The sequence below is a fragment of the Clostridium sp. AM22-11AC genome (assembly GCF_003473545.1).
Classification (GTDB): Bacteria; Bacillota; Clostridia; order Lachnospirales; family Lachnospiraceae; genus Enterocloster.
The window spans coordinates 1-53052 of sequence record NZ_QUCM01000023.1; the positions used below are offsets into that span (position 1 = coordinate 1).

Below are 53052 nucleotides of genomic sequence, written 5' to 3' on the forward strand. Positions count from 1 at the left end.
ATTGAATTTTCAAGGTGCGAAGCCCTGTTTTGGTGTGGGAAGTTTTAGTAAATAACAAGTTACAGTTCAGAAATGAACGACAATAATAACAGGAGATGATCCAGGTGAAAAAAAGAACGTATCTGATTTCCTTAAGTCTTGCAGCAGGTCTGGCTCTTAGCCAGCTTACTGGCTGTGCTTCTTCAGGACCGGAAGAAACCACAGCAGCAGAAAGTACGCAGGCTCCTTCTGAGGCAGAGACTGCATCTATTCCCAATCCAATGGAAGAAGTGGAAAATGAGCAGTCCTTTGAGTCCATGGGGATCCATATGGTAGCACCTGCAGATGGGGAAAATACTAAGTTTTATACCATAAGCGGGGAAGTGGCGGAGATCACATTTGATGAAAACGGCGTTTCCTACTGTTACCGCGCTTCCAATACAGCGGAAGATTTTGCAGGTATTTTTGAGCGGTTTACAGACCAGGAACTGGCTGTAAACTGGGAGTCTGGCAAAATAGCAGGACAGGCCCAGGTAAAGACCACAGAAAGCGGCGGAAGACTGGCTTCATGGTCCTGGGGCAGCACACGTTATACCGTATACACTGCCTCTGCCATTTCCGACGAAGAGTGTACCCAGGTGGTTACCAATTTAATGGAATTAAGTTATCACGAATAATGGATCTGGGATAAAAACAGATCTGCAGGAGAGTGTTTTATGCTTCAGCTTAAAGATTTTATGCCGGTAAATTTTTTAAAAAAAGAAAAATATACCGGCAGCTGCAAAGGCATGCGTTTTCGCATGGAAAAGTTTGAAAAAGAAGGAGAGGAAACTCCTGTCCTCAGAGTCAGCGTCTGGCCGGAACCGTACAGCTTTGACTGCACGCCAGAGGAAGAAAAGCAATTTTTAGAGTGTACCTTTGATGCAGATGGAATTGCAAAAGGGGCAGACTGGATCAATGAACGGTATGAGGCGGAACTTCCCAGATGGAAGAAAGTCAGCCGTCTGTAAAAATAACAAAGGCAAGGGAAAGTTTTTGAAAAATTTCTGCCTTATTAACAAAAATTTAATTTTCTGTTGACATTCTCTTTTTAGGCCACTATAATGAGCTACATAGAAAGCGCCGGTGCTTAATACCCGGTGCTTTTTCTGTTTTTACGTAAGAACAGTCAGCACAAAGAGGTGCATTGTCAACGTCAGGTACCGGCGGGCAATGCGCCTTTTTGCATTCTATGTGCATTTATGGAAAGTATGAGGAGGAAACTATTATGGAATTTTCAGCAGTGAACACAATATGGGTCCTTGTAGGCGCGGCACTGGTATTTTTCATGCAGGCAGGTTTTGCCATGGTTGAGACCGGTTTTACAAGGGCGAAAAACGCAGGCAACATCATTATGAAGAACCTTATGGATTTTGCCATTGGAACTCCCCTTTACTGGCTGACTGGTTTTGGTATCATGTTTGCCGGCAGCGGTGCTTTCATCGGCGGCTTTGATCCTTTTGTAAGAGGCGACTACAGTGCCATCCTTCCGGCAGGTGTTCCTCTTCCTGCCTATCTGATCTTCCAGACTGTATTCTGTGCCACAGCAGCCACCATTGTTTCCGGTGCCATGGCAGAGCGTACCAAATTTATTTCTTACTGTATCTACAGTGCAGTGATCAGCGCAATCGTATATCCTATTTCCGGTCACTGGATCTGGGGCGGCGGCTGGCTGGCTCAGTTAGGTTTCCATGATTTTGCAGGTTCCACAGCGGTTCATATGTGCGGCGGTGTAGCAGCCCTCATTGGAGCAAAGATCTTAGGACCGAGAATTGGAAAGTATGACAAAGACGGAAAGCCGAAAGCAATCCTTGGTCACAGCTTAACACTTGGCGCTTTAGGTGTATTTATCCTCTGGTTCTGCTGGTTTGGTTTTAACGGCTGTTCTACGGTAGCTATGGACAGTGATGAAGCCATCTATTCCGCAGGAAACATTTTCGTAACAACCAACCTGGCAGCAGCAGTAGCAACCGTAGCAGTGATGATCATTACCTGGATCCGCTATAAAAAGCCGGATATCTCCATGACATTAAACGGTTCCTTAGCCGGTCTGGTAGCAGTTACAGCTGGCTGTGACGTAGTAACTCCAACAGGTGCTTTCTTTATCGGCCTGATCGCAGCTTTTGTAGTAGTTTTTGGTATTGAATTTGTAGATCAGGTATTAAAGATCGATGATCCTGTCGGTGCTGTTGGTGTTCATTGCTTCTGCGGTGCTGTAGGAACCCTTTTAACCGGTCTTTTCGACAAAGAAAACGGTGTATTTTACGGCGGCGGCTTCCATATGCTTGGTATCCAGCTTTTAGGTGTTGTATCTGTGATCCTCTGGGTAACCATCACCATGGTGATCGTATTTAATCTGTTAAAGCATACCATTGGACTTCGCGCAAGTGTAGAAGAGGAAACAAAGGGTCTTGACGTAACAGAACATAACCTGGCAAGTTCTTATGCAGACTTTATGCCGGTTGTATTTACAGGAAGAGAAGACGCGCCAGCTGTTTCGGCTGCACCTGTATCTGTAGAAAAATCTGTTCCTGTAGAACATTTCCCACAGTCTGAAACAACGATTTCCGGAAATGGCTCCGGCGCAAAACTTACAAAGGTAGTTATGATCTTCAACCAGAGCCGTTTTGTAGCCTTAAAAGAAGCCCTGACAGAACTTGGGGTAACAGGTATGACGATCACACAGGTTATGGGCTGTGGAACCCAGAAGGGCCATACCAATTATTACAGAGGTATTAAAGTAGAAGAAGCAGCCCTCCTTCCAAAGATCAAGTTAGAAGTTGTAGTAAGCAAAGTCCCTGTGGCAGATGTGATCGCCCTTGCGAAAAAAGTTCTTTATACCGGCCACATCGGCGATGGAAAGATCTTTGTCTATGATGTGGAAAATGTAGTAAAAGTCCGCACCGGTGAAGAAGGATATGACGCCCTTCAGGGAGACTGATAAAATTCCATAAAGTACATTTTACTTGAATTTCCTCCTGTTTCATGTATAATGGTTCACAGAAAGCTATCCTTAAGACGGTATACTAAGCTTTTTTAACCAGAGTGATTTCAGGAGGAAATAATTATATGTTTTTAAACGCAGTACGAGGTTTCTGCATGGCATTAGCGGACAGTGTTCCCGGTGTTTCCGGCGGCACCATCGCTTTTTTACTTGGTTTTTATGATGAATTTATCAATTCTTTAAATGATATGATCGGAAAGGACAATGCAAAGCGCAAAGCAGCCCTTGTTTTCCTTATTAAACTGGGAATTGGATGGGTCATTGGTTTTGGTGCTTCTGTTATGGTCCTTTCTTCTCTGTTTCAGGTACACATCTATGAGATCAGTTCTGTCTTTTTAGGCCTTACCCTGTTTGCTATCCCATTGGTAGTAAAAGAAGAGTGGGCCAGTATAAAAGGAAAGGCTGGCTGCCTTGTTTTTACCCTGATCGGTATGGCACTGGTATTCTGCATCTCTTATTTTAACCCTACAAATGGAAATGGTATTTCTGTAAACTTTGAGCATATGACAGCAGGTCTGGGCCTGTATCTGTTTTTTGCTGCCATGATCGCCATTACAGCGATGGTACTTCCGGGAATTTCCGGTTCCACACTGCTTTTGATCTTCGGACTTTATGTGCCGGTGATCAACGCGATCCACGAATTTATGCATTTAAACCTGTCTTATCTTCCGGTACTTGTTATTTTCGGACTGGGAGTTCTTACGGGTATTGTCAGCATTATCAAGATCATTAAGATCTGCCTGGCAAAGCACCGTTCCCAGACTATTTATATGATCCTTGGTTTAATGATCGGTTCCCTATATGCCATCACCCAGGGACCCACAACTCTGGATGTGCCTCAGCAACCTATGAGTTTTTCTACGTTCCATATTGGATTTTTTATCCTGGGTGCTGTGATCTTAGCAGGACTGGAACTTTTAAAAACACGCCTTGAAAAGCAGGATGGAGGAAGAAAATAATGTTAAAACAGCTGAAACGAAAAGGTATACTGGCACTTGCCTGTGTTATCAGTATCTTTTCCATGTCTGTGTGTGCGTTTGCAAAACCGGACTGGCCACTTGATACCGGCTGCCAGTCAGAAGCAGGTATTGTTATGGATCTGGACTCCGGAGCCGTTCTTTTTGCCCAGAATATCCATGTTCAGGAATATCCTGCCAGCATTACCAAGCTTTTGACTGCTTTGGTAGTAGTGGAAAATGCCTCTATGGATGAGCAGGTTACCTTTTCACATGATGCTGTTTATAACGTGGAGTCCGGAAGCGGCAACAAACTGCAGTTAGAAGAGGGAGATGTGCTCTCTGTAAAAGACTGCCTTTATGTCATGCTTCTTCAGTCTTCCAATCAGGCAGCCAACGCTCTGGCAGAACATGTAGGCGGAAGCAGGGAAGCTTTTGCGGATATGATGAATGAAAAAGCGGCTTCTTTAGGCTGCCGTGAAAGCCATTTTGTAAACCCGTCCGGTTTAAATGATCCGGAACAGCTTACATCTGCCTATGATATGGCCCAGATCGGTGCAGCTGTTTTTGGCAATCCTACTTTACTGGAGATCTGTTCTACCACCAGCGCTACACTGCCTCCGACCATCAACAATCCAAATGGCCGTACTTATTCCATGGAGCATAAGTTAGTAGTAACCGGGGACTCCAGTGACGAAAATTATTATCCAAGCGCAGTTGCAGGAAAAACGGGTTATACTTCCCTGGCAGGTCAGACCCTTGTTACTTATGCAGAGCAGGACGGACGCCGTCAGGTGGCTGTTACCTTAAAGAGTACCCAGCGGACCCATTATTCTGACACAAAGACCATTCTGGATTTTGGTTTTGCCCGCTTTAAAAATGTATCTGTTGCAGAAAATGAAACAGACTATGTAACAGGGGAAGAACCTGTGACCATTGGAGATGAGACTTATTCTCCTTCCGATCTTTATTTAGATGAAAAGGCAGTTGTAACCCTGCCAAATGATGCCCAGTTTTCAGATGCAGACAAATATCTTCAGACAGAGATCCCTGCAAGCCATCCGGAAGGCGCAGTTGCCCGTATTATTTATACATACAATGACCGTCAGATCGGTGTTGCCTGGGTCTACAGTACAAAGGCAGCCTCTGCACCGGTATCTGCAGAAGATGGTACAGATAACGAAACTGCAGGCAGTGAGAATACTACCGATGCAGCAAAAACAGGAACCTCTTCCACAGCAGACAAAGAGAAAAAGCCTCTGAAACTTACAAAAGCAACTTATATTGCTGCAGGAGCTGGTGTAGTGGTTCTCCTGATCGCAGCTGCTGTGATCTGGTTTATGATCCAGAGAAAGCAGGAAGAAGAACGGATGCGTGTTCTTCGTGAGAAACGCCGCAAGAGACTGGCTGATATGGGCTGCAGTGAGGAAGAATTTGAACGTCTTGTAAATGAGCGCAAGAATGCTTTAAGAGAGCGCACAATGCCGGAACCGGATGATGATGATGGATCCGGGGATGAAGTTTCTGATCATTCAGAAGATCTTCCGGAAGAATATCCAGATGATGAATATGACTCATGGGAAGATGAACATGAGGATGACCTGGATGATCCGGATGAAAAAGAGGATGTACCTGGGGAGGACAGATAATGGGATATTTTCCTTTCTATATGGATATTAAGGGAAAACTTTGTGTCATTGCAGGAGGAGGAAAGGTTGCATACCGCAAGGTATGTGACCTGCTTCCTTTTGGTGCAACTATCAAGGTCGTTTCCCCGGAATGGAATGCCGGGTTATCCGCTCTGGCAGAGGAACCGTCCTTTGGGAGCCGTCTGAAACTGTACAGACGGCTTTTTTCTGTAGAGGATGATCTGGCAGATGCTGATTTTGTGATCGCTGCCTCTTCTGACGAGGTTTTAAATGCAAAGATCTCCGATTATTGCAGACAGAAGAAGATCCCGGTCAATGTAGTAGATGTAAAGGATGAATGCAGTTTTATCTTTCCGTCCATGCTTAAGGAGGGCCCTGTAAATATTGCCATATCCAGCGGCGGTGCAAGCCCTGTTCTTACCCAGATCATAAAAGAACGGATCCGTCAGGTGATCCCGGAACATACAGGAGAAATCGCAGAGCAGTTAGGCAGCCTGCGTCCGGAGATTCTGTCTCTTTTTCCTGAGTCTTCCCAAAAGAGAAAAGAAGTTTTTAAGAAAATGGCCACTCTTGCTGCAGAGCAGGACCAGCCTTTAACAAGAGAACAGATCGATGAGATCATAGCAGATGAGGAACCATATGACAGAACTTAAATTACGGATCGGAAGCCGGAAAAGCGAACTGGCTTTAAAACAGACTTATATTATTGAAGATCTTTTAAAAAAGGCATATCCGGGACTTGAAACAGAGATCGTTACATCAGATACATTAGGAGATAAAAACCTGATCAGCCCCTTACAGGCATTTGGAGGAAAAGGCGTATTTGTATCAGAGCTGGAAGATGCCCTTTTAAGCGGAGAGATCGACCTGGCTGTACACAGTGCCAAGGATATGCCTGCCTGCTTAGAAGAAGGCCTGTGCATTGCAGCTGTATCAGAAAGAGCCTATCCGGGAGATGTGCTGGTCACAAGGGCAGATACAGATTTTTCTTCTTTCGTCTGTCCACGCTTTATTGTAGGAACCTCCAGCCCCAGAAGACAGTGCTTCTTAGAAGAATGTTGGAAAGAAGTGTGGCCTGTAAATGCAAACGTCCCGGAGCCTGTTTTTCAGACTCTTCGTGGAAATGTACACACCCGTCTTAATAAATTAAAAGAAGGGCTTTATGACGGCATTGTACTGGCTCAGGCAGGTCTTGCAAGACTGGGGATCTGTGAAGGGGAAGAATTCCATTTTTATCCTTTAGATCCGAAACATTTTATTCCTGCCGGAGGACAGGGCGTTCTTGCCGTAGAGGCAAAAACAGGCAGTCCTGCCGCAAAACTTGCCTCAATTATTGACTGCCCGGACGCTCATATCTGCTTAGATGCAGAAAGAGGGGTACTTGCATACTTGAATGCAGGCTGCCACGAACCGGTTGGTGTCTATGCCAGAATGGAAGAGGGAAAACTGATCATACAGGCTGCAGGCTGTCCGGGCGAATTAAAAGATAAAAAGGTCCGTCATGTGTGTGTCACAGGAAATACAGACAGAGAAAGCCTTGAAAAAATGATCGAAGAAACAGGGAAAGGACTTAAAAGGATATGAAAAAAGGAGTTGTCTATCTTATAGGAGCAGGTCCTGGAGATCCGGGTCTTATTACCTTAAAGGGGAAGGAAATCTTAGAGAGCTGTGACGCCCTGGTTTATGATCATCTGGCATCAAAAGAATTTCTCTCCTGGGTTCCTTCCCGTTGTAAAACTTTTTATGTAGGAAAACAGGCAGGCTGCCACTCTATGAAACAGGATCAGATCAATGAACTTCTGGTACAGCTGGCTTTAGAAGGAAATAAAGTAGTTCGCTTAAAAGGCGGGGACTCCTTTGTTTTCGGCCGTGGTTCAGAAGAGATCCTGGCTTTAAAAGAAAAAGAGATCCCCTGGGAGCTGGTGCCGGGTATTACTTCCTGCGTATCTGTTCCGGAACTGGCTGGTATACCGGTCACACACAGAAATGTAAGCCGCAGCTTTCATGTGATCACCGGACACACCTTAAAGGGGGCCCAGTCAGAGGCAGAGCTGGCTTTATATGGTGCCTGTGAGGGAACTTTGGTCTTTCTTATGGGACTTTCCAATCTGGAGCATATTGCAAAAGGTCTTATAAAAGGGGGAAAAAGCCCGGATACACCGGCAGCTGTGATCGAAGATGGCTCTCTTGCCAGTCAGCGCACAGTCAGAGGTACACTGGAAACCATTTATGAGAAAAGCCTTAAGGCAGGTCTTAAAACACCTGCGATCATTGTTGTAGGGGAGACCGCAGCTTTTGACCTGCGATCAGAAGAAATGACAGGTGATAAGATTGATGACAAGCCATTATCCGGGCTTACAGTCGGGATCACCGGTACCTCTTCTTTTACAGCCCGTTTAGAAACTGCTTTAAAATCCCAGGGCGCCAAAACACTTCCTGTAATGAAAATGGAAGTGGTGCCGGAGGCATTTTCAGAAGAGTTTTCAGAAGATCCAGACTCTTCAAATCCGAACTCTTCACTTACAGCTATTTTAAAACAAAACTTCACCTGGCTGGTCTTTACCAGTGTAAACGGAGTGGAAATTTTCTTTGACCGGTTTTTAAACCAGGAAAACGGGGATCTGCGGCTTTTATGCAGTCTTCATTTTGCCGTGATCGGAGAAGCCACCAGACAGGCTTTAAAAGCCCATGGCTTTCAGGCGGATCTGATGCCAAAAGAGTACTGCAGCCAAAGCCTGGCAGAAGCTCTTATTAATGTTCTGACTCCTTCAGATCATGTGCTTTTGGCACGTTCCAAAGACGGCAGTGTAAATTTGAGCAAAGAATTGGAAAAACAAGATATTTTTTATAAAGACCTGGCGTTGTATCATGTAAAAGGGAAGCCTCTTGCTGACGGAACACTCCTTTCACAGTGCAGCCACCTGGTCTTTGGCAGTGCCTCAGGCGCGAAAGCATTTTTAAAGCATTTCCAGATACCTGCAGGTGTCAAAGTGATCGCCATTGGCCCGGTAACCGGCAAAGCCTTACGTGAAGCCGGAGTGATCCCGTATATGACCGGAAATTCTTATGATATCCCTGGCATATTAAAGGGGCTGACCGAAGAAAAAACGCGATAAATGTACAGCAGTACAAGAAGGAGGGCATTTTTATGGCATTTTTAAGTGATTTAAGGAGATTTTATGGTACAGGTGAGAAAAACCCGGCTGGACAGTCTTTAGAGGAGTTTTTAGAGCATTATAATCCGGCCAAGTATGAAAGCCTGTGCAACACAGCTGATATTGTAGTAGTCAGATGTGAAGAAAAACTGACCCACTGGGGACAGCCATTAAAGGTTCTTATGGTAAAGCGCAGCAATCATCCAAGTATCGGTTTCTGGGCGACTCCAGGAGGCTTTGTAGAGTTGAAAGAGGACATCAGTGAAGGTGCTGCCAGAGAACTGGAAGAAGAGACCTGTGTAAAGGGACTGCCACTGCGCCAGATGCGTACCTGGGGAGAATGGCAGCGTGATCCAAGATGGCGTATCATTACTACCTCCTATCTGGCTTTGGTAGAAGGAGATCTGAAAGTACAGGCTGCAGATGACGCAAAAGATGCCCAGTGGCTGGATGTGGATCTGAAACGTTTAAGCACAGAGGAAAAGGAAGACCAGTCATCTGTAGAGGTGTGGGAGCTGTCTTTAACCAATAAGGAGCAGGGCATTGATGTTTCTGCAAAGGTGGAGATCACTTATTCCGGTCATCCTCTGATCAAGGAAGAGACCTATCACTTATTAGAGTCAAAGGGCATTGCCGTTGACCATGGCTGCATCGTTACCAATGCGCTTCTTTATCTGAAAAACCAGCTGGAAGGGAAGTAATACAGATTGAAAACAAATTTAATGCATGAGATACCGGAACGTTTCTGGAGCCTGTTCCGTTCCGTCAACCGCGCCACCTACATAGAAGCACTTTTAAAGATCAATGAGGAATATGAATACAGCAATTACTTTCTCAGCCGAGAAATGTGCATCCAGCTTTTAAGCAGTTACTTTGCCCAGAAGCGGTATGTGATCTGGCAGGATGAACTGGAGGAAGAGGAGGACCAGTTAGAACCTCCGGCAACCCGTGTGTTAAACTGGCTGTTAAAAACAGGGTGGCTGCGGAAAGTAGATGATTATTCTACTATGACTGTGAACATTGTCATTCCGGACTACGCGGCTGTGATGATCGAGGCCTTTCACCGTCTTTCCAATGAACAGGAAGATGAGACCCAGATCTATATCCAGAACGTATATGCCATCCTGTTTTCCCTGAAAAATGACAGCCGCGCCGGGATCGGCCTTTTGGATACAGCGATCATCAATACGCGGAAATTAAACAAATCCCTTCAGGATCTGCTCCACAATATGGATACCTTTTTTGGAAGCCTTCTGGAGCAGAAGGATTATTCCCAGCTTTTAAAAGACCATTTAGAGGGATATGTACAGGAAGTAGTGAATAAAAAGTACCACATCTTAAAGACTTCTGACAATTTTTATCTTTATAAGACGGATATTAAGACCTGGATCCGCTCCATGCGGGAAGATGAACAGTGGCAGAAACGTATGGCAGAGGGAATGGCCCCTTCTATGATCCTTCAAAAACTGGATCAGTTAGAACGGGGCTTTGATGACATTGAGCACAGGATCACCAACATTGACAGGGAACATTCCCGTTATGTAAAAGCTACGGTAACAAGACTGGGCTATTTATTAAATCAGGAAGACGATATGAAAGGGCTGGTGATCCAGCTCTTAAACCGTCTGTCCGCCAATAACGGAGATGAGGATATGATCCAGGCGGTAGGCAGCCGTATGAACCTTTCCCAGACAGGCCTGTTGTCAGAAGAAGCTCTTTATAAGCAGCGCCGCCCAAGAACGGACTTTGCAAAACAGCTGCCGGATGAAAAGGAACTGCCGGAACTTTCGGAAGAAGAGATCTTAAATTACAACAAAGTAAAGAACCGTTACAGCAGGCGGGAGATTGAAGATTTCATCCAGGATCATATGGAAAATGGCACCATGAAAGTAGATCAGAATACCGTATCTTCGGACGAAGATTTTGAAAAACTGATCCTTGCCTATGACTATTCCACACGGACCAAAAGCCGTTATAAAGCAGTGGAAAGTGATGCAAAGCCCATAAAGAATGGTCCTTATACTTATCCTGAATTCCAATTTGTAAGGAGGAATACCCGTGAATGATACATCTGATCTGATCCCGGAGAATGAAACTAACTGGCAGAATGACTGGCAGATCCCCTATTTTGACAACCTGACAGAAGAACAGCAAAAGGAGATCACCGACTCCATCCGTCTGCTTTTGCGCCAGACTTTTGTATTGGAGCGCAAATACGATAAAAAGACAGAGCGACTTCAGTATACGGCAGCTTACCGCACCATCAGTAAACATTTTCCTTTTATCCGCCATTATCTGGCTGTTGCCGGGATCGAGCTGACAGAAAACAGCCATTTAGGGATTATTTATGTACAGGGAGAGGATCTGCTTGGAGAAAAACTTCCAAAACTGGCCACTCTTTATCTTCTGGCATTAAAGCTGATCTATGACGAACAGATGGAAAATGTTTCCACCAGTGTAAATGTTTATACGACTCTGGGAGAAATCCAGGAGAAGTTAGGAGGTTACCGTCTGTTTAAACGTCAGCCTGCACCTACGGATATCCGGCGCACCATAGCATTGTTAAGAAAATATCAGATCATAGAGCCTTTGGAACTGTTAGATGATCTGAACAGCTCCAGTCCTTTTATGATTTATCCCTGTATTAATGTAGTCCTTTTAGGGGATGATGTACGGGCCCTTTTACAGGATTTTGATAATGGGGATACAGAGCGTATAGAGCCTGATCTGGCAGAGGAAGGAGGAAACGAAGATGGAACAGAAGAATAATTCTCCTTTTCTAGCATTTACCAGGATCTGTTTAAACAACTGGCATTATATTTCCAGAAAGATCCTTTCCCTGAATAAGGAGATCAATTTCTTTACCGGTCACTCAGGAAGCGGAAAGTCTACGGTTATTGACGCATTGCAGCTGGTCCTTTATGCCAATACAGACGGCCGCGGCTTCTTTAACAAGGCTGCTGCTGATGACTCGGACCGTAGCCTGATCGAATATCTGCGCGGTATGGTAAATATCGGGGAAAATAATGAATTTTCCTATCTGCGCAACCAGAATTTCAGTTCTACCATTGTACTGGAAATGCAGCAGACCTGCACAGAAGAATATCAGTGTATCGGTGTTGTCTTTGATGTAAACACAGCTTCCAATGAAGTTTCCAGACGTTTCTTCTGGCACAAAGGTCCTTTATGGGAAAATGAATACAGGACACCTTCAAGGCCTATGTCCATCAGCGAAGTAGAACAGTATTTAAGGGAACATTACAGCAAGGAAGATTATTTTTCCACTTCCCATAATGAGAGATTTCGCAGGATCCTTTATGACAGCTATTTAGGAGGTCTTGACAGCGAAAAGTTCCCATTGCTTTTTAAGCGGGCCATTCCTTTCCGTATGAACATCCGCCTGGAAGATTTTGTAAAGGAATATATCTGTACGGAACAGAACATCCATATTGAGGACATGCAGGAAAGTGTTATGCAGTATGGACGGATGCAGCGAAAGATCGATGATACCTGCCAGGAGATCGATAAGCTGACTGCGATCCATGATGCATATGGGGAATATCGCCTGATCCATGACAAGTTAGAGAAATATCACTGGTTTGTAAAGAAACTGGATCTTCTGGATACCAGGTCCAAGATCCGTATGCTCCACGAAAAGACAGAACGCGGCAAAGAAGATCTGCTCCAGTTAGATGAGGCCAAAAAGTCAGTGGAACAGCAGATCGGGGAGCTGACTGCAAATAGTGATGAACTTCTTAAAAGGATCGCTTCTACCGGATATGAGGAATTAAAGCAGCAGCTTACCTCTTTAAATGCCCTTTGCGAGCAGTTAGGCCACAGTGAAGCCAAGTGGCAGAAGACGCTGCTGGCTTTAAAGAAGTGGGAAGAGGAAGAAATCGTTTCTAATCAGACATTATGGGATTTGGAAGAATTTGAAACACGGACGATTACCAGACCGGTTTTGGAACGTTTAAAAGCTTCCCTGGCATCCATGGCTGCTGATACGGAAAAACTGCGTCAGGAGACAGTAAGCCAGATCAATGAATTAAAGAAGTCTGAGAAGCTGAAAAAATTGGAACTGGAACAGTTAAAGGCAGGTAATAAAGCCTATCCTTCTTATCTGGAAGAGGCAAGGTCTTATCTGCAAAGACGTCTTTTAGAGGAAACAGGCAAAGGCGTAGATGTGTATATCCTGGCAGACCTTCTGGAAGTGAAAAACGACCAGTGGCGCAATGCCATTGAAGGTTATCTTGGGGGAAATAAGTTAAACCTGGTGGTTGCTCCCAAATACGCGAAAACAGCCCTTTCTATTTACAGGGAACTGGATAAGAAGAAATTCTGGAATATCGCTGTGCTGGATACGGAGAAAGCAGCCGGATATGACAATGATGCCTTAAAGGGATCCCTGGCAGAGGAAGTAAGTGTACGGGAGACTTATTTAAAGCCTTATATGAACCTGCTTCTTGGCAAGGTGATCAAATGTAATACCATTGAGGAATTACAGGCCAATGCCATTGGTATTACCCCGGACTGTCTTTTATATCATACTTTCCGACTCCAGTATATCAATCCGGAAAATTATACCCGTCTTGCCTATATTGGAAAAGACAGTATGCGCAAGAGGGTCCGTCTTCTTGAAAAGGAACTGGAGGAGGTTTCAGAAAAGAGAAATCCGTTAGAGGAAACGTTAAAGGACTGCAAGCGGATCCTTGCTTTGGAAACCTTAAAAGAGGATACAGAGGAGTATTTCCAGTGGTTAAAGGATATAGACACCCGCAAAGAACAGTTAAAGGAAAAGCAAAAACTGTCTGAACGGCTGGAAAAGCTTCGCCAGAAGGATGTAAAGCAGTTAGAAGCCGACCGTCAGGCTGTTTTAGAGCTCAGTGACGGAAAGAAACGGGAGAGAGATCTGTTACAGGAGCAGATCCTAAACAAGAAAAATGAACTGGAACGTTTCTCCCAGACTATCTTAAAGCTGGAAACAGAGGCTGCAGGTCAGGGTAAGGAAGTACCTGTAAACGAGGAACATGAACGGGAACTGAATGCTTATCTGGCAGATAAGGATCATCCACGCTTTGACCAGGAAAAAGAGGCTTATGCGTCCAAGTGCCAGATCTTAGAGCAGAAGGCAGTTCAGGCAAAGGAACATGTAATGGGCCTTAGAAGTGAATACATCCGCCGGTATCCGGGAAGGAATGTTCCTGTAAGCAGCAATGACAATGCAGCGTATGACAAGATCTTAAACCGGCTTTCCTGTGATGACCTGGAAGTTTACAGGGAACAGGCAGGTAAGCAGGCAAAAGCGGCAGTGGAGCATTTTAAGGACGATTTTATGTACAAGATCCGCAGTGCCATCAAGGACGCTCTTTTGCGCAAGGATGAGTTAAACCGGATCATCAGCCGTCTGGACTTTGGAAAGGATAAATACCAGTTTGTGATCGGTCGGTGTAAAGGGGCAGACGGACGGTTTTATGATATGTTCATGGATGAGTCATTGGAGATCAATCCCGCCAGTTTAAAGACCGGGGTGGAAAACCAGATGGATCTTTTCTCTATGGAACATGAAAACCGGTATGGGGATCTGATCAACGAACTGATCAGCATTTTCATCCCGCCGGAAAATGCTACAGCAGCCCAGTTAGAAGAAGCACGGAAAAATATGGAAAAATATGCAGACTACCGCACCTATCTTTCTTTTGACATGCAGCAGCTGATCAAAAATGAGGATGAGGTGATCCGGATCGGCTTAAGCCGTATGATCCGCAAAAATTCCGGCGGTGAGGGACAGAACCCGTTATATGTGGCGCTCCTTGCAAGTTTTGCACAGGCCTATCATATTAACCTGTCATCAGCTGTAAGGCAGAGGCCGTCCATCCGCCTGGTTATTTTAGACGAGGCATTTTCCAAGATGGATGCGGAAAAGGTTGCAAGCTGTATTGAGCTGATCCGTGGACTGGGCTTTCAGGCCATTATCAGCGCTACCAATGACAAGATTCAGAATTATGTGGAGAATGTAGATAAAACCTTTGTATTTGCAAATCCAAGTAAAAAATCTATTTCCATCCAGGCGTTTGAAAAGGACCGCATGAAAGATCTGGCGTCAGAAATGGATGAAGAGGCATAAAAGGAGAGATACTTATGGAACAGATGAAGATCCAGCCAGAAGACTGGAAAGAGGACTACAAAGAATTTGACGAGGCTACAGAAAAGTTTTACAAAGGGGAAATGGATGCCAAAACCTACAAGGGGATTTCCGGCGGTTTTGGAAGCTATGCGCAGCGTGGCGGAAATGCAAGTATGCTGCGTCTTCGTATGTCCGGCGGTGTAATGGACCTGGCAAAGCTTAAGTTTATTGCAGATGCCATTGAAACCTATCATATTAAGAGAGTGCATTTAACGACCTGCCAGACCTTACAGTTTCATGATCTGGATGAGGCGACTGTAAAGACTCTTGCTGTGGAAGCTTTAAAATGCGGCATTGTTACCAGAGGCGGTGGCGGAGATTTCCCGAGAAATGTGACGGTTTCTCCGTTGTCAGGCATTGAAAAAGGGGAATATTTTAATGTGCTTCCATGGGCTCTGGCTGCAGCCGATTATCTGATGACTTATATTAAAGGACCGAAGCTTCCAAGAAAGTTAAAAGTAGGTTTTTCTAATACGCCTGCTAACCTAACCCACGCAACCTTCCGTGATCTGGGCTTTGCTGCAAGAGAAGACGGTACTTTTGATGTTTACAGTGCAGGTGGTCTTGGAAACAACCCGGCTTTTGGTGTAAAGGTAGCTGAAAAAGTGGAAAAGGACCAGATCCTTTATTACATTGAAGCTATGCACCAGATGTTTTTAGCCTACGGCAATTATGAGAACCGTGCAAAGGCAAGAAGCCGGTATATGCAGCAGACTTTAGGTGGGGCTGAAAAATATAAAGAGGCATTTTTAGAGAAGTTAAAAGAAGTGCGGGAAATAGGAAAGGACCTGACTTTAACGCTTCCTGAGGCTGAAATGGGCTGTGAGGCAGAGGCTGGCTGTGATGCTTCAACGGCTGTATTTACAAATTCTGGAAGAAACCGGGTATATACCCAGAAACAGCCAGGGCTTTACAGTGTACACTGCCATCCGGTAGGCGGAACACCAGATCCATCTTTATTTGTAAACTTATACAAGGCTATCTGTGAGATCCCAGGTGCAGAACTTCGTCTCTGTCCGGATGAGTCCTTCTATGTGATCAACTGCCGGGAAGAAGACTTAGAAGCTGTTTTACATGTAACAGAAGACAGTGCGAAGACAATTTTTGAGGAGTCAGTAGCCTGTATCGGTGCCCATGTATGCCAGCAGGGTATCCGTGACTCCCAGGGACTTTTACAGAAATTAGTAGGAATGGAAAGAAACGAGCAGTTTGCTGACGGTATCCTGCCAAAGATCCATATTTCCGGCTGCCCGTCTTCCTGCGGTACCCACCAGATCGGTGTGATCGGCTTCAGAGGCGGTGCAAAGACCATTGATAAAGTATTAAAACCTGCTTTTAACCTTTATATCAACGGCAGCGATATCCAGGGCCAGGAGCGCATGGGAGAAGAAGTGGGAACTTTATTGGAAGAGCAGATCCCGGATTTCTTATGTGCCTTAGGACATGCTGTAAGCGACAGCGGAATGGATTTTGACACATGGTTTGCAAAAAATCCGGAAGGCATCAAGGCCATTGCAGCTTCTTTCCTGGTATAAAAGGCTTTTCATTTAAGCCGGGCTGTTGTATAATCTTCATATCATGCCCGATTTTAGGAGGAAACAATGGGATTATTTTCAAATAAAAAAACACAGGCAGATGGATTTTCATTTGCTGTAGACGAAGTTTATGCATTAAAAGAAGGAAAAAGCGTAGTTGTCACAGGTAAGATGACAGAAGGAAAGGTGACTCCCGGTACTGCAGCCATCTGCTTGGACAGCGAAGGAAAGCCTGCTTTCCACTGCGTGATCAAGGGAATCGAACAGGGAACCCAGTTAATGAAAATGGCTTCTGCTGATATGAAGGGAACCTATGGCCCTCATTACGGCTTTAAATTAGACGGTGCTGTAAAAGAGGACGTTCCGAAGGGAGCTGTGTTAGTACCTGTTACAGATGAGCTGTTAGAGGTTGTCAGTGAGACAGAAGAGCCTGCTTTTAAGGCAACACCTGCACCAAAGGTGATCGATTTTAACAGGATCTCCGGCCTTACCATGGAGGATCTTCAGGGCGTACCAGAGGAAAATGAAAATGACCTGGAGGCTGTAAAAAAAGCAGGAGAGAGAGATGAAAACCTGGCTGCCCTTCTGCCAAAAAAGAGAGAGGATGAACTTTCTGCCCTGGTTGCAGGAGAAGGAACTCTTTCCGAGGCATTATTGGTTCCGCTTTCTGTAAAAGAATGCATCTTCATGATCTGCCGTTTACAGCAGATGAATGAGCAGGCAGAAATGTCGGATTACAATGAAAAAGGACAGCTGCTTTATGATGCGGTTGTTGAGAAGTTAAAGATGTCTTCTTCTCTTTATATTCTCTTAGATAAGGGTACCGGACTTCCTTATATCATTGAAGGAACCGTTGATGTTTACTCTGAGGAGATCCTGGCAAAGCATGCCCTTCATTTCTATGAGAACCAGTACCACAAGTCCCTGATCTTAAAAGAAGTTCCAAAGAAGAATTCCGGACTTCCAGGACGGATCAGCCTGTTTGCATGGCTTTACTACCTTGGAATGGAAAAACTTCTTATTAATAACGGCTCCTATCAGCTGTTGATGAACCGTTCTGACTTCTTAGAGGATCCATCTGAGGAAAAAGGAGCAGAGCTTCCGGTTCCTGTATCCAATCCGGCTCTGCGCTTTGAAATGGCAGACCTGTTAGGAGAAGTAAGATGGCCTGTATCTTATCCGGAACGGGAGGAGAAGATCGCTGCAAAGAAGAACGCTGTATTAAATGAACTGGTAAAGAGCAAATTACTGGTTCCTGTTAAATACAACGGTGACTTAAATGTTGGACAGAACAGCTTAAGTGCAGAGCAGGGACAGGGACTGATCCTTCCAAGAATTACAAACAAGCAGAAAAAAGCCTTCCTTCCGCTGTTTACTGACTGGATGGAATTTGAAAAGGCTTATAAGCGCAATGACTGGGGCTGTGTTGTATTTTCCATGGCTGATGCCATCCGCGCAACCGGTGGTGATAACATCGTTATCAACCCTCTGGCTGAAAATCTGGTCCTTGACAGAGAAGATATAAAAGAGATCATTAATATTTATAAAAACGTCAAGTAAAAATACTTGACATTCTTTCTGCCATCGTGTATGATAGCACAGGTGGTTGAAATGGAAAAGATCGTTGAACAGGGTCTGTTGTACGATTTCTATGGTGAACTGCTGACGGAACATCAGCGCCGTATCTATGAAGACATGGTGTTAAATGATCTTTCTCCCAGCGAGATCGCAAAGGAGCAGGGGATCAGCCGTCAGAGCGTTCACGATCTGAAAAAGCGGTGTGACAAGATACTGGAAGAATATGAAACAAAACTGCAGCTGGTAGCCAAGTTCATGAAGATCCGGGAGATGATCCGGGAGTTAGATGATCTGGCAGATACCTGTGCAAAAACCAGAGATATGGCTCTGATCGACCAGATCCGGAAATTATCCGGTGAGATTACAGCCACACTTTAGGAGGTTATGAATGGCTTTTGAAAGCTTATCCGACAAATTGCAGAATATTTTCAAAAACCTGCGGGGCAAAGGCCGACTTTCTGAAGCAGATGTAAAAGCTGCCTTAAAGGAAGTTAAAATGGCACTCCTGGAAGCAGATGTAAGCTTCAAAGTAGTGAAGCAGTTCATCAGTTCCATTCAGGAAAGAGCCGTAGGGGAAGAGGTATTCGGAAGCCTGACACCAGGACAGACGGTTATCAAGATCGTAACCGAAGAACTGGTAAAGCTGATGGGCTCTGAAACCACAGAAATAGCCTTAAAACCGGGAAATGAGATCACAGTCATTATGATGGCAGGTCTTCAGGGCGCCGGTAAAACCACAACTACAGCAAAGATCGCTGCTAAGTTAAAAGCAAAAGGAAAGAAGCCTCTTTTAGTTGCTTGTGACGTATATCGTCCGGCTGCGATCAAACAGCTGCAGATCAATGGTGAAAAGGTAGATGTTCCTGTATTTTCCATGGGCGATAAGATCAGCCCGGTGGACATTGCAAAAGCCGCTGTAGAACATGCTTCTAAAAATGGCTTCAATGTAGTGATCCTGGATACAGCCGGTCGTCTTCATATTGACGAAGGCATGATGGAAGAGCTGGAGCAGATCAAGGAAACGGTAAATGTATATCAGACCATTCTGGTAGTTGATGCCATGACTGGTCAGGATGCAGTCAATGTTTCCGGAACATTTAACGATAAGATCGGTATTGACGGTGTTATTCTTACGAAGTTGGATGGCGATACCCGAGGCGGTGCAGCCCTCTCCATTCGTTCAGTCACCGGAAAACCTATTTTATACATTGGTATGGGTGAGAAGCTCTCTGATCTGGAGCAGTTTTATCCGGACCGCATGGCTTCAAGAATTCTTGGAATGGGCGATATCCAGTCTCTGATCGAGAAGGCTGCTGCCCAGGTAGATGAAGAACAGGCCAAAGAGTTATCCCAGAAGCTGCGCAAGGCGGAATTCGATTACAACGATTTCCTTTCCCAGATGCAGCAGATCAAGAAAATGGGTGGTATGGGAAGTATCCTTTCCATGATGCCTGGTGTGGGAAGCCAGTTAGCTGGTGTAGATATGGATGAAGGCGAGCGTTCCATGCACCGTGTAGAGTCTATTATCCTTTCCATGACAAAAGAAGAGCGGGCCAATCCGGGACTTATGAATCCTTCCCGCAAGCAGCGTATTGCAAAAGGCGCTGGTGTGGACATTGGCGAAGTAAACCGTCTGGTAAAACAGTTTGACCAGATGAAGAAAATGATGAAACAGATGCCGGGCCTTATGGGCGGCGGCAAGCGCAAAGGCATGAAAGGCCTGGGCGGTTTAGGCGGCCTTATGGGCGGCAAGATGAAGCTTCCATTTTAAGCTTCTGGCAAACATTGATAGTCAGACAGGTGCTCCTGTATGTCTAATATAAAAAACGAAAACAAATAGAAAAGATTATTTTACGGAGGTATGTAACAATGGCAGTAAAGATGAGATTAAGAAGAATGGGACAGAAGAAGGCTCCTTTTTATAGAATCGTAGTTTCAGATTCCAGATCCCCAAGAGACGGAAGATTTATCGAAGAAGTTGGATACTATGATTCCACCAAGGATCCTAGCGTAATCAAGTTTGACGAAGAAGCTACCAAGAAGTGGTTAGCTAACGGCGCTCAGCCAACCGAAACTGTAGGAAAGCTGTTAAAGATCGCTGGCATCCAGTAATCTTTAATCAAAAGAGGTGGAGAGATGAAGGAATTAGTCGAAGTGATTGCGAAAGCATTAGTCGATAACCCTGAAGAGGTAGTAGTCAGTGAATCACTAAAGGGTGACGACACACTGATCGAACTTAAGGTAGCTCCTGCCGATATGGGCAAGGTCATTGGCAAGCAAGGCAGGATCGCAAAAGCAATCCGTTCCGTAGTCAAGGCCGCTGCCTCTAAGGAAGATAAGAAAGTAATCGTAGAAATTCAGTAAAAAGAGGAGGGTTGTCGCAGAATAGGCTTAGCCATTTTGCGGCAGCCCTTTTTTCATAGTTTTCATATGTTCATAGAAAGGAATTTTATTTATGGAAAACATGCTGCGTGTAGGTGTGATCACCTCTACCCACGGTGTAAGAGGCGAAGTAAAGGTTTTTCCTACCACGGACGATGCAAAGCGCTTTAAAAAGCTGAAGACAGTGATCCTGGACACAGGAAAGGGACAGACTACGTTAGAGATCGAACAGGTAAAATTCTTCAAAAATATGGTCATCCTGAAATTTAAAGGATATGACAATATCAATGACGTAGAGACCTGGCGACAGAAAGATCTTCTGATCACCAGAGAACAGGCTGTTACCTTACAGCCGGATGAGTACTTTATCACAGACCTGATCGGCCTTCTGGTAAAGGATGATACAGGAGCAGAAGTAGGAACTGTAAAAGATGTACTGGAAACAGGCGCCAATGACGTATATGTAGTGGCTCTGCCAAATGGCAAGGAGCTTCTTTTGCCTGCGATCAAAGACTGTATTTTAAATGTGGATATAGAAGCTGGTGAAATGACCGTACATATACTGGATGGTCTGATGGATCTGTAGCAGAAAGATCTGTAATGGAAAGATCCAGGGAAAATATTCCACAGAAAGGATGGAAATCATGCCTACCATCTCTGTTTTAGATGAGACTACGATCAACAAGATCGCTGCCGGGGAAGTGATCGAACGCCCGGCTTCTGTTGTAAAAGAGCTTCTGGAAAATGCCATTGATGCCCAGGCAACAGCTGTAACCGTGGAGATCCGTGACGGCGGGTGCAGCCTGATCCGTATTACAGACAATGGCTGTGGTATTCCAAAAGATCAGGTTGCCACTGCGTTTTTAAGGCATGCAACCAGCAAGATCCATACAGTAGATGACCTGATGACCATTGGATCTTTAGGCTTTCGCGGAGAGGCTCTTGCAAGTATTGCAGCTGTATCTCAGGTGGAACTGATCTCAAAAACAACCCAGACCCTTACAGGTACCAGATATCAGATCGAAGGTGGAAGAGAAAAGAGCCTGGAAGAGATCGGAGCTCCGGAAGGAACGACCATCATTGCAAGAAATCTGTTTTTTAATACACCAGCCAGAAAGAAGTTTTTAAAGACACCTGTTACAGAAGGAACTCATGTGGCATCGGTTGTGGAAAAGATTGCCTTATCTCATCCGGATATCTCCATCCGTTTTATCCAGAACAACCAGAACAAGCTGTATACGTCCGGAAATAATAACCTGAAAGATCTGATCTATACAGTATTTGGCCGTGAGATCACAGCCAATCTGTTAGAGGTTTCCGCCAGCTGCCCGGGTGTTACGATCACCGGATATATTGGAAAGCCGGTAATTGCCCGTTCTAACCGGAATTATGAAAATTATTTTGTCAATGGCCGGTATGTGCGCAGCAATATCCTTTCAAAAGCCATTGAAGAGGCCTACAAGCCATTTATGATGCAGCACAAATATCCTTTTACCATGCTGCATTTCCAGATCGATCCCCAGACACTGGATGTAAATGTACATCCTACGAAAATGGAACTTCGTTTCAGCGATGGGGAGTTTATTTACAACCAGGCTATGAATGCAGTGGCGAATGCCTTAGCTCATAAGGAACTGATCCCGGATGTGAACTTAAACGAAAAAGAAGAGCGGGATGTTAAGCGCTTTGAGGAGAAAAAAGCTCCAAGGCCGGAACCTTTTGAGACAAAGAGGAAGGATGTTTTGGAGCATCAGGGAGAGCGCCCTGGTGAAAAAAGTGCGGCAGCTTTAAATACTGTCAGCTACCGCCAGATCGCACCGCCTAAACCGTCTTTGGTAAAAGAACCGGATATTTCGGATATGATGCCAGACTGGTTAAAGGAGAGGAAAAAAGCAGAAGAAGAGAACCGGAAGGCTTTTTTGCAGCCTGCAAACGGCAGCAAGATCCCGGTTTCTGCATCTGAAACAGAGAAAGAAAAAGATAGCAATACTGTCCCTGACAGTTCAAAACCGGTTTCTGATACCAGACCAGTTACAGCTCCCAAGCAGCTGGACTTTTTCGGAGAAAAACTCTTGGATCCGGCGTCCCGTCTGAAACACAAGCTGATCGGTCAATTATTTGACACTTACTGGCTGATCGAATACAACGATCATTTATATATCATCGACCAGCATGCGGCCCATGAAAAAGTTCTCTATGAAAAGACAGTAAAAAGCTTAAAAGACAGGGACTACAGCTCCCAGATGGTGGAGCCGCCGATCATCCTGACTTTAAATCCAAATGAGGAACTTCTTTTAAATAAGTATATGGAATATTTTACAAGGATCGGTTTTGAAATCGAGCCATTTGGCGGTCGTGAATTTGCAGTCCGTGCAGTACCTGCCAACCTGTTTTCCATTGCAAAGAAAGAACTTCTTCTGGAAATGATCGATGGTCTTTCCGATGAGATCGCAGCTCACAACCCGGACAGTATTTATGAAAAGATTGCTTCCATGTCCTGCAAAGCAGCTGTAAAAGGCGGCAACCACTTATCCGCCATGGAAGCAAATGAACTGATCGATCAGCTGTTAAAGCTGGACAATCCCTATGCCTGCCCTCATGGACGCCCCACCATCATCTCCATGAGCCGTTACGAACTGGAAAAGAAATTTAAGCGCATTGTATAAAGGAGAGACCATGACATCAGTAAAACAGCCTCTTATCATCCTTACAGGACCTACGGCTGTAGGAAAAACCGCTCTTTCGATTGAACTTGCAAAAGCAGTAGGAGGAGAGATCATCAGCGCAGACTCCATGCAGGTATACCGCCATATGGATATTGGTTCTGCAAAGGTAACGAAAGAAGAAATGGAGGGAATTCCTCATTATCTCATCGACGTTTTAGATCCTCAGGACGATTTTAATGTAGTAACATTCCAGACAATGGCCAAACAGGCAATGAATGAGATTTATTCTCACAACAAAGTCCCGATCATTACCGGAGGCACAGGATTTTATATCCAGGCTCTGCTTTATGATATTGATTTTAAAGAAAATGATGAGAAAAATCCTGTTCGTGAAGAGTTAGAACAGCTGGCAGAAAAACTGGGTGAGAATGCGCCTCAGGTCCTTCATCAAAAACTGCAGGAAGTGGATCCGGAAGCTGCTGCACAGATCCATGCAAACAATATAAAGCGTGTGATCCGTGCAATTGAATATTTCAAACAGACAGGAGAAAAAATCTCACAGCACAACGAAGAAATGCACCAGAAAGACTCTCCCTATAATTTCTTATACTATGTTCTCACCAGGGACCGCAAAGTTTTATACGAGCGCATTGACCGGCGTGTGGATATTATGATGGAAAACGGTCTGGTAGATGAAGTAAAGAAATTAAAAGATATGGGCTGTCACAGGGGACAGACTTCCATGCAGGGGCTTGGATATAAGGAGATCCTTGATTATCTGGATGGTGGCTGCACGTTAGAAGAAGCCGTATATATCCTGAAACGGGATACCAGACATTTTGCCAAGCGGCAGCTTACATGGTTTCGCAGGGAAAAGGATGTGCGCTGGCTGGACTTAGACCAGTATCAGGGAAATACAGACCTTATCCTTGCAGATATATTAAAGGATTGCGAACAGGCAGAAATCGTGCTAAAATAGCAAACCGAAAAAAGAGCAATTTAATAAAGATAGGAGTTATCACATAATGGAACAGAATGTTTTAGACGGTATGTATGAACAGCTGGGTATCAGCAAAGAAGTTCTTGATTATGCCGCAGATATAGAAAAAAGTCTGAAGGAGCGTTTTGAGCGGATCGACCAGACTGCAGAATACAACCAGTTAAAGGTCTTAAAAGGAATGCAGGATAATAAAGTCAGCGATATCCATTTCGCTGCAACCACCGGTTATGGTTACAATGACCTTGGCCGTGATACATTAGAGGATGTTTATGCCAGTGTTTTCCATGCTGAAAGCGCCCTGGTACGTCCTCAGCTGATCTCCGGAACCCATGCCCTTCACATTGCATTATCCGGAAACTTACGTCCGGGAGATGAACTGCTTTCCCCTGTTGGCAAGCCATATGATACTTTGGAAGAAGTCATCGGTATCCGCGACTCCGTAGGTTCTTTAAAAGAATACGGCGTAAGCTACCGCCAGGTAGATCTTCTGCCGGATGGCACCTTTGATTATGAAAATATCGCAAAAGCCATTAATGAAAAGACAAAATTAGTGACCATCCAGCGTTCCAAAGGTTATGATCCTCGTCCTACTTTTTCTGTAAAACAGATCGGCGAGCTGATCGCTTTTGTAAAGAAGATTAAACCGGAAGTTATCTGTATGGTAGATAACTGCTATGGTGAATTTGTAGAGACCATTGAACCTACCGATGTTGGAGCTGATATGATCGTAGGTTCCCTGATCAAAAACCCGGGAGGCGGCCTTGCTCCTATCGGCGGCTATATTGCAGGAAAGAAAGAGTGCGTAGACCGTGCATCTTACCGTTTAAGCGCTCCAGGCCTTGGAAAAGAAGTAGGCGCAAGCCTTGGTTTAAACCAGCAGCTGTATCAGGGATTTTTCTTATCCCCGACTGTAGTTGCAGGTGCCTTAAAGGGTGCGATCTTTGCAGCTAATGTATACGAAAGACTGGGATACGGCGTTGTTCCAAATGGCAGTGAATCCCGTCACGATATTATCCAGGCGATCACCTTCGGTTCTGCCCAGGGTGTGATCTCTTTCTGCAAAGGAATTCAGGCAGCTGCTCCTGTAGACAGCTTTGTAACACCAGAGCCATGGGATATGCCAGGTTATGACAGTCAGGTCATTATGGCTGCGGGTGCATTTGTCCAGGGATCTTCCATTGAATTAAGTGCTGATGGTCCTATTAAGCCTCCATATGCCGTTTACTTCCAGGGCGGACTTACCTGGTACCATGCAAAACTGGGAATTCTTAAGTCTTTACAACAGCTTTTAGACGATGGAGTTTTGAAAAACTTAAGATGACATGAAAAACAACTTATGGTAAACTGATAACTTAAGGAGAGTGTTTATGGGACGTAAGAATTTCTGGATCCTTCTGATCATGTTACTTGCAGGCATTGTATTAGGAGGCTTTATGGGACAGCTTGCCAACGGCATTTCATGGCTGAGCTGGTTGAATTTTGGCCAGTCATTTGGTCTTGATTCACCTTTAGTCATTAACTTTGGCATACTGGTCATTACTCTGGGACTTACCATCAAGATCACTATGGCAAGTATTATCGGCATTGCCATTGCCCTGATCATTTATCGTATGATTTAATGTGTGCAGCGAAAAACAAGCGGCTGCGTAAGCAGACATTTGCTTTTCGCAAACCATTAACGAACGAATCGCCTGCGTAAGCAGGCAATAGAGCACGTAAGTGCGGGATTCGTGAGTTTACGATAAGTGAAATCCTTCTGCTTTGCGTACTTGGAGAGGTGCCTTTTACAGGAGGAGAGCATATGCAGAAATTAACAATGAAACAACTTCCAAAAGAAGACAGGCCTTATGAGAAATGCCTTGAGTCAGGTGCCACTTCCCTGACAGACGCAGAACTTTTAGCTGTTATCATACGCACCGGAAGCAGAGAGGAAACTTCCCTGGAGCTTGCCAGACAGATCCTGTCTTTGGAAGGGCAGGAAAACCGGCTGCTGGGGCTTTTGCATCATTCCCTGGAAGATTACTGCCGCATCAAAGGCGTGGGAAAGGTAAAAGGTGCCCAGCTTATGTGCATCGGTGAACTTTCCAGGCGGATCTGGAACTGCAAAGCCAGGGAAACACCGGTTTCCTTTACTCATCCGGAGCAGATTGCAGACTATTATATGGAAGATATGCGCCATTTAGAGCAGGAGGAGATCCGGGTCATGTTCTTAAATACAAAGCAGAATCTGATCCGGGACCTTCTGGTCTCAAAAGGCACAGTCAATGCTTCTGTGGTTACGCCCAGGGAGATTTTGATCGAGGGGCTCCGCTGCCTGGCAGTGAGCATGATCCTGGTCCATAATCATCCCAGCGGGGATCCTTCTCCCAGTGAGTCAGATATCCTTCTTACCCGCAGGGTACAGGAGGCAGGCAATGTAATAGGTATTTCTCTTTTGGACCATATTATTATCGGGGATAAGCGTTTTTTAAGCTTTCGTCAGCAGCAGATCATTTAGTTATACATGTAAAGGAAAACAGATATCCATGGAATCAAATCGCAGCAAATATATACTGGCAGGTCTTACAGCCTTCTGTATCCTGCTTATTGGTATCACTTCTTTAAAAGATGGTATTATGGAACCGCTCCGTACTGGCGTGGGATACTTTCTGATCCCTATACAGTCCGGTGTCAATAAAGTAGGTACCGGTCTTTACAATGAACTTACCGATTATGGAAAATTAAAAGCTGCCCTGGCAGAAAATGAAAACCTGAAAACCCAGGTTGCCCAGCTTACAGAAGACAATAACAGGCTTCAGGCAGAGCAGTTTGAGTTAAACCGCCTGCGCCAGCTGTACAAGTTAGACCAGGAGTACATGCAGTACAACAAGATCGGCGCAAGAGTGATCGCCAGAGACTCTGAAAAATGGTTCCAGGTGTTCCGTATCAATAAAGGATCCTCTGACGGGGTTGCTGTGGATATGAACGTAGTAGCAGACGGTGGTCTGGTAGGTATCGTAACAGACGTAGGTGCCAATTATGCTACGGTCCGTTCCATTATCGATGATTCCAGCCGTGTAGGCGCTATGTCACTGGACTCTTCCTATAACTGTATTGTTGCTGGTGACCTGACCCTTTATGAACAGGGAAGATTAAAACTTACAGATTTTTCCAGGGACGCAGTGCTTAGAAACGGAGACCAGATCATTACTTCCAATATCAGTACCAAATATCTTCCGGGTATCCTGATCGGCTATGCAGTGGATGTATCCATTGATCCGGATCATCTGACCCAGTCCGGTTATCTGATCCCGGCTGCGGATTTTGACAATCTTCAGGAAGTTCTGATCTTAACAGATCTTAAAAACAGTGATGAGGCGGTAGAATAGTGAATAACGGAAAAATCAAACAGATCCTCTTAAATATACTTTTGATCCTCCTGGCTTTTACTGTGCAGAACTGCGTATTTCCCCTGCTGCCTTTTCTGGCGGCAACACCCAACCTGCTTCTGATCCTTACCTTTTCCTTCGGGTTTATCCACGGACGGAACGCAGGCATGTTTTACGGCTTTTTATCTGGTCTGCTGCTGGATCTTTTCTACAGCGGGCCATTTGGCTTTTATACGCTGATCTACGTATACATTGGTTATTTCAACGGTATTTTTACCAAATATTATTATGAGGATTATATCACCCTTCCTCTGATCTTAAGTATTTTAAATGGTTTATGGTACAGCTTATACATTTATGTATTCCGCTTCCTGATCCGCGGACGTTTAAATCTTCCGTATTACTTTTTAAAGATCATGCTGCCGGAGATCATATTTACTGCAGTGACCACCCTTTTAGTATACCGGCTGTTCCTTTCAGCCAGCAGAAGACTGGAAGATATTGGAAAAAGGAGAGATACGACCATTGTTTAATGAATTGCTGGAAGTGACCAGGGAATTTCTTAAAAAAGTGATTACTTCACGCCTCTTTGCCCTGGCTGTTATATTTACTCTTATGTTTATAGGTCTGATCTGTAAACTGTTCCGGATGCAGATCTTAGACGGCAGTTCCTATCAGGAAAGTTATATGCAGCGAACAGAAAAACTGGTGACCACTCCCGGTACCAGAGGTAATATTTATGACCGTAATGGAAATCTGCTGGCTTATAATCAGCTGGCTTATGCAGTTGCCATTCAGGACCTGGGAGATTATCCAAAGGCAGCTGACCGCAATGCCATGATCTACCGTCTTGTGACGATCCTGGAACGCCGTGGGGAAAAGATCGACGGAAAGCTGGAGATCGCCTTAGATGAAAATGGACAGCCCTATTTTACCAGTACTTCCAATGCTGCTAAAAAACGTTTTCTTCTGAATTTTTACGGTATTTCTTCTCAGCAGTTAGATGATGATACAGGAAAATACCCTTCCAACATTACTGCAAGGGAAGCCTTTGAATTAAAGAAGGGTTCCTCCCGTCAGGGCTATAAACTGGCAGATATGAAAGATGCGGACGGAAATCCAATGGAACTTTCTGACCAGACGGCCCTTGATATGATCAATATCATCTATACCATGGAGCTGACCCGGTTCCAGAAATACGAGAGTACCACCGTTGCCACCAATATCAGCCAGGAGACTATGACGGAGATCAATGAAAATGCGGCTGATTTAAAGGGTGTTTCCATTGAACCGTCATCTATCCGTGTATACAATGACAGTCTGTATTTTGCTCCGATCATCGGTTATACAGGAAAAGTCCAGGAAGACCAGATCGACAGCTTAAACGAAGAGTGGAACAGTTCCAAGGAAGGACAGAAGAGCGATGCAGTCAATGGGGTCGACAAGTATGACCTTAATGATATTGTAGGACGTATTGGCATTGAAAAATCCATGGAATTAGATCTTCAGGGTGAAAAAGGCTATACCCGTATGTATGTAGATAACATGGGACGCCCGAGAGAGATCATTGAGCAGCAGGATGCACAGGCAGGAAATGACGTTTACCTGACCATTGACAGGGATCTGCAGATCGCTACCTATAATCTGATCGAGCAGCAGTTAGCCGGTATCATTACCAAATTCCTTGTAAACGAAGATATTGATCCGGCCACTGTAAGAGATGGTTCCAAAAAGCCAATTCCTGTAAAGAATGCTTATTATCAGCTGATCAATAACAACGTGCTTTCTTTGGATGCCATGGCAGGAGAGAATGCTTCCGATATTGAAAAGCAGATCTACCGCACCTACACAGCTTCCAGGGATCAGATCTTAACTGCTATAAGGGGAGAACTTTTAAGTGACCATGCGGCTGCCATGAATGATCTTCCAAAGGATATGGCAAGCTATATGAACTATATTTACAGTTTCCTTTCCTCAGATAACTCCGGCATTGTCCAGAGAGATAAGATCGACCAGAATTCCCAGGAGTATCAGGCCTGGAAAGCTGGCACCATCAGCCTGAGGGACTATATTTACAGCGGTATTGCAGGAAACTGGGTAGATACCACCAGGCTGGCAGCTTCCAGTAAATATTCCAATGCAGATGATATTTACAGCCAGTTAGTAGATTATATCATTGCCCAGCTTCAGGATGATAAAAACTTTACCAAGCGTATGTTCCGCTACCTGGTCAATGATAATGTGATCACAGGAAGCCAGCTGTGCCTTGCATTATTTGCACAGGGCGTTTTACGGGATGATCCACAGGCCCGTGCCGGACTTGCAACAGGAGACAGTGCTTACACTTATAATTTTATCAAAAATAAGATCGCGGATTTGGAGCTGACACCGGCCCAGCTGGCGCTTGATCCCTGTACAGCAGGCTGTGTTGTAACAGATGTTAAGACAGGAGAAATCCGTGCCCTGGTTTCTTATCCAAGTTATGATAATAACCGTATGTCCGGAAGCGTAGATGCAGCTTACTTTGCAAAACTGCAAAGCGATATGTCCAATCCGCTTTACAACAACGCTACCCAGGCTATCAAGGCTCCGGGGTCTACTTTCAAACCGATCACAGCTATTGCTGCACTGGAAGAAGGAGTGATCTCCCTTTCTGATACTATTGACTGTACCGGTGTATATGACCAGGCAAATCCGCCGATCAACTGCTGGATCTATCCAGGCAGACATGGCACCGAAGATATCATCGCAGGTATCCAGAACTCCTGTAACGTAGTATTTGCAGAACTTGGACACCGCTTAAGTATGACAGCTGACGGAACCTATTCACCGGAAAAGGGACTTTCCACGATTCGTAAATATGCCAGCATGTTTGGCTTGGACCATACCTCCGGTGTAGAACTGCCGGAAACAGAACCACACCTTACTACAGAGGACCCGGAACGTTCTGCAATGGGACAGGGTACCAACTCCTATAACAATGTACAGCTTTCCCGTTATATCGCTGCTGTTGCAAACAGGGGAACTGTATTTGAGTTAAGTCTTTTAGATAAACTGACTGATTCAGATGGAAATCTGATCACAGATTATACTCCTTCTGTCAGCTCCCATGTGGATGCGGCAGACAGTACCTGGGATGCAGTACAGGCAGGTATCCGGCGGGTTGTTACCGACGGTTCCGCAAAATCTGTATTTGCAGGAAGTCCTGTAGAAGTAGCCGGAAAGACCGGTACTGCACAGGAGGACCGCAGCCGCGCAAACCATGCATTCTTCGTATCCTTTGCACCTTACAGCAATCCGGAGATCGCTGTGACTGTAAATATTCCTTATGGATACGCAGGTACCAACGCAGCTACCCTTGGAAAAAAAGTCTATGAATATTACTACGGATATACAAGTCTGGAGCAGGTTTTGGGCTCCGGTGCTTCCAGTGTATCAAATGTAACTGTTGGAGATTAAAAAGAGGTGAATGTTTCTATGCAGGATGGAATCGTTATTAAAAGCAGCAAGGCGGGTATGACGGTGATCCTAAATCCCGACCTGCCGTTTCCGGACCTTCTTGCCAGTATTGCAAAAAAGTTTGGAGACAGTGCCCGTTTCTGGGGAAATGCCCAGATGACACTGACTCTGGAAGGAAGGCCTCTGTCCGCCGAAGAAGAATTTCAGATCGTAAATACAATTACAGAGAACTCACAGCTTCAGATCCTCTGCCTGTTAGATACAGATGCAGAGCGGATCGAACGCTGTGAAAAAGCACTAAATGAAAAATTAATGGAATTAAGTGCACAGACCGGCCAGTTTTACCGGGGAACCTTAAAAAGAGGAGATACCTTAGAGTCAGAAGCCAGCATTGTGATCATCGGTGATGTGGAACATGGCGCCAGGGTAACAGCCAAGGGAAATGTGATCATCTTAGGAGAACTAAAGGGAACCGTTACAGCCGGTGCAGCGGGAAATGACCAGGCAGTGATCCTTGCCTTTTCCATGTCTCCCCTGCAGCTGCGCATCGGAAATCACACCAGCCGGTTTAATGAAAAGAACCACAAACTGGGAAAAGGAACCATGATCGCTTCTGTAGAGAATGGAGAATTAAAAGTTCTTCCTTTAAAGAAACCATTTTTCAGCAGCCTACTGGATTTATAGGTGAATTTTTGGTTGAACTCAAAAAAATACTGGTAAATTTGCGCAATTTAATGTACAATAAATTGGTAAAGTAATATAAACTCAATTTTTCAGGAGGTTCCTATGAGTGAAGTCATTGTGATTACTTCTGGAAAAGGTGGGGTAGGTAAAACCACTACTTCTGCAAATGTGGGAACAGGACTGGCTGTTCTGGGAAAAAGGGTCGTTCTGATCGATACAGATATCGGCCTTAGAAACCTGGACGTAGTTATGGGACTGGAAAACCGCATTGTCTACAATCTGGTAGACGTTGCAGAAGGAAACTGCCGTATGAAGCAGGCCCTGATAAGAGACAAAAGATATCCAAACCTTTACCTTCTGCCAGCTGCACAGACAAGAGATAAGTCAGCTGTGACACCTGAGCAGATGATCAAACTCACCGATGACCTGAAAGACGATTTCGACTATATCCTGTTGGATTGTCCCGCAGGCATTGAGCAGGGTTTTTACAATGCCATTGCCGGTGCAGACCGGGCACTGGTAGTCACCACACCTGAAGTTTCGGCGATCCGGGATGCAGACCGTATCATTGGTCTGTTAGAACACGCCCAGATCGGTGCCATTGACCTGATCGTAAACAGGATCCGTGCAGATATGGTACGCCGGGGAGATATGATGTCATTAACCGATGTACAGGATATCCTGGCGGTGAATATGATCGGAGCCATTCCCGATGACGAAAACATCGTGGTCTCCACAAACCAGGGAGAACCTTTAGTGGGTATGGGATCTGCCGCAGGACAGGCTTATTTAAATGTATGCAGACGCCTGCTTGGACAGAATGTTCCCATGGAGTCTCCGGGAGAAACAGCCGGTATCCTGGCAAAACTTTCCAGGATCTTAAGAAGGGCATAAGGGGTGATGGCAGTTGAGATTACGGTGTTCCAAAGATACCGCAAAGCTCCGGCTTACCTTTCTTCTTTTATCTGATAAAGCAGGATGTTCACCGGAGATGATAGCAGCGATAAAAAATGACATGATCCGTGTCATTTCCAAATACATGAAGATAGAAAAAGACGCAGTGCGTCTTACCATGGATGCAGGCAGTTTTTCAGATGGTCAGATCCATCACCTGCCTGTACTCCGTGCGGATATACCGATACGGTCCATGTCCAGCAAGGGGCTATACTAATATGTTTTTTGATTACGACTTTAGAAATTATAACTTTCGTCTTATGTCCTATATGATCGCCCTGAATGTGATCGGCGTCCTGGTAGTACGCAGTGCTACCAATAAGGATCCTGATTTTGTTACCAAACAGCTGATGGGTGTTATGGTAGGTCTTGTGATCGCCATTTGTCTTTCTCTGATCGATTACCATAAGATATTAAACTTCAGTACGATCATTTATCTGCTGTGTATCTGCAGTCTGATCGCAGTACTGATCTGGGGCAAATCTGTCAACAACGCAAAACGCTGGATCGAAGTTCCGGTACTTGGACAGCTTCAGCCTTCCGAATTTGTAAAAATTGGTCTGATTATTACTTTTTCCTGGTATTTTATGAAATATCAGGAAAAAATAAATAATGTAAGCACAGTTGCCATTGCAGCAGCGCTTTTTGCAGTACCGGCTATGCTCATTTTTGAGCAGCCAAACCTTTCCACCTGCCTGGTTACACTGGTGATCGTGCTGGGAATCGTCTTTTCAGCAGGCATCAGCTACCGGTGGATCGTGGGAGTTTTAGCTGTAACCATCCCTATGGTGGGAACCTGTGTCTATCTGCTTTTACACGGTCTGATCCCTTTTATCAAAGAGTATCAGGCAGGCAGAATTTTAGCATGGTTCTATCCTGACAGATACGGGGAAGCACGTTACCAGCAGAATAACTCCATCATCGCCATTGGCTCCGGACAGTTAAAAGGTAAGGGACTGTTTAATACAACGATCGCCTCTGTTAAAAACGGAAATTTCCTTTCAGAAGAGCAGACAGACTTTATCTTTGCCGTGATCGGTGAAGAACTTGGTTTTATTGGCTGTGTGATCGTGATCATTCTGTTTTTACTGATCGTTTATGAGTGCCTTATGATGGCAGCCAGAGCAAAAGACCTGGCAGGAAGACTGATCTGTACAGGTATGGCCACCCTGATCGCTTTTCAGGGCTTTGCAAATATTGCAGTTGCAACCGGCATTTTCCCTAATACCGGACTTCCCCTTCCGTTTATCAGTTACGGAAGCAGTTCGCTTATCAGTATTTTTATTGGTATGGGACTGGTGCTAAACGCAGGTCTTCAGAGAGTACCACGACATTATTGATCCAAGGAGGGTTATAGATATGACAATAGGACTGATCGCACATGATGCAAAGAAGAAACTGATGCAGAATTTCTGTATCGCTTACAGAGGTATTTTAAGCAAGCATACACTGTATGCAACCGGCACCACCGGAAGACTGATCGAGGAGGTTGCCAACTTAAATATCCATAAATACCTGGCTGGCCACTTAGGCGGAACCCAGCAGATGGCAGCGCAGATCGAACACAACCAGATGGACCTGGTTATTTTTCTGCGTGATCCTTTAACTCCAAAAACACATGAACCAGATGTAAACGACGTAGTACGCCTGTGCGATACCTACAATATCCCTCTGGCTACGAATCTGGCTACTGCAGAACTTCTGATCAAGGCACTTGACAGAGGCGATATGGAGTGGAGAGAGGTAGTACGATAATGAAAAGATGCCGTTTTTCGGCTTTAGCCGCCGGACTGATCCTGTCCGGTTCCCTGTGTCTTTCTGGCTGTTCCGTCGGCCTGAAAGACGCATATTCACTGAAGGAACGGGTTCCTTCCATTGAGGCTTCTTTTGCTGCTGAAGATGAGGCAGCAAAGGGATTTGCTTCGGATCTGTGTGTTATCTCCGATGAAGGTTCTTTTGATCCGGAAGATGTAACTTCACAGGCCGGAGCTCTTTTTGACCTTACAGACCGTGAGGTCCTTTACAGTAAGGATGCTTTTGAAAAAATGTACCCGGCCAGCATTACGAAAGTAATGACATCCCTGATCGCCATTAAATACGGCAATTTAGAGGACCAGGTTACTGTAACAGAGGATGCTGTGATCTCTGAGTCAGGAGCTACCTTATGCGGTATCAAGCCAGGTGATACCCTTACTTTAGAGCAGCTGCTTTATGGACTGATGCTTCCTTCCGGAAATGATGCCGGAGCGGCTATTGCTATCCATATGGCAGGAAGCATTGATGCTTTTGCCGATATGATGAATGAAGAGGCAAAGCGCCTTGGAGCTACGGATACTCATTTTATGAATCCACATGGTCTTCATGATGAGGATCATTATACAACTGCATATGATCTGTACCTTATTTTTAATGAGGCTTTAAAATATCCGGAATTCCGTACTGTAACAGGTTCCACTGCTTATACTGCCAATTATACCAATGGAGCAGGACAAAGCGTTTCAAAGACCTGGAGAGGCGGAAACTGGTATCTTACAGGAGAGCAGGAGACGCCAGATGGCCTTACTGTATTTTCCGGAAAGACCGGTACTACCAAAGCAGCCGGATATTGTCTGATCATGGCTGAAAAAGACGATTCTGACAGAGAATTTATATCTGTTGTACTAAAATCTGACAGCCGACCTCATTTATATGACAATATGACAAATATAATTTCTAAAATTGTCAAATAGTGATTGCGTTTTGCATGAATTTATACTATAATCAAGATAATCTCAATTGATTTTTTATACAACATATATAACTCAAGGAGGAGATCGCTATGGTTCAGATTATTGCAGGAAAAAAGGGTAAAGGCAAAACAAAACATCTGTTAGATATGGCTAATGCAGCTATTAAAGGGGCTAACGGAACAGTCGTATATCTTGATAAGAGTGCTCAGCACATGTATGAGCTGAACAACCGTATCCGTCTTATCAATGTAAATGAATTTCCAGTTGCATCCGCTGAAGGATTTTTAGGATTTATCTGTGGAATTATTTCCCAGGATCATGACCTTGAAACCATGTACCTGGACAGCTTCTTAAAACTGTCCGCACTGGAGGGTGCAGATATCACCGAAACCTATGAGACTTTGAAAAAAATCAGTGATAAATATCATGTAACCTTTGTTCTGAGCATCTCTATGGATGCAGATGAGCTTCCAGAGTGCGCGAAAGGTGATGTAATTATTTCATTGTAATGATACATATTCTGTGATAGAATAACAGACAGGAGCAGAAAGGCTGCCTGCCGCACAAGGGTCAACCGTATGCCTTGTGCGGAAGGTAGTCTTTTTTTGAATGATACCAGGGTCAAAAGGTCGCAAATCCGATGCAAGCTTGTTTGCAGGAGGATTTTTGAACTTGGTATCATAGGGGGCAAAATACCTTTTGACCCCAACATCATAGTTTTAAAGGAGAGTCCTGGTTCCATGTCAAAAAAGAAGAACAGGAAGATAATCCCTTACAGAAGACCTCATAATCTAAATGTGGGCGTGATCATTTTCGGGATCATTTTCCTATATATGCTTTTTAATATTTTCGCCTATTTCAGACGGGATAAAGTACAGTTCTATGAAGTAGTAGAAGGCGGTATCGTAAACAACAAACAGTATACCGGCCTGATCCTGCGGGATGAACAGGTGCGAAATGCCCAGAACAGTGGTTATATCAATTATTACCTCAGAGAGGGAAAGCGGGCCTCTGTGGGAACCCGGATCTATTCTTTAGATGAGACCGGGCGTTTGGATTCCCTGTTAAAAGAAAATGGTATAGAAAACCAGGCACTTCCTGATGAAAACCTTGCAGACCTGAAAAAGCAGTTATCTTCCTATGTGCTTTCCATGTCTGATGAAAAATTTGACTCTATTTATGACGCCAGATATTCCTTAGAGGCTTCTGTTATGGAATATTCCAGTTTCAGTGCCTTAGACCAGTTAGATAAGATCTCCCAGGATTCCAGTCTTGTGTTTGAGCAGGTCCGTTCAGATACAGCTGGTGTTGTTTCCTATGGGATCGACTCCTATGAGTCCTTACAGCCTTCTGATATAGAAGCAGAAAGTTTTAACAAAGCCAATTATACAAAAAATATCCACAAATCCGGGGATCTGATCGAAAGCGGAACACCTGCCTATAAGATCGCTTCCTCTGAAAACTGGTCCATTGTCTTTCCACTTTCCAATGATGACGCTTCTTTATATGCAGATAAGACATCTCTTTCTGTGGATTTTAAGGATTATGACCTGAAAACCACGGCAGATTATTCTACTTTTACTGGAAAAGACGGGGCTGTTTATGGTAAGCTGGATATGAACCGCTATATGGCCCAGTTCATTATGGACCGCTTTATTGATTTTGAGATCGAACAGCCTCAGGCAAAGGGCTTAAAGATCCCTGTAAGTGCGGTTACAGAAAAGAACTTTTACATGCTGCCAAAATCCTATGCAGCCCAGGGCGGTGACTCCATGGACATTGGATTTAACAAGGAGATCTATGATGCCAACGGTACATCCATTCTTTTTGTGCCTGCCAATATTGGCTTTGAAGATGATGAATTCTACTATATTGCAGTGGATGAAGAAGGTGATTTTAAGGCAGGAGATTATATTGTCCGTCCAGAGTCTTCTGACCGGTACCAGATCGGCCGTACATCTTCCCTGAAGGGTGTATACAATATTAATAAAGGATATACCGTCTTCACCCAGGTAGAGATATTGGACTCCAACAGTGAGTATTATACCATTAAAAACAATGTAACTTATGGGCTTTCTGTTTATGATCATATCGTATTAGACGCGTCCTCTGTAGGAGAGGGACAGCTTCTTTATCAGTAATTTTTCTATTATAAAAAGGAGGAACAGACCATGATTAAAGAACAGTTAGAAGAAGTAAGAAAGAATATAGAAGCAGCCTGCAAACGGGCTGGACGTGATCCAAAAGAGGTCACTCTGATCGCAGTGAGCAAGACCAAACCGGTACCTATGCTGGAAGAAGCATATGAGGCAGGTGCCAGGGATTTTGGCGAAAATAAAGTACAGGAGATCGTTCAGAAAAAGCCGGAACTTCCGGAAGATATCCGCTGGCATATGATCGGTCACTTACAGCGCAACAAAGTACATCAGGTTATGGGAAAAGCAGTCCTGATCCATTCTGTAGACTCTTTACGCCTGGCTGAACAGATCGAAACAGAAGCAGCAAAAAAAGATATGGTTGCTGACATTTTACTGGAAGTCAATGTGGCAAAAGAGGAGAGTAAATACGGCTTTTTCCTGGAAGATACAGAAGCAGCGATCCGGGAGATCGCAAAATTCCCCCATGTACGTATTAAGGGGCTTATGACAATTGCGCCTTTTGTAGAGAATCCAGAGGAAAATCGAGAAGTTTTTAAAAAATTATATGAATTTGCTGTTGACATAGGTAAGAAAAACATTGATAATGTTACTATGGATGTGCTTTCAATGGGTATGACCGGAGATTATCAGGTTGCTATTGAAGAAGGCGCTACCATGGTAAGAGTCGGAACCGGCATTTTCGGTGCCCGGCTATATGGTGCTGCCCAGTAAGCAGCATGAAAAGAGGATTGGAGAGAGTAAAATGAGTCTGTTAGGTAAGTTAATGGATACCATGCGGTTAAGTTCTGAAGATGACGAGGACGATTACTACCTGGATGATGACTTTGAAGATGAAGCTCCTAAGAAAGGACTTTTCTCAAAGAGAAATAATACAGAACCGGAAGATGAGCCAGAGGGACAAGAAAAGCCAAAATTTTTAGGCCGTTCAAATCCAAAAGTAGTTCCTATGAGAAGAAGTATGGAAGTGACAATGATCAAACCTACTTCTATGGACGACTCCAGAGATATCTGTGATTATCTTCTCTCTGGAAAAGCAGTTGTACTTAATATGGAAGGAATTCATATGGAAACCGCGCAGCGGATCATTGATTTCACTTCCGGAGCAACTTATTCCATGAACGGAAATCTCCAGAAGATTTCCAATTACATCTTCATTGCAACACCTGATTCCGTGGAACTGTCCGGTGATTTTCAGGACATCCTGTCAGCAGGTGTCAGCTCAGGAGTGGACATGTCCAGCCTGAACATCCATTTATAATACCAAAGCATGCGGCAGACCCCTGATGAGTCTGCCGATTTTCTATGTAAAAATACGAAAAACAGGACTAAGGAGAATGATATGTCAAAACGCCTGAATGTATATAAAGACCAGAAACCGATCTACGATATTGTAATGGAACCATCTTTTGAAAAGCTGACAGAAGAAGTAAACAAATTCCATCTGTCTGAGCGCAAGATCTGTATTGTTACAGATACCAATGTGGCTCCTTTATATCTGGAAGAAGTAAAAGAACGTTTAAGCAAATGCTGTAAGAAGATCTCTTATTTTGTTATCCCGGCTGGAGAAGAGAATAAAAATCTGGATACAGTAAAAAAAATCTATGAACATCTCATTTTAGAGCATTTTGACCGTAAGGATATGTTAGCTGCTTTAGGCGGCGGTGTGATCGGCGATATGTGTGGCTTTACGGCTGCTACCTATTTAAGAGGCATTGATTTTATCCAGATCCCTACGACCCTGCTTTCCCAGGTAGATTCCAGTATCGGTGGAAAAACAGGTGTTGATTTTGATGCCTACAAAAACATGGTAGGTGCTTTTCACATGCCAAGACTGGTCTATACCAATCTGAATACCCTTTTAACCCTGCCAAAAGAGCAGTTCTCCTCTGGAATGGGCGAAGTGATCAAGCATGGACTGATCAAGGACGCATCTTATTATCAGTGGTTAAAAGACAATAGGGAGTCTATTTTAAAGAGAGACCTGGCTGTTTGTGAAGATATGGTATATCGCAGCAATGAGATCAAAAAGCAGGTAGTAGAAAATGATCCTACGGAGCAGGGAGAGCGCGCCCTGTTAAACTTTGGTCATACCCTGGGACATGCTGTAGAGAAATTAATGAATTTCAAAGAGTTTCACGGTCATTGTGTAGGTCTTGGATGTATTGCATCTTCTAAGATCAGCGCTCTGCGGGGAATGATCAGCGAAGAGCAGGTACAGGACATTAAAAATACCTTTGAAGCTTTTGAAATGCCTGTTACTGTAAGCGGTCTTGACTGGAAAGACGTTTACGCAACAACAAAAAGTGATAAAAAAATGGATTCCGGCGTAGTAAAATTCATTCTTTTAAAAACAGTGGGAAATGCCTATGTAGACCGTACTGTTACAGAAGAAGAGATGAAAACAGGTTTTGACCTGATCTGCGGCGGTAATGAAGGAGACAGAAAATGACAAAAGAAAAACGTTCCCTCTTTGTACGTTTTCTCATAGGGTTTGTGATCCTGGTGGGATTAGATCAGTGGACAAAGGGGCTTGCCAGCGCATATTTAAAGGGAAACTCCCCTCTGGTACTCATCCGGGGTGTATTTGAACTTTATTATTCAGAAAACAGAGGAGCTGCTTTTGGTATGCTCCAGGAGAAGCAGCTGTTCTTTTTCCTGATCGCTGTTTTAGTTCTTGCAGGAGTTCTTTACATGTTATGGCGTATGCCTGATGGAAAACATTACCGTCCTCTTGCTGTATGCCTGATGCTTATTGCTTCCGGCGCTGTTGGAAATATGATCGACCGCATTACCCAGAGCTACGTAGTGGATTTCCTGTATTTTTCCCTGATCAACTTCCCAATCTTTAATGTAGCAGACTGTTATGTAACATGCTCCGCTGTTGGACTGGTACTTCTGATCATGTTCTATTATAAAGACGAGGATATGGCTGTATTCAGCTTTAAAAAGAAAGGCGGAGATCAGTGAAACAGGAACTTTTCCCGGAAATAGCAGACAGCGGTCTGCGGATCGACAAATACCTTTCTACTGTAAATGAACAGTTAAGCCGTTCTTATATCCAGAAACTGTTAAAAAGCGGCCTGGTCTTGGTAGATGGCAAACCTGTAAAAGCCAGTTATCAGGTGGAAGAAGGCGAGGTGATCTCCTTAGATATCCCGGAAGCGGTAGAACCGGAGATCGAACCGGAAGATATGGATCTGGATATCTTATATGAAGATATGGATGTGATCCTGATCAATAAGCCTAAAGGTATGGTAGTCCATCCGGCTGCCGGTCATTATTCACACACACTGGTAAACGGGCTGATGTATCACTGCAAGGACCAGCTTTCCGGTATTAACGGTGTAATGCGTCCTGGCATCGTCCACCGCATTGACATGGATACCACAGGTGTTATTATTGCCTGCAAAAATGATATGGCCCACAATTCCATTGCGGCTCAGTTAAAGGAACATTCTATTACCAGGCGGTATCAGGCCATTGTCCACGGTGTGTTAAAAGATGATACAGGTACCATTGATGCTCCTATTGGACGTCATCCTACAGACCGTAAAAAAATGAGCATTAACTATAATCATGGAAAAAATGCAGTGACCCATTATAAGGTTCTGAAACGTTTCCGCCAGTATACGCATGTGGAATGCCGGCTGGAAACAGGACGTACCCATCAGATTCGTGTGCATATGGCAAGTATCGGACATCCTCTTTTGGGAGATGTGGTTTACGGACCTGGAAAATGTCCTATTGCCGGACTGGAAGGGCAGACTCTTCACGCTGGAATTTTAGGATTTATCCATCCACGTACAGGAGAGTATATGGAATTTACAGCCCCGCTTCCCGAATATTTTGAAAAGCTTTTGAATACATTACCTGAATAGCCTATTTGTCCGACATTTGTCGGACATTTTTATATTTCTATATACTTTTCTGAATTTTTGAGTTATAATACAGGTATAAAAGATAAATGCTAGAAAAAATATAACGAACGGCGAGATGAACAGACATCAGACGCTAAGCGGAAAGGGGTAGGTTTTATGTCAGGAAATCTTATTATCACCATCGGAAGACAGAGCGGAAGCGGCGGCAAGAAGATAGGAGAGATGCTTGCTGAAAAACTGGGAGTTAAATGCTATGATAAGGAGCTCCTTGCCCAGGCTGCAAAGCACAGCGGACTTTGTGAAGAATTATTTGAAAAACATGACGAGCGCCCAACCAGCAGTTTTCTTTATTCTCTGGTAATGGATTCTTATTCTATGGGTTATACAGCTACCGGTTATTCGGATATGCCGATCAATCATAAGATCTTCCTTGCACAGTTTGATACCATAAAGAAAATGGCTGATGAAGGTCCTTGTGTTATTATCGGACGTTGTGCTGATTACGCTCTGGAAGATTATCCAAATGTAGTCAGTGTATTTATCACCGGAGATGAAGCAGACAAGATCAAACGTGTCAGTGAGCTTTACAATGTAGATGAAGCGAAAGCGAAAGATCTGATGATCAAAACTGACAAGAGAAGATCCAGCTACTACAATTACTATTCCAATAAAAAATGGGGCGATCCAAAGAGCTATGATATGTGTATCAACAGCAGCGCTGTAGGACAGGAAGGTGCCGTTGATATTATCATGGAACTGGCAAAGAAGAAACAGGAATGGAAAAAGCAGAAATAAAACTGCTACATAAAACATATAGAATATTGTAAACGGAATACTGGGGATTTTTTCCCCAGTATTCTTATTTTATTCTACAGTAACGGATTTTGCCAGGTTTCTTGGCTGGTCCACATCCAGGTTCTTTCCTACAGATGCATAATATGCGATCAGCTGTAAGATAGCAGCGATCGGGAACACAGTAAAGCTGTCTGCAATATCCGGGATACGGATCTGAACATCGGCGATATCATCTTCGATCACAGCAGAGTCTTTTACAAGGAGGATCACAAAAGCGCCTCTTGCCTTTACTTCCCGTACATTGGAGATGGTTTTTGCAAAAATATGCTCCTGGGTAGCAATGGCGATCACAGGTACCTGCTCGGAGATCAGTGCAATGGTACCATGTTTTAACTCGCCGGCTGCGTATGCCTCTGCGTGGATATAAGAGATTTCCTTTAATTTTAAGGCTCCCTCTAAGGAGAAGGCGTAGTCAAGACCTCTTCCTATAAAGAAGGCGTCATTTTTGGAAATAATATGAGTAACAATATTTTTGATCTCATCTCTGCGGCTGATCATAGCTTCCATAGCAGGGATGGCATCTAAGAGTTCTTTCATAAAATCTTCAGCCTGTTTTGGACTGTATACGCCTCGAACAAGAGCCATACGGCAGTAGATCAGGTATAATGCAGCCAGCTGTACAGAATATGCTTTTGTGCTGGCTACCGCGATCTCAGGACCTGCGTGTGTGTAAAGAACATAGTCACTTTCTCTTGCAATGGTGGAGCCCTTTACATTGACAATAGCCAGGACCGGTGCATGATAAGACTGGGCAAGACGCATAGCTGCCAGGGTATCAATGGTCTCACCGGACTGGGAGATCACGATCACCAGGGTCTTTTCGTCAATAAGAGGTGTCTCATAACGGAATTCGGATGCAATAGACACTGTGACCGGAATACGGATACCAGGTTCGATCAGAGCTCTTGCCACCATTCCTGCGTGCATGGCGGTTCCGCAGGCGATCACATGGATGCGGCTGCAGTCTTTTAAGATAAAATCCGGAATACCGTCATCTGTCAGATCCGGAAGTCCCTTGGAAAGACGGGGAAGAATGGTATTCTTTAATGCATCCGGCTGTTCGTGAATCTCTTTTAACATAAAGTGTGGGAAACCATTTTTCATAGCTGCATCCACATTCCAGTTTACTTCCATCATATCCGGCTCGACACGGTTTAATTCCATATCATAAACACGTACCTTGTAAGGAGTCAGACGAACGATATTTCCCTCAGGAACTACAAAATATTCTTTTGTATAAGCGATCAGAGCAGTAAGGTCAGAGGCGATCATTGCTCCTGAGTGGGTATAAGCCGCTACAAGGGGACTTACATTGCGTACTGCATAAATCTCACCTGGACGGTCTTCAAACATGATACAGAAGCCGTAGGAACCCTGAAGCTCTTTTACAAAATGACGGATGGACAGAAGCGGATCATGATCCATACGCTCATAAAGGGCATTTAACACACCTGCAGCTACTTCACTGTCTGTCTGTGAAAGCAGATGATCCGCCAGATCATATTCTTCTGTAAGCTGATGATAATTTTCAATAATGCCGTTGTGGATGAGAGTTACCAGTCCCTGACGGTGTGGATGCGCATTTTCTGTTGTAACACCGCCATGGGTTGCCCAACGGGTGTGTCCGATACCACAGTGGGAAGAGCAGTCGCTTTCCTGTTTTACCAGTTCTTTTAATGCCGCTACTTTACCGACTGTTTTGATCAGATGGATCTTGGAGTCATTTCCAAAATAAGCGATACCGGCGCTGTCATAACCTCTGTACTCCAGACCAGCCAGTCCATTTAAAAGTATGTTATCTGCCTCAAGAGGCCCTGTATATCCAATAATTCCGCACATAATACAATTCCTTTCCCAGAGCAGCCGTAAATATCCGACTATTGCGTACGCAAAGAAAAGGGATATGATCCCTCTGATATATGACTGTCTGCTTCCATTTTAACCTTGTTTTAATTTCGTTTTGACGTTTTGCTTTTCGTATCTGTTCTGTCCGGTTATACCAGCTTTGTTTTGCAGTTACCCGCATATTTTTCTGGTATAAAACACGCCCGGACTGCATGGGAGAGCACCCGCCGAATATGTTCGATTCTCTCTCCACCTCGTTAACCTGTGTCAGCAGTAAGTTATTATTCATTCATCCGTTACTGTTCACGACCCGACCCAGGTGCATGGCGCTATAGCTTTACTATTATCTTTGTTTCCTCCAAAAACAAATCCCGTATATTATATCTCATATTTACAATATGCGTCAACTCTTAATTTTGCCGCTATTATGCTGCCTTTTTCCCAACCCGCCTTAAAGTTTCTGTAAGAGTTTCACACTGTATTTTGCTAAAATGGTATGTTATAATGTGATGGGCGCAGCGAAAAGTAAGCGACACCGCAGGTGGCATTTATTTTTCGCAAGCTCATCAACGAACGAACCGTCTGCGTCAGCAGACAGTGGAGCGCGATAGCGCGGGGTTCGTGAGTGGACTAAACTGCCGAGAAAAATAAACGGTATTTATTTTTAGTAAGAAAGAAGAGAATAGAGGTAACCGATCATGCGTTTACATGAAAATAAGGAAGGTGACGAACTGCAGCGTTTGCGGGCCCGCCGCCAGGGAACAGGAAGAAACTATAAAAACCGTCCAAGACAGACAAAAACTGTCGATCATACATATGACGAGGATTATTACGAAGAAGAAGATTACGACTATGAATATGAGGAAGAACCGGATCCGAACGGACTGGAAGTTCCTTTTGAAAACGACAACCGCCGCAGTGCAGGTGTTTCTCACCGATATAGCGAATATAGCAACCAAAGCAGGGGAAAAAGAAAAACCAGCAACCGTTATAGCACATCTGGAACTACAGGAAATGTGGAAGCTTCTGCATCATCAGGCAAAACGGGTAAAACCGGCAGAAACAATCCTGGTAAAACATCCAGAAAGCGGAAAAAAGCAAAATGGCCAGTTATTCTTTTAAGCCTTTTAGTGGTGCTTTGTGTATATGGAGGCTGGTCTTTCCTTCACAGAGCTACGGGATACTGGAATATTGCGGTATTTGGTGTAGACAGCCGTGACGGAAATACGAAAAACGCCCTGGCGGATGTCCAGCTGATCTGCAGTATCAATCAGGAAACAGGAGAAATAAAACTGGTAAGCGTTTACCGTGATACATATTTAAAGATCGACTCCAAGGGGACCTACCATAAGATCAACGAGGCTTATTTCAAAGGCGGTCATAAACAGGCTGTATCTGCCCTGGAAGAGAACCTGGATGTGAAGATCAACGATTACGCTACATTTAACTGGAAAGCTGTTGCACAGGCGATCAATGTTTTAGGTGGCGTGGATATAGAGATCACACAGCCGGAATTTAAGTATATTAATGCCTTTATTACAGAAACTGTTAATTCTACTGGCATTGGTTCCACACAGCTGGCAAGTGCAGGTCCAAACCATTTAGACGGTGTACAGGCTGTAGCTTACTGTAGATTGCGTCTCATGGATACGGATTTCCAGCGTACAGAGCGTCAGAGAAAGGTTATTTCACTGGCCCTTGAAAAAGCAAAACAGGCAGACCTTGCTACCCGTACAAATCTGGTAAAAGCGATCCTCCCACAGATCTCCACCAGTGTGGGTGTTGATGATGTACTTCCAATGGCAAAGAATGCAAGTAAGTATCATATTGGTGAAACAGCAGGCTTCCCATTTGCACAGAAAACAAAGAAAATGGGAAAAATGGACTGTGTTATCCCTGTAACACTGGAAAGCAACGTAGTTACCCTTCATCAGTTCCTGTATGGGGAAGACGCCCTATACAGTCCTTCTTCTACAGTAAAGAAAATCAGTGATCATATTGCTGAAGAATCAGGTTTTTATGAAGGTGGTAAGGCGGCTCCGACTTCTTCCGGTTCCGGAAAATCAGACAGCAAGAGCCAGTCATCCGGAACAAGTAAAAATAATGCTCCGGCCCAGACTGCTGCACAAACAGCAGCTGAAGAAAGTTCTGAAGCAGAAGAAACAACAGAGGAGACCGGCGATACAACGGATAAAACAGCAGCAGAAGAGAGTACAGCAGCTATTATTGAAAAACTGGACGACTCCAAAACAGAGAAAGAAACTACCAGCGCATCGGAAGGCGGCCCAGGTACTGTAAAGCCAAAAGAAACAGAAAAAGCGGAAACGGCAGCGGATGAGTCCTCCAAAGGACCTGGTGTCCAGAAAACAACCGAAAATTCAGAAAATGACAATGTTTCTGGTGAAAATACAGGAAATACAGATCCGATAGGTCCGGGAGTTTAATTTCCAATATTGTATTTGTCAAAAGTCTGTGTTAAAATGCTTTCAAAAGATAAATAAATAACAAATAAACGATTTTAAAACAACATTATTGCGAAAGAAGAGATGCCATTATGATCAGCTGCCGTTATGTTATTTCTACCAATCACGGACTTCATGCAGCCAATGCCATGAGCTTAAGCCGTGCCGCTTCCGACTACCAATGCAAGATCACACTGGAAAGTGCCAAGGGAGTTGCCGACTGCAAAAACGTTTTATCCCTGATGAGCCTTGGCGCCAAACAGGGAGAGTCCCTGATCCTGACTGCCGATGGACCGGATGAGAAACTGGCTATGGGATATTTAAGCGGGATTTTGAGAACGATTTTGTGATTTGCTTTAAATGATTTTTAAATGATATTGATACTTGAGAATAATGTAAATGATTAATTGTAGTATATAATCGATAATAGAATGGATTGATTGAACAGTAATTAAAAGCCCTGGATTAAAAACTAGGGCTTTTAGTCAGTTTATGCGTAGATGAAATGAAATAAAATATATGTGGAAATAATTGAAAATATTGGGATGTATGTAAGTGGTTTATTAAGAATATAATGTGAAATCGGTTTAACTATTCGTTAAAGTATTGTTTCGCGAATAGTTGAATATCACTCTCCATACCTTAACATGCTAAAACAAAATCATCTTTATTAATTCTCGTTCAGAAAGGACCCACTCTCAAATGAAACTCCAACGTCTCTTAAGCCTTCTCCGCCAGGCTATTGACCAATACCAGATGATTGAAAACGGTGATCATATTGCCATTGGTATTTCCGGTGGTAAAGACAGTCTTACTTTACTTTATGGTCTGTCACAGCTTCAGAAATTTTATCCGAAGCACTTCACCCTGTCTGCCATTACTGTAGATATGGGCTTAGATACTATGAATTTAGAGCCTATAAAGGCCCTTTGCGCAGATTTTAATGTTCCCTATGAGATCATCTCCACAGAAATTGGAAAGATCCTGTTTGAAGCCCGTAAAGAGTCTAATCCATGCGCTTTGTGTGCGAAAATGAGAAAAGGTGCCCTAAACCAGAAAGCTTTGGAACTTGGCTGCAACAAAATTGCTTATGCCCACCATAAGGACGACCTGATCGAAACTGCCTTAATGTCGCTTTTATATGAGGGACGATTTTATGCCTTTCCGCCGGTTACCCATTTGGATCGTACCGATTTAACGGTTATCCGTCCTTTGATGCTGGTCTCCGAAGCGGATGTAAAAGGCTTTCGGAATAAATATCAGCTTCCAGTCTGTAAAAATCCATGTCCTATGGATGGACATACACACCGTGAATATGTGAAAAATCTGATCCGGACACTGAATATGGACAGTCCCGGTGTCCGTGAACGTTTATTTCATGCGGTCATTAACGGAAATTTTGAAGACTGGCCCAGGCTTTCTAAATAATAATACAAAATAATCTGAAAATATTTATTATATATAAATTATAAATGAGGCATACATAATTATGGCAACGACACTACCCTATTACGAACAAAAAGATATTGAGAATATAAAAAAGCTGCGGGAAATGACGAAGACTCTCCCACCCTTCTGTACAGAATTTTTTCGTGGGATCGAACCACGAACTTCTACCAGGACCCGGATTGCCTATGCTTATGATCTCTCTGTTTTTTTCGATTTCCTCAAAAAGGAAAATCCGGTTTTTTCCAAAATGGAACGAATGGATTTTACATTAGATCATTTGGATCAGATCACGGTAACAGATCTGGAAGAATATATGGAATATTTAAAATATCGCTTTAATGAGCACAATCAGGAAATTGTTAATAAAGAACGGGGAATTATGCGCAAGATCTCTTCCCTTAAAAGCTTTTATAACTACTTTTTCCGTACAGAAAAACTGAAAACAAATCCTGCTGCTTTGGTCCAGCTTCCCAAACTTCATGAAAAAGAAATCATCCGTCTTGATATTGATGAAGTTGCTCTTCTTCTGGATGCAGTGGAACAAGGGGATGGTCTGACTGATAAGCAGAAAGCGTTTCACAACCGGACTAAACTGCGCGATCTCGCTCTTCTCACATTGCTTCTCGGAACCGGCATCCGTGTTTCTGAATGTGTAGGATTAGACATAAATGACATTGATTTCAAAAATGGTGGGATCCATATTCACCGGAAAGGCGGGAAAGAAGTTACTGTTTACTTTGGTACGGAAGTAGAAACGGCGCTACAGGACTATCTGGATGAACGAAATGACATTATCCCCGAAGAGGGCAGTGAAAATGCTCTCTTCCTCTCTCTCCAGAAAAAACGTATGAATGTGCGCAGCGTGGAGAATTTAGTTAAGAAATATGCAAAGATCGTTACGCCGTTAAAAAAGATCACTCCGCATAAGCTTCGCAGCACCTATGGTACTAACCTTTACCGGGAAACCGGTGATATATATCTGGTAGCAGATGTTCTTGGCCATTCCGATGTTAATACCACTAAAAAGCATTATGCTGCTCTTGAAGACGAGCGTCGACGCAGCGCCCGTAATGCGGTTAAATTAAGAGAAAATCAGGGGATCACCCCCTAAAATCAGCGCCCAAAGGCAAATTACTCGTAAAATTAAAAAAGGCAATGCAGAACTGGAAAAACATCTGACTCTGCATTGCCTTTTAATTTAGAAATTATCTGCGAACACCATTTTCATCTACGAAATAACCATCTGGTGTCTGTGTGTTGACATACAGTGCGCCTTTTGGCATAACGGCTTTCACATTATAATTCCACTGCTTTGTTGAAGAATCCTGCATCCAGCCACTGTCACCAAGAGTTTCCGGGTTGAGATAGTACCACTGTCCCTTGATCTCTCTCCAGCCTGTTAACATCTCTCCTGTGTTTGGATCCAGATAATACCAGTAACCATCTGCTCCATCCTTAAGCCATCCGGTATACATAGCTCCGATCGGTGTGCCCAATGTTCCGTCTGGAGCACAATAGTACCACTTTCCGTCTTCTGAGAGGTACCAGCCAAGTGTTAAGTATCCTTCTGCATTAAAATGGAACCATTTTCCATCAATAAAACTCCAACAGTTTTTCGGATATCCGCTAGCTGCTCTTTCAAACCAGATACCCTTTTCATCCTGACGCCAGCTTCCGCTTTCGGAAATAATGGTCTTACGGCTGGAAGAGGAAGAACCATCACTAGATGAACTGGATCCGCCATTACCTCCGTTACCGCTATTTCCGTTATTGTCATTGCTTCCGTTATCGTCATTATCTCCGCTGTTGTCGTTGTCACCGTTATCACCAGGTTTTTCATTATCATCCTGGGTTTCTTTGAGCTTTACAGAAACAATCGTCTGCGCTGTTTCGCCATAAGGAACTTCAATACTTCCGAAACCAGCTTCTTTCTCATAGCCTTCAGGAATTTCCAACACTACATTTTCATCTGTAAACAGGCAGAGATCACCGGAATTTCCTTCTACTTTTACGAGCTGATGTCCTACGATCTGACCATTACATACATATTGAATATCAAGGCACGCTTCTGCAATTACAGGAACAATTTCCTTTTCCTTGATGACAACTGCATCTTCCTGTGTTTCTACATCATTTTCATAGTCAGGATCTGTGATCTGAATTCGCATTGCATAAGTACCTACTGCCATTGGCTCGTCTGCCACAAATATTTCATTATCTGTACTGTAGCTTACTTCATGCTCAGGAATTTCATCTCTAATACCATATACCAAATAGGATCCTCCATGGGTCTGTTCATCAAAGCTGAAAGAAACCGGATGGATCTCGATGGTTGCCTTTGCAGGAATGATGTTCATGATCACTTCTGCATGGGCAGCAGCATAATTTGCTGTTTCTGGCAGATCTAAGATAGCCCGATAGGTTCCTGCATGAACGGGAGCTTCCAGGGAAGCATTTTCGTCTGTCTGGTCATTTTTATACAGAACAGAATACTTTGTTTCAGGATCCTGATCTTCTACAGACTGAACCATGATCTTTTGAGCTTCGCCATTGTATGTAAAATTCTGCTGTTCTTCAAGCACAAATTTAGGCTGGGCCTTTTCAATGATCAGATAACCAGTCTGGTCTGCAGCATCTGTATACTGTCCATTTCCTTTAAAATCAGCAGTAACACGATAAATACCTGCATTTACAGGAAGTCCTTCCAGGTAAGTTCCTGTCACAACATCGTAATAACGATACTGGATGTCCGCATCTTCTATTTCTGTTTCCGGAGTTGCAGCAAGGTACAGGCCGGCTTTAAACTCCTGTGCTTCCCCATTGTAAGTAACATGTTTTGTTGCAAATAAAGCCTCGGAAGTTCCGTATTCCTTATCTTCTTTTGGCGCAGTTTCCATTTGTCCGTCTTTAAACTGAATAAGTGCAGCTGTGCGTCCGATCACATAGGTACGGACAATAGGCCAATCCATGTTATTTCCGTTTAATACATAGGCGGTTTCTGTGTATACACCAGGCTTTGCAGATGGTTTGTTGCTGCGATAGAATTCTTTATCACCATCTTTGCCAACAAACAAATAGCGCACTTTACTACTATCAAGAACGGTTTCAGTTTCTTTATCCATCAGAACCGCGCCGAACAGCTTCATGGCCTGTTCTTCATCCAGAGAACCGTCATCATTCAGAGGAATATCTTTGTAACTTAATACAGAGAAATCCTGAGTCCAACGCAACTCTATATTTTCTGTCTTTGGCAGAATGATCAAAGAGCCAATTCCAACAGCAGCCTCGTAATTTGGATCAACAACAGCGGCAATTACTGTGTAACCACCTGCTTTTTGAGGAGCGCCAAAGGTAACTTTAAAGGAAGTTACACTCTCTGGAAGGTAATCGCTGATGGTCTGGAAAGCTTTCATGAAAGTATCTGTATCCACACCAATTGCCTTTAATATAGATAAAACAGCCTGCCCTTCTGTTGAATTCAGCTTTTCAAGGAGATCATCTATAGATGCACTTTCACCAAGCAATTTTTCCAGGTACTCTGCCAGATCAACGTTTCCGACTACAGGAATATTAACCATATAAGATGGGAACTGTATGCAAATAGCAGCAGCCAGGTCACTATTTACACCAGCATAGATTTTTAATACTCCGGCATCAGAAGGAACAACTTCTACCAGATCCTCTGGAATCTGATCACCATAAATAATTTTTTTGTTTTTAACAGAAATGGAGGCTTTCGCTTTTACGATCTCCAGATCAGCAACCACTTCATTACCACGGAACTCTTCGTTTCCTGCAAATTTCACCTTAAATGTTCTTGTACCAACAGAGAGATTGGTGGATGGCGCCTTGTCCAGATTAACATAAAATTCGACATTAGGAAGTCCATCTGTTTTGATTTCTCCTGTTTTTACCTGCATGGTAAACTGATTAATAGAAGGTTTTACACCATTGGTCCATGTGATTCTGTCATAAAGCTCCTGTTTCAGTTTCTCTACATCCGAAGTATAAGTAATTGGCGTAGTCATGATCGTAAACTCACCAATTGGACGTGGATCCACAATTTTAACAGAAGCAGTAATTTCTCCTTCACGGTAGGCTTCATTTCCGGCAAAGGTAATCTTTAATTCCGGAGTCTTGTCAACATTCAGCAGTCCAAGGAGCTGGGCTGTTTCAAGGGAATAGTCTGTCAGTTTTCCTTTTACTTCTATTTTAAATTTACCGATTTCAGGTTTAGCACCAGCACTCTTCCATACGATCTGATCATATACAGTCTGTTTAAAAGCAGCTAAATCACTTGTATAAGCAATTTCTGTTTCATCCTGAAGTGCAAAAGAGGCATCCTCACGAATATCTTTTAACACAACTTTCTTCTCAACAGAAGCATCCTTATAACGGCTATTTCCTGTTAAGGAAATACGGATCGTTTCCGTTGAATTGCCATTAGCATCTGTATTCTCACCAAATTTATGTGCGCCAGCACCGGCTAAGCCACTTGGGATATAATCCAGTTCCGCATAGGTATTATTTCCAAACAGTCCCTCTCTTGCCAGATATTCTACTTTAATGTACTTGTTATCCATTTCATCCAGATCTGGATAGCTGTTTTCGGTATCAACAATTGCATTTTTCAGAAGATTTATAAAATCATCGTCTAATTCTGTGGTATCTTTTATCCACTGAACCTCCGGTGTTCCTTCTTTTCCAACCAGTTCTACTTTTTTCACCGTTACAGTAAGCTGAAGAGGCTCCGCATCCTCTGTAATTTCATCTTTGTCTGCAATATAGGTATAAGCATAATTTTGGAAATCACTATCTTTTAAAGTAATTTCTGTTTCGTCTGCTTTGATAGACTCGATGGCATATCCATCCTGTGGTTTTAATTTGATGGAACGGGACTCTGGCGCAATTTCAACACTGGCCTGATCAGACTCTGCTTTATCATTAACAGAAACGTTACCGCCATTTGTTGTGATCTCAACCGTTCTCGTCAATGTTTTCTCGTAAGATACTTCAATTTGTATGTCTTGTATATCATCTATGATATTTTCACCATTGATGGTATAATCCCATCTTTGACAGT

The 53052-nt window shown here is 43.9% G+C and carries 47 protein-coding genes; 45 read left to right on the plus strand and 2 right to left on the minus strand.

The window, feature by feature from the left end:
• Nucleotides 1-104: 104 nt before the first annotated feature.
• The 41 genes from DW251_RS14975 to DW251_RS15175 all read left to right on the plus strand — a co-directional run bounded on the left by DW251_RS14975 (nt 105) and on the right by DW251_RS15175 (nt 42153).
• Entirely contained in the window at nt 105-656 is a 552-nt protein-coding gene (locus DW251_RS14975) for a hypothetical protein (RefSeq protein ID WP_118301618.1), read from the plus strand.
• 39 nt (nt 657-695) lie between these two features.
• A complete protein-coding gene (locus DW251_RS14980) occupies nt 696-989 on the plus strand; it encodes a hypothetical protein (protein ID WP_021870583.1) in 294 nt (97 codons plus the stop codon).
• A gap of 254 nt (nt 990-1243) precedes the next feature.
• Entirely contained in the window at nt 1244-2959 is a 1716-nt protein-coding gene (locus tag DW251_RS14985) for an ammonium transporter (RefSeq protein ID WP_347474679.1), read from the plus strand.
• Nucleotides 2960-3087: 128 nt separating this feature from the next.
• Entirely contained in the window at nt 3088-3981 is an 894-nt protein-coding gene (locus DW251_RS14990) for a DUF368 domain-containing protein (RefSeq protein WP_347474675.1), read from the plus strand.
• A complete protein-coding gene (locus DW251_RS14995) occupies nt 3981-5627 on the plus strand; it encodes a D-alanyl-D-alanine carboxypeptidase family protein (protein WP_118301620.1) in 1647 nt (548 codons plus the stop codon). Before DW251_RS14990 ends, DW251_RS14995 begins: the two co-directional genes overlap by 1 nt.
• Complete coding sequence (locus tag DW251_RS15000; RefSeq protein WP_118301621.1) at nt 5627-6280, plus strand: bifunctional precorrin-2 dehydrogenase/sirohydrochlorin ferrochelatase; 654 nt, start codon at nt 5627-5629, stop codon at nt 6278-6280. The genes DW251_RS14995 and DW251_RS15000 overlap by 1 nt, the downstream gene beginning before the upstream one ends.
• Nucleotides 6267-7211: a hydroxymethylbilane synthase gene (gene hemC / locus DW251_RS15005; protein WP_021870588.1), complete on the plus strand. Its 945-nt coding sequence runs from the start codon at nt 6267-6269 to the stop codon at nt 7209-7211. Before DW251_RS15000 ends, hemC begins: the two co-directional genes overlap by 14 nt.
• On the plus strand, nt 7208-8743 hold the full coding sequence (gene cobA / locus DW251_RS15010) for a uroporphyrinogen-III C-methyltransferase (protein WP_118301622.1): 1536 nt from the start codon (nt 7208-7210) through the stop codon (nt 8741-8743). The genes hemC and cobA overlap by 4 nt, the downstream gene beginning before the upstream one ends.
• Before the next feature lie 32 nt (nt 8744-8775).
• Nucleotides 8776-9483 carry an NUDIX hydrolase gene (locus DW251_RS15015; protein WP_021870590.1) on the plus strand — a complete coding sequence of 236 codons (708 nt, stop codon included), beginning with the start codon at nt 8776-8778 and terminating at the stop codon, nt 9481-9483.
• 6 nt (nt 9484-9489) lie between these two features.
• Nucleotides 9490-10848 carry a Wadjet anti-phage system protein JetA family protein gene (locus DW251_RS15020; protein WP_347474676.1) on the plus strand — a complete coding sequence of 453 codons (1359 nt, stop codon included), beginning with the start codon at nt 9490-9492 and terminating at the stop codon, nt 10846-10848.
• A complete protein-coding gene (locus DW251_RS15025) occupies nt 10841-11551 on the plus strand; it encodes a DUF4194 domain-containing protein (protein ID WP_021870592.1) in 711 nt (236 codons plus the stop codon). The genes DW251_RS15020 and DW251_RS15025 overlap by 8 nt, the downstream gene beginning before the upstream one ends.
• On the plus strand, nt 11535-14906 hold the full coding sequence (locus DW251_RS15030; RefSeq protein ID WP_118301623.1) for an SbcC/MukB-like Walker B domain-containing protein: 3372 nt from the start codon (nt 11535-11537) through the stop codon (nt 14904-14906). Before DW251_RS15025 ends, DW251_RS15030 begins: the two co-directional genes overlap by 17 nt.
• Nucleotides 14907-14920: 14 nt before the next feature.
• Nucleotides 14921-16501 (plus strand): nitrite/sulfite reductase, encoded by a 1581-nt coding sequence (locus DW251_RS15035; RefSeq protein ID WP_118301624.1) that lies wholly within the window; start codon nt 14921-14923, stop codon nt 16499-16501.
• 66 nt (nt 16502-16567) lie between these two features.
• On the plus strand, nt 16568-18061 hold the full coding sequence (locus DW251_RS15040) for an SseB family protein (RefSeq protein ID WP_118301625.1): 1494 nt from the start codon (nt 16568-16570) through the stop codon (nt 18059-18061).
• Between the two features lie 51 nt (nt 18062-18112).
• On the plus strand, nt 18113-18457 hold the full coding sequence (ylxM, locus tag DW251_RS15045; protein ID WP_021870596.1) for a YlxM family DNA-binding protein: 345 nt from the start codon (nt 18113-18115) through the stop codon (nt 18455-18457).
• Between the two features lie 10 nt (nt 18458-18467).
• Nucleotides 18468-19850 (plus strand): signal recognition particle protein, encoded by a 1383-nt coding sequence (gene ffh / locus DW251_RS15050; protein WP_021870597.1) that lies wholly within the window; start codon nt 18468-18470, stop codon nt 19848-19850.
• A 98-nt stretch (nt 19851-19948) separates the two neighbouring features.
• The gene (gene rpsP / locus DW251_RS15055) at nt 19949-20191 is read left to right on the plus strand and encodes a 30S ribosomal protein S16 (protein WP_021870598.1); all 243 of its coding nucleotides are present in this window, start codon (nt 19949-19951) and stop codon (nt 20189-20191) included.
• A gap of 24 nt (nt 20192-20215) precedes the next feature.
• Nucleotides 20216-20443 carry a KH domain-containing protein gene (locus tag DW251_RS15060; RefSeq protein WP_021870599.1) on the plus strand — a complete coding sequence of 76 codons (228 nt, stop codon included), beginning with the start codon at nt 20216-20218 and terminating at the stop codon, nt 20441-20443.
• Between the two features lie 91 nt (nt 20444-20534).
• Entirely contained in the window at nt 20535-21047 is a 513-nt protein-coding gene (gene rimM, locus DW251_RS15065; RefSeq protein ID WP_021870600.1) for a ribosome maturation factor RimM, read from the plus strand.
• 58 nt (nt 21048-21105) lie between these two features.
• Nucleotides 21106-23127 (plus strand): DNA mismatch repair endonuclease MutL, encoded by a 2022-nt coding sequence (mutL, locus tag DW251_RS15070; RefSeq protein WP_118301626.1) that lies wholly within the window; start codon nt 21106-21108, stop codon nt 23125-23127.
• 10 nt (nt 23128-23137) lie between these two features.
• The gene (gene miaA, locus DW251_RS15075) at nt 23138-24106 is read left to right on the plus strand and encodes a tRNA (adenosine(37)-N6)-dimethylallyltransferase MiaA (RefSeq protein ID WP_118301627.1); all 969 of its coding nucleotides are present in this window, start codon (nt 23138-23140) and stop codon (nt 24104-24106) included.
• Between the two features lie 46 nt (nt 24107-24152).
• Nucleotides 24153-25448 (plus strand): methionine gamma-lyase family protein, encoded by a 1296-nt coding sequence (locus tag DW251_RS15080; protein WP_021870603.1) that lies wholly within the window; start codon nt 24153-24155, stop codon nt 25446-25448.
• A gap of 46 nt (nt 25449-25494) precedes the next feature.
• Nucleotides 25495-25746 (plus strand): DUF4321 domain-containing protein, encoded by a 252-nt coding sequence (locus DW251_RS15085; RefSeq protein ID WP_021870604.1) that lies wholly within the window; start codon nt 25495-25497, stop codon nt 25744-25746.
• A gap of 182 nt (nt 25747-25928) precedes the next feature.
• A complete protein-coding gene (gene radC / locus DW251_RS15090; protein WP_118301628.1) occupies nt 25929-26624 on the plus strand; it encodes a DNA repair protein RadC in 696 nt (231 codons plus the stop codon).
• A 28-nt stretch (nt 26625-26652) separates the two neighbouring features.
• Nucleotides 26653-27495 (plus strand): rod shape-determining protein MreC, encoded by an 843-nt coding sequence (gene mreC, locus DW251_RS15095; RefSeq protein WP_021870606.1) that lies wholly within the window; start codon nt 26653-26655, stop codon nt 27493-27495.
• Nucleotides 27495-28028, plus strand: a complete 534-nt coding sequence (gene mreD / locus DW251_RS15100; protein WP_118301629.1) for a rod shape-determining protein MreD — start codon at nt 27495-27497, stop codon at nt 28026-28028. The genes mreC and mreD overlap by 1 nt, the downstream gene beginning before the upstream one ends.
• Nucleotides 28021-30954 carry a penicillin-binding transpeptidase domain-containing protein gene (locus DW251_RS15105; RefSeq protein ID WP_021870608.1) on the plus strand — a complete coding sequence of 978 codons (2934 nt, stop codon included), beginning with the start codon at nt 28021-28023 and terminating at the stop codon, nt 30952-30954. The genes mreD and DW251_RS15105 overlap by 8 nt, the downstream gene beginning before the upstream one ends.
• Before the next feature lie 18 nt (nt 30955-30972).
• Nucleotides 30973-31638 carry a septum site-determining protein MinC gene (locus DW251_RS15110; protein ID WP_021870609.1) on the plus strand — a complete coding sequence of 222 codons (666 nt, stop codon included), beginning with the start codon at nt 30973-30975 and terminating at the stop codon, nt 31636-31638.
• Nucleotides 31639-31740: 102 nt separating this feature from the next.
• Entirely contained in the window at nt 31741-32532 is a 792-nt protein-coding gene (gene minD / locus DW251_RS15115) for a septum site-determining protein MinD (protein WP_021870610.1), read from the plus strand.
• A 13-nt stretch (nt 32533-32545) separates the two neighbouring features.
• Nucleotides 32546-32809, plus strand: coding sequence for a cell division topological specificity factor MinE (locus tag DW251_RS15120; RefSeq protein ID WP_118301630.1), 264 nt, complete (start codon nt 32546-32548; stop codon nt 32807-32809).
• Between the two features lies 1 nt (nt 32810).
• Nucleotides 32811-33932 (plus strand): FtsW/RodA/SpoVE family cell cycle protein, encoded by a 1122-nt coding sequence (locus tag DW251_RS15125; protein ID WP_021870612.1) that lies wholly within the window; start codon nt 32811-32813, stop codon nt 33930-33932.
• A gap of 19 nt (nt 33933-33951) precedes the next feature.
• Nucleotides 33952-34347 carry a methylglyoxal synthase gene (gene mgsA / locus DW251_RS15130; protein ID WP_021870613.1) on the plus strand — a complete coding sequence of 132 codons (396 nt, stop codon included), beginning with the start codon at nt 33952-33954 and terminating at the stop codon, nt 34345-34347.
• A complete protein-coding gene (locus DW251_RS15135; RefSeq protein ID WP_021870614.1) occupies nt 34347-35321 on the plus strand; it encodes a D-alanyl-D-alanine carboxypeptidase family protein in 975 nt (324 codons plus the stop codon). Before mgsA ends, DW251_RS15135 begins: the two co-directional genes overlap by 1 nt.
• 89 nt (nt 35322-35410) lie before the next feature.
• Nucleotides 35411-35830 carry a hypothetical protein gene (locus DW251_RS15140; RefSeq protein ID WP_021870615.1) on the plus strand — a complete coding sequence of 140 codons (420 nt, stop codon included), beginning with the start codon at nt 35411-35413 and terminating at the stop codon, nt 35828-35830.
• A gap of 231 nt (nt 35831-36061) precedes the next feature.
• Entirely contained in the window at nt 36062-37462 is a 1401-nt protein-coding gene (locus DW251_RS15145) for an HlyD family efflux transporter periplasmic adaptor subunit (protein WP_021870616.1), read from the plus strand.
• Between the two features lie 30 nt (nt 37463-37492).
• Complete coding sequence (locus tag DW251_RS15150; protein ID WP_021870617.1) at nt 37493-38191, plus strand: YggS family pyridoxal phosphate-dependent enzyme; 699 nt, start codon at nt 37493-37495, stop codon at nt 38189-38191.
• Nucleotides 38192-38222: 31 nt separating this feature from the next.
• Nucleotides 38223-38738 carry a cell division protein SepF gene (locus DW251_RS15155; RefSeq protein ID WP_021870618.1) on the plus strand — a complete coding sequence of 172 codons (516 nt, stop codon included), beginning with the start codon at nt 38223-38225 and terminating at the stop codon, nt 38736-38738.
• Nucleotides 38739-38819: 81 nt separating this feature from the next.
• A complete protein-coding gene (aroB, locus tag DW251_RS15160) occupies nt 38820-39929 on the plus strand; it encodes a 3-dehydroquinate synthase (protein ID WP_118301631.1) in 1110 nt (369 codons plus the stop codon).
• Nucleotides 39926-40447, plus strand: coding sequence for a signal peptidase II (lspA, locus tag DW251_RS15165; protein WP_021870620.1), 522 nt, complete (start codon nt 39926-39928; stop codon nt 40445-40447). The genes aroB and lspA overlap by 4 nt, the downstream gene beginning before the upstream one ends.
• Nucleotides 40444-41358: an RluA family pseudouridine synthase gene (locus DW251_RS15170; RefSeq protein ID WP_021870621.1), complete on the plus strand. Its 915-nt coding sequence runs from the start codon at nt 40444-40446 to the stop codon at nt 41356-41358. The genes lspA and DW251_RS15170 overlap by 4 nt, the downstream gene beginning before the upstream one ends.
• A 156-nt stretch (nt 41359-41514) precedes the next feature.
• Nucleotides 41515-42153: a cytidylate kinase-like family protein gene (locus DW251_RS15175; protein WP_021870622.1), complete on the plus strand. Its 639-nt coding sequence runs from the start codon at nt 41515-41517 to the stop codon at nt 42151-42153.
• A 69-nt stretch (nt 42154-42222) separates the two neighbouring features.
• Here the strand turns inward: DW251_RS15175 and glmS are convergent, their stop codons facing one another.
• Nucleotides 42223-44052, minus strand: a complete 1830-nt coding sequence (glmS, locus tag DW251_RS15180; RefSeq protein ID WP_118301632.1) for a glutamine--fructose-6-phosphate transaminase (isomerizing) — start codon at nt 44050-44052, stop codon at nt 42223-42225.
• Nucleotides 44053-44756: 704 nt separating this feature from the next.
• Here glmS and DW251_RS15185 point away from each other — a divergent pair.
• The 4 genes from DW251_RS15185 to DW251_RS15200 all read left to right on the plus strand — a co-directional run bounded on the left by DW251_RS15185 (nt 44757) and on the right by DW251_RS15200 (nt 49080).
• Nucleotides 44757-46502 (plus strand): LCP family protein, encoded by a 1746-nt coding sequence (locus DW251_RS15185; protein ID WP_021869415.1) that lies wholly within the window; start codon nt 44757-44759, stop codon nt 46500-46502.
• A 110-nt stretch (nt 46503-46612) separates the two neighbouring features.
• A complete protein-coding gene (locus DW251_RS15190; protein WP_021869414.1) occupies nt 46613-46870 on the plus strand; it encodes an HPr family phosphocarrier protein in 258 nt (85 codons plus the stop codon).
• Between the two features lie 352 nt (nt 46871-47222).
• The gene (locus DW251_RS15195) at nt 47223-47948 is read left to right on the plus strand and encodes a tRNA 2-thiocytidine biosynthesis TtcA family protein (RefSeq protein WP_021869413.1); all 726 of its coding nucleotides are present in this window, start codon (nt 47223-47225) and stop codon (nt 47946-47948) included.
• 61 nt (nt 47949-48009) lie between these two features.
• On the plus strand, nt 48010-49080 hold the full coding sequence (locus tag DW251_RS15200; RefSeq protein ID WP_021869412.1) for a tyrosine-type recombinase/integrase: 1071 nt from the start codon (nt 48010-48012) through the stop codon (nt 49078-49080).
• Nucleotides 49081-49174: 94 nt separating this feature from the next.
• On the opposite strand, the gene DW251_RS15205 is transcribed toward DW251_RS15200, so the two are convergent.
• Nucleotides 49175-52963, minus strand: coding sequence for an MBG domain-containing protein (locus DW251_RS15205; protein WP_118301633.1), 3789 nt, complete (start codon nt 52961-52963; stop codon nt 49175-49177).
• Between the last annotated feature and the right edge of the window lie 89 nt (nt 52964-53052).

What these genes read in the sequence shown, in the direction of transcription:
- DW251_RS14990 (WP_347474675.1), top strand. Translation starts at nt 3,088, where the DNA reads ATGTTTTTAAACGCAGTACGAGGTTTCTGCATGGCATTAGCGGACAGT.
- rimM (WP_021870600.1), top strand. Translation starts at nt 20,535, where the DNA reads ATGGAAAACATGCTGCGTGTAGGTGTGATCACCTCTACCCACGGTGTA.
- DW251_RS15190 (WP_021869414.1), top strand. Translation starts at nt 46,613, where the DNA reads ATGATCAGCTGCCGTTATGTTATTTCTACCAATCACGGACTTCATGCA.
- DW251_RS15150 (WP_021870617.1), top strand. Translation starts at nt 37,493, where the DNA reads ATGATTAAAGAACAGTTAGAAGAAGTAAGAAAGAATATAGAAGCAGCC.
- DW251_RS15035 (WP_118301624.1), top strand. Translation starts at nt 14,921, where the DNA reads ATGGAACAGATGAAGATCCAGCCAGAAGACTGGAAAGAGGACTACAAA.
- DW251_RS15040 (WP_118301625.1), top strand. Translation starts at nt 16,568, where the DNA reads ATGGGATTATTTTCAAATAAAAAAACACAGGCAGATGGATTTTCATTT.
- DW251_RS15155 (WP_021870618.1), top strand. Translation starts at nt 38,223, where the DNA reads ATGAGTCTGTTAGGTAAGTTAATGGATACCATGCGGTTAAGTTCTGAA.
- DW251_RS15080 (WP_021870603.1), top strand. Translation starts at nt 24,153, where the DNA reads ATGGAACAGAATGTTTTAGACGGTATGTATGAACAGCTGGGTATCAGC.
- mutL (WP_118301626.1), top strand. Translation starts at nt 21,106, where the DNA reads ATGCCTACCATCTCTGTTTTAGATGAGACTACGATCAACAAGATCGCT.
- lspA (WP_021870620.1), top strand. Translation starts at nt 39,926, where the DNA reads ATGACAAAAGAAAAACGTTCCCTCTTTGTACGTTTTCTCATAGGGTTT.
- ffh (WP_021870597.1), top strand. Translation starts at nt 18,468, where the DNA reads ATGGCTTTTGAAAGCTTATCCGACAAATTGCAGAATATTTTCAAAAAC.
- DW251_RS14995 (WP_118301620.1), top strand. Translation starts at nt 3,981, where the DNA reads ATGTTAAAACAGCTGAAACGAAAAGGTATACTGGCACTTGCCTGTGTT.
- DW251_RS15125 (WP_021870612.1), top strand. Translation starts at nt 32,811, where the DNA reads ATGTTTTTTGATTACGACTTTAGAAATTATAACTTTCGTCTTATGTCC.
- DW251_RS15085 (WP_021870604.1), top strand. Translation starts at nt 25,495, where the DNA reads ATGGGACGTAAGAATTTCTGGATCCTTCTGATCATGTTACTTGCAGGC.
- DW251_RS15030 (WP_118301623.1), top strand. Translation starts at nt 11,535, where the DNA reads ATGGAACAGAAGAATAATTCTCCTTTTCTAGCATTTACCAGGATCTGT.
- miaA (WP_118301627.1), top strand. Translation starts at nt 23,138, where the DNA reads ATGACATCAGTAAAACAGCCTCTTATCATCCTTACAGGACCTACGGCT.
- DW251_RS15060 (WP_021870599.1), top strand. Translation starts at nt 20,216, where the DNA reads ATGAAGGAATTAGTCGAAGTGATTGCGAAAGCATTAGTCGATAACCCT.
- cobA (WP_118301622.1), top strand. Translation starts at nt 7,208, where the DNA reads ATGAAAAAAGGAGTTGTCTATCTTATAGGAGCAGGTCCTGGAGATCCG.
- DW251_RS15140 (WP_021870615.1), top strand. Translation starts at nt 35,411, where the DNA reads ATGGTTCAGATTATTGCAGGAAAAAAGGGTAAAGGCAAAACAAAACAT.
- glmS (WP_118301632.1), bottom strand. Translation starts at nt 44,052, where the DNA reads ATGTGCGGAATTATTGGATATACAGGGCCTCTTGAGGCAGATAACATA.
- DW251_RS15015 (WP_021870590.1), top strand. Translation starts at nt 8,776, where the DNA reads ATGGCATTTTTAAGTGATTTAAGGAGATTTTATGGTACAGGTGAGAAA.
- minD (WP_021870610.1), top strand. Translation starts at nt 31,741, where the DNA reads ATGAGTGAAGTCATTGTGATTACTTCTGGAAAAGGTGGGGTAGGTAAA.
- DW251_RS15195 (WP_021869413.1), top strand. Translation starts at nt 47,223, where the DNA reads ATGAAACTCCAACGTCTCTTAAGCCTTCTCCGCCAGGCTATTGACCAA.
- DW251_RS15145 (WP_021870616.1), top strand. Translation starts at nt 36,062, where the DNA reads ATGTCAAAAAAGAAGAACAGGAAGATAATCCCTTACAGAAGACCTCAT.
- DW251_RS15135 (WP_021870614.1), top strand. Translation starts at nt 34,347, where the DNA reads ATGAAAAGATGCCGTTTTTCGGCTTTAGCCGCCGGACTGATCCTGTCC.
- DW251_RS15185 (WP_021869415.1), top strand. Translation starts at nt 44,757, where the DNA reads ATGCGTTTACATGAAAATAAGGAAGGTGACGAACTGCAGCGTTTGCGG.
- mreC (WP_021870606.1), top strand. Translation starts at nt 26,653, where the DNA reads ATGGAATCAAATCGCAGCAAATATATACTGGCAGGTCTTACAGCCTTC.
- radC (WP_118301628.1), top strand. Translation starts at nt 25,929, where the DNA reads ATGCAGAAATTAACAATGAAACAACTTCCAAAAGAAGACAGGCCTTAT.
- DW251_RS15000 (WP_118301621.1), top strand. Translation starts at nt 5,627, where the DNA reads ATGGGATATTTTCCTTTCTATATGGATATTAAGGGAAAACTTTGTGTC.
- mgsA (WP_021870613.1), top strand. Translation starts at nt 33,952, where the DNA reads ATGACAATAGGACTGATCGCACATGATGCAAAGAAGAAACTGATGCAG.
- rpsP (WP_021870598.1), top strand. Translation starts at nt 19,949, where the DNA reads ATGGCAGTAAAGATGAGATTAAGAAGAATGGGACAGAAGAAGGCTCCT.
- hemC (WP_021870588.1), top strand. Translation starts at nt 6,267, where the DNA reads ATGACAGAACTTAAATTACGGATCGGAAGCCGGAAAAGCGAACTGGCT.
- DW251_RS15175 (WP_021870622.1), top strand. Translation starts at nt 41,515, where the DNA reads ATGTCAGGAAATCTTATTATCACCATCGGAAGACAGAGCGGAAGCGGC.
- DW251_RS14980 (WP_021870583.1), top strand. Translation starts at nt 696, where the DNA reads ATGCTTCAGCTTAAAGATTTTATGCCGGTAAATTTTTTAAAAAAAGAA.
- DW251_RS15110 (WP_021870609.1), top strand. Translation starts at nt 30,973, where the DNA reads ATGCAGGATGGAATCGTTATTAAAAGCAGCAAGGCGGGTATGACGGTG.
- aroB (WP_118301631.1), top strand. Translation starts at nt 38,820, where the DNA reads ATGTCAAAACGCCTGAATGTATATAAAGACCAGAAACCGATCTACGAT.
- DW251_RS15200 (WP_021869412.1), top strand. Translation starts at nt 48,010, where the DNA reads ATGGCAACGACACTACCCTATTACGAACAAAAAGATATTGAGAATATA.
- ylxM (WP_021870596.1), top strand. Translation starts at nt 18,113, where the DNA reads ATGGAAAAGATCGTTGAACAGGGTCTGTTGTACGATTTCTATGGTGAA.